The sequence below is a fragment of the Demequina sp. NBRC 110056 genome (assembly GCF_002090155.1).
Classification (GTDB): domain Bacteria; phylum Actinomycetota; class Actinomycetes; order Actinomycetales; family Demequinaceae; genus Demequina.
On the sequence record NZ_BBRM01000009.1, the window covers coordinates 1 to 44,079 of the forward strand.

Sequence of the window (44,079 nt, forward strand, 5' to 3'; positions counted from 1 at the left end):
GGGGAAGAACAGCTAGCCGTGGGCGCTGCCGCGGCGGCGCAAACGGGACGTTTCGACGCGAACTCCCACGCGCATCGGCGCTGCGGACGCCAGCCCCACGCGCGATGGCCCTCGCGGGTCTACTCTGAGGCCAACATCACCGGTGGCGAGGGAGCAGGCGGATGGCGACGAGTGCTGTGCACGTCAAGCGCGAGATCCTGGCGGAGCCAGCCGCCGTATGGAAGGTCATCACGGACCTCGACAACGCTCCCAAGGTCATGGCTAACATCGTGAAGGTCGAGCGCCTGGAGGGGGAGGGCTACGAGGTCGGCGTCAAGTGGCGCGAGACCCGCCGCATGTTCGGCAAGGAGGAGACCGAGGAGATGTGGGTCGCCGCGATCGACGAGCTGCGGTCCACGACGGTCGCGGCCGAGATGGGCTCCACCACCTACCGGACCGTCTTCCGCTGCGAGCCCAGCTCGCTCGGCACCACCCTCCACGTCGACTTCTCCGCCGACACAGGCAACTCGAGCCTCGGCCAGCGGCTGGCGTGGGCCGTGTTCGGCAAGATGGGCATGAAGGCGACGGAGAAGGCGCTCGTGCAGGACCTCGACGACATCGCCAAGGCCGCCGAGCACAGCAAGCGTTGACGCGACGAGCGCCATGCACTGAGGCGGCCACGGCCGCGCGAGAGGGGAGAGAACCATGGAGTGGCTGACATTCGAGGGGATCCCGTGGCTCGGGGTCGGTCTCGCGTTCCTCGCGACGTTCGTGCTGGGTTGGTTCTGGTACTCGCCGCAGGGCTTCTTCAAGCCGTGGCAGCGCGCCGTCGGGTTCACCGACGAGCAGATGAAGGACGCGAGGATGGGTCTCGCGTTCGGGCAGATGGTGCTCGGCAACGTGCTCGGCCTGCTGCTGCTGTCGGTGCTGCTGGTCGCGCTGGGCATCGACTCGTGGGGCGCGGCGGCGCTCACCGGGGCCCTGCTCGGCTTCGCCTTCCGCGGCGGCGCGCACCTGCTTCACGACGGCTTTGCGATCCGCGGACCCGTCGCGACCTGGATCGACATCGCCCACGACACGTTGGCGCTCGCGATCTCTGGCCTGATCATCGGCCTGTTCCTGTAGATTGCCCGTGTTTTGACCCTGGTATTTCGCGCATTGTTCCGGCAGGATGAAGGTGGTCGCCGGCCGGCGGCCGCAACCAGAGCGGATGGCGCGACGGTTCTGCGGCTCATGACGATGCAACCCTCAGGTGCCTCGATCGCGGGCGGGGACGGCCCTGCCATCCCTGCATCAAGGGAGAGATCCATGAGCAAGTGGACACGATTCCGCACCAACACCGCCGTTCGCGTGGGCGCCAGCGCTGGCACCCTCATTGCTGTAGCCGCGGTGGTCGGCGCGGGTTGGAAGTGGGGTTGACCCCACGCTCGAGCGAGGCTGCCCGGGGGCGTTCCGCCCGCCGGGCGGCCTCGCGTCTCTCCATCTACCTGAGCGTCGTCATCGCGCTCGGAGCGGGCATCACGGTCGCGATCGCCGTGGCGACCGATTGGTCTGAGCTCGCGTCATCATGGGCGCTGGGCCCCGTGGTGTTCCTCGTCGTCGCAGCGGTTGTCGGGGAACTGCGGCCGGTCCGCTTCGTCTCGTCGACCGGCGAGTTGAGGATGCTGACGACGTCGGCTCCGTTCGTGCTCGCGTTGATCCCTGTGGCCGGAGTTGGCGTCGCCCTTGCGGCGCAACTCGTCGCAAGCGCGATCGATGACATTCGGTCACGGCGATCGGTTGTCAAGGCGCTCTTCAACAGCGCGCAGTATGCCTTGAGCGTTGGCGCGGGCGCGCTCGTCTTCACCTCGCTCAGCGGTGTTCCGATGCTCGGCAGCGGCGTCGCGATCGATGCGCCGAGGATTGCGGCACTCCTTGCGGGCGGCGTCGTGATGATCGCCGTCAACTGGGTGCTCGTCGCGATCGTCGTCTCGTTGTCGAGCGGCATGCCCTTGAGCCCCATTCTCCGGGGCGACATTCGCGTATTCCTCGTGACCAACCTGGTCCTCTTGAGCGTGGGCGGCATCGCCGCGGACGTCGCCGCCGACGGCGTGTGGCCACTCGCCTTGCTCGCGCCACCAGTGATCGCCGCACACATCTTCGCCTCCACGGCCGCGCGTCACGCATGGGAAGCGACACACGATGGCCTCACCGGCCTTGGGAACCGTACTCAACTGCACCACGAGTTGGATCGGGCGCTCGGTGCGGGCGCGGGTGTCGGACTCGTGCTGATCGACCTCGACCACTTCAAGGACTTCAACGACACGCTGGGGCACCCGGTGGGGGACGTGATCCTGCGCCAGGTCGGCGAGCGGCTCGTGGACGCGGCGCCTGAGGGCGCCACCGTCCATCGCCTGGGCGGCGACGAGTTCGCCGTGGTGGTGCCGGGCGGACTCGACGCCGCGCACGACGCGGCCATGGCCCTCATCGGCTCGTTCGAGCAGCCCATGGGCATCGAGAAGCTCGAGCTGCTGGTGCGGGCGAGCGCCGGTGTGGCGGCGGCCCCCGACCATGGCGAGCGCGGCGACACCCTCATGAAGAACGCCGACATCGCGCTGTACCACGCGAAGGTCGAGAGGGACCGGATCAGCACCTTCTCGCCCGAGTTCGACATCAACACGCTCGAGCGCCTGCAGCTGCTCGCGGACCTCCGTTCGGCGGTGCACGCCAAGGAGCTCACCGTCGTCTACCAGCCCCAGGTCGACCTGGTCGCCGGAGAGATCGTCGCCCTCGAAGCGCTCGTGCGGTGGACCCACTCCGACCGGGGCCAGGTGCTTCCGGACGAGTTCATCCCGCTCGCGGAGAACTCTGGACTGATCTTCCCGCTCACGGAGCTCGTGCTCGACCAGGCGCTCGCGGACCTGCGCGTGTGGCGCGACGCGGGCCACGACATCCGGATGTCCGTCAACCTCTCGGCTCGTCACCTGTCCGACCTCGGCCTGCCGCAGGTGGTGGCGGAGATCATGCGCCGTCACGCCACGCCTGCTGGCGCGCTCGTGCTCGAGGTGACGGAGACTGGAATCTTCTCCGACCCCGCGCGAGCGGACCTCGTCCTGCGCGCGCTGCGCGGCAACGGCGTCGAGATCGCGATCGACGACTACGGCACGGGCAACGCCTCGCTCAGCTACCTGCGGCGGCTCAAGATCGACGAGCTCAAGGTCGACCGCTCGTTCGTCTCGAACATCGGCTCCGAGGACCACGACCGGATCATCGTGCGGTCGACCATCGAGCTCGCTCTCGCTCTCGACCTGCGCGTGGTCGCAGAGGGCGTCGAGGACGCGGACACGGCACAGGCGCTCCAGGAGCTCGGCGGCGTGATCGCCCAGGGCTACCACCTCGGGGCCCCGGTGCCGGCGGAGCAGGTGGTCTCGCGCCTCGAAGGTGCCAGCCACGGCTCGGCGCGCCTGACTCGAGGGCAGGGCTGAGTGCTCGTCCTCGCCGTCTGCGTGCTCGCGTTGCTCTCGCCGCTGGTCGCGGGCCGGTGGCCCGCCGGCGTCGTCATGGGCACCTGGCGCTGGCCGTGGCTCATCTGGGCCGCGCTCGCGACCCAGATCGTGATCATCGAGTTCGGCGCTCCGGGCGCTCTCGCGCCGATCCTTCACGTGGCGACCTACGTGCTGGCGCTGGCCTTCGTGTGGCTCAACCGCACGTCGCTCGGGCTCGTCGTCGTCGGCGTTGGCGCGTTCCTCAACGGCATGACCATCGCGCTCAACGGCGGCACGCTTCCTGCGCGTCCCGAGGCGGTCGAGGCCGCTGGGATCGACGTCGACCATGCCTTCGTCAACGCCGGGGTGATCGAGGACCCAGTGCTGCCGTGGCTCGGCGACGTGTTCGCCTGGCCCGAGCCCCTGCCGCTCGCGAACACGTTCAGCGTGGGAGACATCCTCATCGTGGCTGGCGTGGCGATCGCGGCGTGGACGGGTGCGGCCCGCATCGGCGAGGGCCCACGTCGCGAGGCGCACGACGGCGCCGGTGCCAGCGAGGGGACCGCGGCCGCGTAGGTAGTTCGGCCGCGGGCTGTGACCGAGACGCGCCCGTGGGTCCTCCCGCTAACTCTTGCGGACCCGTCGCGGGGAACTATATTCTGGCGGCGCCGAACGTCGCTGGGAGATCGCGAAGCCGCGAGCTCCCGTAGGGGTGGGGACTGGCGTCGCGTGACACGAGGGGTCGATCGCGAGGAATACGACTTCGGTCCCCTGGCTCATCTCATGAGGGGAAGCTGATGAGCGCATTCAAGGGGTACCGTCTGGCCTCCGCACAGCGGGGCATCGTCGCCGTCATGCTGGCGCTGTTGCTTGCGACGGTGGTCACCGTCGCGGGTTCGCGATCAGCGGGCGCGGACGAGGTCGAAGGCGCGGGCGTCGACCTGCGTGTGCTGGTGCTCGGCGATAGCGACCCCTTCAACGGGCCGCATGACCAGGCAGACGCGATCATGGTGCAACTGGAGCGCGAAGGTGTCCCATACACCGTGGTCAACCCTGGTGACCCCGGTCGCCCCGTCCTCGACGAGGCATTTCTCGTCGACAACGCTACCGGTCGCGGCCGGTTCCAGGCCGTGGTGATGCAGAACCAGAACCCGGGCCTCGCCACCGAGGAGGTCCAGGCGCTCGCTCTCTACGAGCGGCTCTTCGGCGTGCGGCGGGTCAACGCGTACGTCTACCCCGGCACAGCTACGGGACACGCGGGACCGCCAGCCGACGGGGGCACACTCGATGGAGCCGAGCTCACCGTCACCGACGCCGGTCTCGCGGGCCCGTTCACCTACCTCAATGGGTCGCTCACCGTCGACGACTTCGACCCCGCCGTCCAGGAGAGCTATGGCTACCTCGTCGGACCGGCCGAGGACCTGCCCGATGGCGAGACCTTCACCTCGCTCATCGACGCGACCCACAATGGGCTGACGGGCTCGCTCATGGGGGTGTACTCCCACGGCTATCGCGAAGAGCTCTACATCACCGCGAACTACAACCAGTACCAGCAGTGGTTCAACGAGCTCGCCCACGGCATCGTCACGTGGATGACACGCGGCATCAACCTTGGTCACCACCGCAACTACTTCTCGCTGCACGTCGACGACATCTTCGTGGAGTCCGCCCGGTGGAACGTCGACGGCAACTGCACGCCCGGCGACGTCGTCGACTACTGCGGCGACCCGTCGGACAATGCGGTGCGCATGACGGTCGATGACGTCAGCCGACTCGTGTCGTGGCAGAACGAGCACGACTTCACCTTCGACATGTACTACAACGCTCAGGGCAGCGATCAGGCCATCGCGGAGAACGGCAGCGATCCGCTGACCGATGCCTTCCTGGCGGTCAAGGACCAGTTCTTCTGGAGCAACCACACCTACTCGCACCCCTTCCTGGGGTGCATCCAGGTGCAACCGACGGAGGTCGGCCAGACCTGGCGCTGCGGCACCGAGGCCGACCTCGAGGCCGAGAACGTTCCCTTCGAGAACCCCGAGTACATCGCGGACGGGGACTACGAGGTGAGCGACGGCATCCTGTGGTTCTCGCAGGACGCCATCGAGGAGGAGATCGGCCGCAACGTCACCTGGGGCCTCGACCACAACCTCCCGAACTTCGACCCGTTCGCTCTCGTCACAGGTGAGCACTCGGGACTGCTGACCACCCCGCAGCAGCCGGTCGACAACCCGTACTTCAGCCTGGCGCTCGCGAGTCAGGGGATCACCTTGACCGCCTCGGACGCGTCGCGCGAACGCGACCCGCGACCGGTGGGCAGCTCCGGTGCTGTGACCGTCCCGCGCTACCCGATGAACATCTTCTACAACGTCGCGACCTACCGCGAAGAGGTCGACGAGTACAACTGGATCTACACGACGCGGGCCAACGGCGGCAGCGGCATCTGTGAGGACAATCCGCTGACGAGCACGTGCATCACGCCGTTGCCCAACGCGAACGACACCGAGGCCGAGGCGAGCTTCCTGAACTACATCGTGCCCATCGAGGTGCGCAACGCGTACCGGCCGATCGTCACGAACGACCCGCGTCCGTTCTACTCCCACCAGGGCAACCTCGCTGAGGACGGCCTGATCCTCACGGTGGTCGAGGAGATCCTCGAGCAGTACCGGGCGTCCTACGACACAGCGAAGTCGCCGCTCATCACGACGGAGATGCGGCGCGCCGCCGTGGCGATGAACCGTCAGGACGCGTGGGAGGACGCGCAGGACGACGTCGTGGCCTACATCGATGGCTCCGGCGTCCACGTGTCGAGCCCGTCCGGGGCCCTCGTGCCGCTGACCGTGCCGGCTGGTACCACCGTGAACGGGCCCGAGCTGTCCTCGTACGACGGCGCGCTGTCGGGCTGGTTCACGTCGTCCGCCGCGGACACCGTCGTCGCCGTCCCGGCCGAGCCGTTCGGCGGCTACGTCGGCCATGACGTCCCGGCGGCGCCGACGGACGTCGTCGCGACCCCGCGCAGCGAGAAGGTCACGGTCACGTGGTCCGCGCCGGCGACGACGGGCAACTCGCCGATCACCGGCTACGGCCTCGAGTACTCGACCGACGGCGGCGGGTCGTGGACGTCCGTCTTCGCGCCCGAGGCAGGCAACCTGGAGACCAGTCACCTCGTGACGGGCCTGACCAACGGGACGTCCTACGTGTTCCGCGTGGTCGCGGTCAACGCTCTGGGCGCGAGCGCGTGGTCGGCATCCAGCGCCGCGGCCACGCCGCAGCGGATGGTGCCGACCAAGGTCACGGGTGCCACGGCCTTCGACGTCACGGAGACGTCCGCCAGGGTGTCGTGGGAGGCGCCGGACAACGGCGGCTCGACCATCATCATGTACCAGGTGCGACGTTCCAGCGACGGCGGGTCGACGTGGCTTCCCGGCTACGCATGGGTGATGGGACAGCCGGCACCGACCGCGCTGACCGTCACCGGCCTGACGCCAGGTACGGAGTACGTCTTCCAGGTGGTGGCGCGGAACTCGCTCGGGTGGTCCCCGGGGTGGTCGGCCTCCTCGGAGCCCGTCTCGACCATCGCCGTGGAGCCGCCGTCGGCGCCACTGTCAGTCGTCGCGACGGCTCGCAGCGAGAAGGCCACTGTCACGTGGGACGCTCCGGCGACCGAGGGCACCTCGCCCCTGACCGGCTACGGCATCGAGTACTCCAGCGACGGCGGTAGCTCGTGGACGAGCGTCTTGGCGCCCTCGGCAGGTGTCCTCACCACGAGCCACACGGTGACGGGCCTGACCAACGGCACGTCGTACATGTTCCGCGTGGTCGCGGTCAGCGCCGTGGGGCCCAGCGAGTGGTCGGCGCCGAGCGCAGCCGTCACGCCGCAGCGGATGGTGCCGACCAAGGTCACCGGAGCGACCACGTCGAACGTCACCGCGACCTCGGTCAGGGTGTCGTGGGAGGCGCCGGACAACGGCGGCTCGACCATCATCATGTACCAGGTGCGTCGCTCGAACGACGGCGGGACGACCTGGCTTCCCGGCTACGCGTGGGTGATGGGCCAGCCGGCCCCGACCTCGCTCACGGTGTCGGGGCTGACGCCCGGAACCGAGTACGTGTTCCAGGTCGTCGCGCGCAACGCGATGGGCTGGTCGCCGGGATGGTCCGCGTCGTCCGCACCCGTGACGACGGTCCTTCCGCTGGCGCCCATGGCACTCTCGCGCAACGCGCCCCTCGCCGCAGAGGCGCCGAGCGAGCAGCCTGCGGACACCTCGACTCTCGTCGAGGAGCCGGCTCCCAGCGCGGCGTCGTCCGCCACCGCGCCGACCCAGACCGGGCCCGGCTCGTCGTCGACGTCGGGCAGCGTCAGCGGCGGCTCATCGACGGTGACGCCGCCGGCGGCGCCCACGACGCGACTGACCCTGCCTACGGGATGGGCATCGCTGATCGCCACGGTCCGCACGCCGGTGCGACTGGGCGGTCGATGACCGGGATCGTCGCCCGAGGGTGAGCCCTCAGGACTTGGAACGCGATCGGATCACCTACACACGGGAGGGGAGACGGGCCGTGAGCACACGTCGAGGAGCTCGATCGCTCGGCGCCGTCGTCGGCGTCGCCGCGCTGCTGGCACTCGCCGGATGCTCCTCGTGGACCGACGAGCCGGAACCCACCCGAGGCGGCGAGACGTCGGAGGCGCCGACCGCATCGGCCGATCCGTCGTCCTCGCCGTCCGAGTCTCCGAGCGCCACATCGACTCCCGTGCAGACCGCCGTCGCCTCCGAGGGCGTCTGTGCCGAGGAGTCGATCCTGCACGCGCTCCCGCAAGGCTCCGAGGTCGCGACGTTCCAGTGCGCGCTCGGCTCTCCCTACATGTGGGCAGCGGCCGAGGTCGTCGGCGGGTCGGAGGTCTACTTCATGCGGTCGAACGGGCCGTGGGAGATCGTCGAGGTCACGGTCGCGTGCGGCGACGGCGACGACCGTGCGCCGGACGAGCTCGCGACGCTCTGCCCCCAGTGACGCCCCCTGCTAGCGCGGGCAGGGCGTCCTGGCAGCGTCGAGGTCGAGGTTCTTCTTCATCGAGCTGAACCCCAGCGCGGTGGTGGTGGGGCAGAAGGACGACACGGGGAGGTCGTACTCGACGTGGAGGACGGGCTTGCCCGCCTTGATGAAGGGCGTGAGCATGCCGCACTCGTCGTACTCGGCGCACTGCTCGTTGACCGCGAAGTCGAAGTACGGTTCGAGGGCGGCGACCTGGTCAAGGTCGTTCTTGAGTCCCACGGCGAGGCCGCGCTCGTGCGCGAGTCGCGCGATCGCCCGGTTGTAGGTCGCCTGGTCCTTGGCGGTCAGGTTGAAGCCGCTGTTGTTCTGGTAGCCGTCGACGTTGTCCGGCTCGACGCCATCGAAGCCCTTCTGCGCGCACAGGTCCATGCGCGCCTCCATGATCGGCAGCAGGACGTCGAGCTGGCGCACATCCAGCCATCGCTCATCGGGCCATCCCGACAGGGTGCGCCCGAGCACGGACTCGGGGAACTGCCCGGCATCGGGGCGGTACGACTCGTACGAGCCTGCCGACAGGTAGCAGATGACGTGCTTGCCCTGGGCCTGCATCTGCTTCACCTGGTTGGCCGAGGTGTCGTAGAGGTCCACGTCGTACACCTGCACGTCGAGAGACGTGTCCAAACGTCCCGAGAGCTGCCACTGCCACGTCACGTACGCCGGAGGCTTCCAACGGCCCGGGTCCCCGCCTGAGCCGCCTGACCCCCCGGAGCCACCTGACCCGCTGGACCCGCCAGAGCCGCTGGATCCGCCAGAGCCGCTGGATCCGCCAGAGCCGCTGGATCCCCCGGAACCGCTGGATCCCCCGGAACCGCTCGACCCGCCGGACCCGCCTGACCCGCCGGAGCCACTCGATCCACCGGACCCGCCTGAGCCCTCCTCGCCGTCACCCGTCTCCTCGTTGGCGCTGGGCGACGCTGACGGCTCAGCGGTCGGCGAGCCGGTCGCCGACGGCGAGGGCGTCGCGGATGGCGGGACGGACGCGGTCACCGAGGACACCGTGTCCGGCGATGGCGTGGGGGAGTCCGACGGCGGTGGAGGGCTCGTCGCGCAACCGGCGTAGACCAGCGGGACCATGGCGACCATGACCCACGCTGCGGACCGCCGCAACAGCCTCATCTGCTCATGCTAACGACTCATGGCCGCGGCACGCTCGTGGTGTCGGAGCTCGCCGAGCAGCCGCTGCGGGACATCGCTCCACGGATTGTCGCCGCGCCGATGCGTGAGGAAGACGCTGCCCACATGATGCTGCGTCGCAAGGTCGACTCCTTCCGAGTACATGCTGCGGGGGAGCGAGTGCACGAGGTGGCAGAACCGACTCGCGGGATACCGCTCGGCCCACGCTGGGGTCGTGAGGTTCGTGTACTGCGCCCAGGTGCCCTCGAACGTCACCGTGACGTTGGCGAGGTCGACGTAGCCGCGATGCGGCTCGGTGCCGGCGTTGAGCACCACGAACGGCGCGCCCGCGGTTCGCGCCGCCGCCACGCACTGCGCGTAGTGATCGAGGTCGTCGAGGCCGCTGCTGACCTGGTCCATGAAGACCCCCTGCACGCCGTAGCGCTCGCGGAAGGTCCGGACCTCGGCGCCGATCTCGGCCGGCGTGCAACGCCCGTAGTCCGTGTCGACGTAGCCGACGATGCGGACGCCTGCACCGCGCAGCTCCTCGATGACGGGAGGGTACGCGGGGTCGAGCCGCTCGCCCGGGCCGTTGTGGGGGTTGACGATGACGAAGCGCAGCAGCGGAGCGATGCGGACGAGGCGGCGCCACCTCTTCTCCGCCACCGCCGGATGGAAGTAGGCGGGGACGGCCAGCGTGAGCGCCGCGCGAGCGTCGTTCATCGGTGGGCCCCCGCGCGCGTGTAGTAGTACGCCGCCGCGGGCATGAGCGTCAGCAGCAGGCCGGTGAAGACGGTGAGGTGCGTGATGACGAGCACCTCGGGCGACTCGCCGATCAGCGCGAGTCGCAGCACCGTGTCGAGGCAGACGGCCCCCAGGGTGAGGCCCAGCGCCAGCCGGTGCCGGCCGAGCGAGAGCAGCAGGGTCGCGCACAGGAAGGCCATGCCGAGCACGCTGTACGCCACGGTGCTGAGCACGAACGGCTGCTCGGACTGCTGGGGGAAGAAGGCGATGACTGCGCAGGTGAGCGCGCCGAGCACCCCCGCGTAGAGCAGCGCGGTGAAGGCGAACTCGCGTCGGGCGAGGATGCGGAACTGCGCGACGGACGTCGTCCGCCGCAGGTCCGCCGCCGCCCGGCTGCGCAGCCGGTACACGAGCCACTCCGCGATGCCCAGACTCGCGACCAGCGGCAGCATCATGAGCGCCACCGGACCCGCGGCGACGGTCACCTCGGGGTGGCCGATCACGTCGATCACCGCGAACGAGGCCAGGCCCGCGGTCGCCATGCCGTAGAAGACGTACGACCATCCCATGCCACGGTCGACGCGGACGAGCCCGAACCCGTCGCGGAGGTGCCGCACGGTGTCGCGCGGCCGCGTTCCGAGGCGCGTCCATGCGGCCACGGCGGCACCCGCGACGCACAGGGCGAAGGTCGCGAGCGTGGCGGGCGCGGGCAGCAGCGACACGCCGGACAGCTCCATCACGGCCAGCGTCACCCCGGGCGCGATCACCGCCAGCAGGCGAAGCTCGGCGTTCATCACCATGAGCACCGTGGCCGCGATGAGGTACAGCACGAGGCAGCCAGCGAGCACCGACGCAGGCGAGACGGGGCCCGTGAGCCCGCTGACGAGCACGACGAGGCCGCCAAGGACGGCGCCTCCGACGATCGCCGTGCGGAACAGGGCGATGGCCGCGCTCGGCGAGCCGCGTCCGGTGAGCGCATGTCCGAGCACCGAGACGCCTTGTCCGAGGCCCGACGCGACGATCGTGGTGCCGATGAGCAGCGCGGCGTCGAAGCCCGCTTGCAGCATGATGAGCGCGACGGCATAGATGAGTCCGGGAAGCCCGTACAGCAGCCCGCGCAGAAGGTGGATCCGGAGCGGCTTCCTCCACGGGTCGACGGGGACCACTGCCGCGGTCGGTCGCCGAGGCACGAGGTCGTACATCGCCTCGGCAAGCTCGAACACGCTCGCCGCTCCGTACTCGGTCCGCGCCTGCCGGTCGCTGACCCCGGCCGCCTCGAGCCCCGCGGTGATCTCGAAGGGGTCGACCGCCTGGGTGCACAGGTCGTTGTGGGTGCGAGTGAGCTGCGCGACCCGCGTGAGGCTGCGCTGCTCCGGACCGCTGTAGGTCTCCGCCTCGAGCCGCTCGTCGTCGAGCGGCTGCTGAACCGTCCAGGCGAGCCCCGAGATGAGCGCCCCGGCATCGAGCGCCGTCGGTGCGCTCATGACGCGGTGACCAGCTCGAGCCCTGTGTCGGCCGGCGCCAGCGACGCCGCGGTCGCGCGGCTGTACAGGCCGCGGAACGTCTCGAGCATCTGTCCGAGCTGGAAGAGGTTCAGCGCGCGTGCGCGTGCCTGCTCCGACATGTCGTGCCGGCGGGCGTCGTCCGTCAGCAGCGTCACGCAGGCCTCGGCGAACGCCTTGGGGTCCCGCGGGGGCACCAGCATGCCGGCGTCTCCGACGAGCTCGGGGATCCCGCCCACGTCGGTCGACACGGTCGAGCGGCCGCACATCATCGCCTCCATCACGGTGTACGGCAGGCCCTCGGAGATGCTCGACAACGCGACCACCGTCGACTGCTCGTACGCCCGCGTGACGGGGCGGATGGGCCCCTCGAAGCGCACCTGCGCCTCGATGTCGAGATCGGCGGCGAGGTCGCGCAGACGCTGCTCGTACCGAGCGTTGCCGGGGGGCGTGGGCCCGAACAGCCGGAGCACGGCGTCAGGAACCTGGGCGTGGACGAGCGCGAACGACTTGATCAGGGTCTCGAGGTCTTTGAGCGGGTCGATGCGGCCGACCCATCCCACGGTGCGGACCTCGGGCTCCGCGCCCGCGGGCTGGAAGTCGTCCGCGAGGATCCCGTTGAACGCCGTCTCGATCGCGTCGGGGTCGGCGCCGTGTCGCGTCTCCCACCGCTGGTTGTAGAGGTTGACCGGGGCGATGGCGTCCGCCGCTGCGTAGCCGGTGGCGCACAGCCTCCTGAACAGCGCCAGCACCACCGTCTTCACGGGCCAGCGGTACCGGATGTCGCGAAAGGCGAGATAGCGTTCGCGCAGGTAGACCCCGTGCTCGGACATGATGACCGGAGTGCCATAGGTCCACTTCGCCGCAAGCGCCAAGAGCATCGGGAGCCCGTTGGACACCGTGTGGCACAGGTCGGCCCGCACGACCGGCGCCGACAGCGGGCGCAGGAAGTGCTCGATCAGCTCGGTGGCCTGGACGGCGTCGAGCATCGTCATCGGGTCGGACGGGTGGAGATCAGCCCACACCTCCGACAGCGCGGCGATGGACGAGTCCGTCTGGAGGGCCGCCGTCAGGTCACGGGACTGGGCGAAGTCGAACAGCTGGCGCAGCGCGCGAGTGAAGGCGCCCTGTTCCGCCTGGGTGCTGAGCGCGGTGTGGAGGAACGGGCGGTACAGGTCGAGGAAGGCCTCCTCCTCGACGCCCGTCGGCTCGCGCCGCGACGACGACGCGAGATCCCACAGCGCGACGATCCTCAGGTCGCTGACGTTCGGGGCCATCTCGAAGGCCGCCTTCTCGCGGGAGCTGCCCGCAACCGCGACGACGTCGTACTCGTGCTCGTGGAGCCCGCGGATGAGCTGGTCGCACCACGTGCTGACGCCACCCGTCACGAACGGGTAGGAGCCCTCGGCCAGGAGCGCGACCTTCATGACGCGCTCGAGCCGCCGAGCGCTGGCACCGGTGACGAGTCGGGTCGGCTCGCCTGTGCGCCGCGCCAAGCGCTCTCGACCATGGCGGTCAAGCCGTGGCGCGCGCGCCAGCCCAGGATCTCCTCGGACAGGCCGGTGGCGGCGACCATGCTGGCCGGATCCCCGGCGCGGCGCGGCGCGATGACCGGCGTGGTGTCGAGCCCGGTCGTCGCGCCGATGGCGTCGAGGACCTCGAGCACGGTGTGGCCCACGCCGCACCCGACGTTGACCGTCTCGTCGACCCTCGCGTCGGTGACGCGTCGCACCGCGGCGACGTGCGCCGACGCGAGGTCCTCGACGTGGATGTAGTCGCGCACGCAGCTCCCGTCGCGCGTGGGGTAGTCGTCGCCGAAGACCACCGGCTGGCGACCTTCGCTCAGCGCCCGGAACACCAGCGGGAACAGGTTGGTCCCGCCGACCTCCGCGAGGTCGGTGTCCCCGCACCCGACGACGTTGAAGTACCGCAGGCTCATGATGCTGAGGCCGAACGCCGCGGCGGCGTCCCTGATCATCCACTCGCACATGAGCTTGGTGCGCCCGTAGGGACTGTCGGGAAGCGTGGGGGAGTCCTCCGCCACCTGCGCGGCATCGGACGTCCCGTACACGGCGGCGCTCGACGAGAACACCAGGTTGCTCACGCCCTCGGCGACCATCGCCTCGAGCAGTGTGAGCACCCCGACGACGTTCTCGCGGTAGTAGTGGAGCGGCTGCTCCACCGAGACCGGCACGGACTTCTTCGCGCCCAGGTGCACGACGCCGGTCACGCCGTGATTGCGCAGCGTCGCGCGCAGCAGCTCGCCGTCGAGCACCGAGCCCGTGATGAGCGGAACGTGGTTCGGAACCCGTGACTCGAGGCCGCTCGAGAGGTCGTCGAGCACGACGACCTGCAGCCCTTCATCCACCATGGCGCGGAGCACGTGGCTCCCGATGTAGCCGGCTCCCCCTGTCAGCAGCCAGGACATGGACACCCCCTCAGATGTCTTGCTCGGTCACCCCTCAGTGCCGATGGCGTGTGCAGGGCTCGATGTTCTCGGACGCCGCGCCATCGCGGGACCCCTGCGCGTGTGTGGTCGTGGCGCAGGAGAGCCCTGCGAGTCGAGTGGCGTGAGGGTGGCGACGAGGCGTATGCCTTCGAGTCGCGCAGCCCGACGGCCGCGTAGCGCGGCCGTCACAGCGCGTGCAGGTCTGGTGCATCGGACGTCCCCCCCGGCGACGTGGCAACCGTTCGCTCCCGCGACGCACCCCCGTCGCGTGAAGCCTTGCCCCTCTTGAGACAGAGACTAGCCGAAATCGGGCCAGAAGTCGCGGGGAATTTTGGTGGTGGCTGCGACCAATCCGAGGGGGTCTGGGGAGACCGTCGGGAGCGGCGTCCAGCGGCGTCAGCGTGGAGCGGGTGACGGGAATCGAACCCGCGTAATCAGTTTGGAAGACTGAGGCTCTACCATTGAGCTACACCCGCACTGCCGCATGCGCGGCGCGTACTAGAGTAGCGGAGCCCGGCCACGCCGGGGGACAGCGCCTCTCCGATGCGAGGGGCGACGGGGTGTAGCGCAGCTTGGTAGCGCATCTGCTTTGGGAGCAGAGGGTCGCAGGTTCAAATCCTGTCACCCCGACGAACGCCGCGGACGATCAGCTCGCGGCGTCGACGGACTCGGCGAGCGCGTGGTCGACGACGAGTCCCATCACCTCGGGCAGTCCCGCAGCGATCTTGCGACCCGCGACGAGCCAGTACAGCCAGCCGAGCGGCCCGGTCGCGCGGACCCCGTGCCGCACGCGCAGCCCCTCGGGTGACGGTGCCATGTGGTGCGGGAAGCGCAGCGCGCCCAGCGGCAGCACGATCTCGAAGTCCATCGCCTCGCACTCCTTGAGCTCAAGGAAACGGATGGTCTGCTTGCCGCCGGACACCAGCGTGCCGCGTGCTCCCACCGTGGGCGGCGTCGGGAACTCGCACGCGTCCACGCCCGGGTCGTCTGTGACCCAGTCCGCGGGTGTGGTCCATCGCTTCCACACCGCCTCGGGCGCGGCGGTCGTGAGGACGGTGTGGGAGCGGTGCAGTGCCATGGGGTCTCCTGGGTCGGTTCGTGGGGGTGGTGTGTGGCGCCGATGCGGGTCTGGGGAGGGCCGATGCACGGGCTGGGTCAGACGGCCGCGGCGACGGCAGTTGCGGTGGCTGGGACGAGGGACCGCCGCGCGTCGCGCGCGGCGCGCTTGCCGGCGCGGATCGCGCCGTCCATGAAGCCCGTCATGGTCTGCGCGGTCTCGGTCCCTGCCCAGTGCAGCGGCCCCACGGGGGTCGCGACGGCTGCGCCGACCGAGGTCCAGGCGCCGGGGCCGGGGACGGCGGTGGGACCGCCGAGGATCCAGGCCTCGCGTGCCCACCGCTGCTCGGCGTAGTCGACGGGGGCCAACGCATCGGACCCGAAGACCTCGGCGAAGGAGCCGAGCGCGCGCGCCCGGCGCTCGGGATCGGGCAGCGCGTCCCAGGCACGTGCGTCGTCCCCGCCGATGAACCCCAGCAGCACCCCGCGCGACCCGTCGGCAGGGCTCGCATCGAAGGTGGCGCACACCGGCCCCGACGATGACTGCGCTTGGCCGCTCAGCGGCTCTCGTTGCCCACGCCCCGAGCCGTCGCGCCAGAAGGGACGCTCGTAGATCGCGTACGCCTTGGACAGGGTGCCCTGGGGCCAGTGCGCCCCCAGCGAGGCCCACGGCTCCGGAAGAGCAGGGGCGAAGCGGAGCCGCGCGCGGGCCGCCGGAGGAACCGCGACGATCGCCCGTCGAGCCCGGACCGTGAGGTCTGCGGCGACGGCGGTGACGCCGTCGTCGTCCCACTGGAGCGAGTCCACCGGGGTGGACAGGCGCACCGAGCCAGCGAGCGCATCGGCCATGCGGACGCTCAGCTGGGCGGCTCCGTCGTGGAAGTGGCGCTGCTGGAGGCCGTCCGTGGTGCCGAGCAGCGGCCACAGCCCGCCCGCCTGGCGCGCGTAGTGCAGGACGTGGAGGAACGAGATCTCCCGCGGCTCGCACCCCCACGAGGTGCGGGTCACGAACGCGAAGAGGGTGACGAGGAGGTCTCCGCCGCCGTGCGCGCGCAGCCAGTCCTCGAGGGACTGCGCGTCCCACTCCTGAGCGCGGGGAGCTGTCCAGGGGGCGTGGCTGGGGACGGACTGGGAGAGCCGGTCGATGGTCGCCATGACGGCGCCGAGCTGCGCGAGCCGCACGGGGCCGATGGGGAAGGCTGCGCCCGTGTAGGTGCGCCGGCGCGCGCCGAGCACCATCGCCTGCGCGCCCTCGTCGTAGGTGGGGAAGGTCGCCATCCCGAGCTCGTGCGCGAGCGCGGCCACGTGGTCCTGTCCGGGCCCGATGAACGTGCCGCCGAGGTCGACGGTGACGCCCGCGACCTCGGCGGAGCGCGTGCGGCCGCCCACGCGGTCGGTCGCCTCGAGCACGAGCACGTCGAGCCCGGCGGCGGTCAGCTCGCGGGCAGCCGTCAGGCCCGAGAGTCCCGCGCCGACGACGAGGACGTCGGTGGTGAGGGTGTCAGGCATGGTCTCCTCCAGGGGTGAGCGGCGCGGTGGGTCGCGGGACGCGGTACGAGCGGACCGCGAGCAGCGCCGCGGCGACGAGGACGGCGGGCATGACGATCGCGGCGCGCAGGCCGATCGCCTCGGCGATGACGCCGGTGGCGCCCGAGCCGATGAGCACCCCGAGGTAGTTGAACAGGTTGAGGCGAGCGACCACCTCGTCCTGGTGCTCCGGTGCGAGGTCGCCGGCCGCGGAGAAGCTCAGCGGCGCCATGAGGCCGATGCCGAGCCCGGCGCAGCCGAAGGCGAGGACCGCGACCCATGGCGCGGGAGCGAGCGAGGCGACCAGGATCGACCCGGAGGCCGTGACGATCGCGGCGGAGAGCACGGGCGCCCGTCCCAGGCGCATGACGAGGCGGTCTCCGGCGAGCCTGCTGATCAGCGAGCACGCCTGATAGGCCGCATACCCGAGGGGGACGACCACGGCGAGGGCGTCGAGCTCCTGGTCCAGGAAGACCGAGCTCCAGGTCCCGATCACCGAGTCGCCCACGTACGAGACGGCGACGACGACGCCGAAGACGACGATGCCGGACCACGGCAGCCGGGGGCGCGGGCCGGCGTCCGCGGAGCCGCGCTCGGGGTCAGGGACCAGCCGTCCGCGTACTGCGAGAGCGATGCCGAGCCCTGCCGCCGCCGCGACGCCATACGCGACCTCGAACGGGAGGTCCAGGCCCGCGACCGCGGAGACGACGAGCGCTCCGGCGATCGCGGCGACCGTCTGCACCGCGTAGAAGCCGGCGATGAGCGAGCGCCCCGCAGCGCGCTGGAGCGTCAGCCCCTGCATGTTGTTGCCGGCGTCGGCCAGGCCCACGCCGAGACCGAACAGGGCGAAGATGGGGAAGAGCGCCGCCAGCGGCACGTCGAGCATGGCCAGAGCCACCGCGGCCGCCTGGATCGCGAACGCCGGCGGCAGCAGCGCCGCCGAGCCCCATCGGGTCGCCAGCGCGCCGGCGAGGACGGACCCGACTCCCGCGAGCACGACGGTGCCAAGGATGACCAGCGACACCTCGGCCTCGCCGATGCCGGTGCGCTCCTCGATGCCCGGCAGGCTCGTGAGCACCACGGCCATCATGAGGCCCTGCGCGAAGAAGCCGGCGCTCGCCCACAGGCGCTGGGCGGCGAGCTCGGTGGTGGTCATGGTGCCTCCCGGGGACGTGGCGACGCTGTCACGTTATAGAGCAGGTGATCTAAAAAGGTTTCACCTGTGTAAAACCTAGGTTTCGTCGCCCGAGGCTGGCGGATGCCACGCGGTGACCGTTCGCCCGCTCGGCTACCCTGGCCTCGCCCCAGATGACGCGAGGAGGTGGCGATGGCTCCCAAGATCGTCGACCACGAGGCGCGCCGCGAGGCGGTGCACGAGGCTGTGTGGCGCGTCATCGGCCGGGTGGGGCTCGACGCCGCCTCGACGCGCGAGATCGCGCGCGAGGCTGGCCTGTCGCTCGGCGCGCTCAACCACTACTTCGCGGACAAGGACGAGCTGCTCATCTCCGCCCACGAGCTCGGCTTCCGCCGCGCGCGCGAGCGCATCCTTGAGACGGGCCGCGGCAAGCGGGGGCTCGCGGCCCTCCGGCACGCGCTGTTCGAGTCCCTGCCCCTCGACGAGGAGCGGTTGCTCGAGGCCCACGTCGACATCTCGTTCGCCGCGCACGCCGTCACGAATCCGCGCATGGCGGCCGTGCGCCGCGAGTCGCACGCCGAGGTGCGGCGCCTGCTCTATGGCGTGCTCGGGGAGGCATCCGCGGCGGGCGAGCTGCGCGACGGCGTCGACGCCGAGCGGACGGTCGACGAGTACCTGACGCTGGTCGACGGGGCCTCCGTGGACGCGCTGATGTACGGACTCACTACCGCCTACCGCGACCGACAGGTCGCGCTCGCCGAGGCCTTCCTCGCTCGCTTGGCCGCGTAGGCGCGGTGGTCCCGCTTCGCGGTCCCCGTCAGCGCAGGTCGAGGCGCATGACGGCGCGCCGAGGCGTGGGGCGCGACACCTCGGTCATGCCCGCCGCGGCGAAGACCGACACCGCTCCGACGTACAGCGACGACACGTCCGCGTCGCCGACGACCGGGTAGCCCTCCACGGCGCGAGCGCCGGACGCGCGGGCGTGGTCGACGGCGGCTCGTGCGAGCTCCCGCGCGAGGCCGCGGCCTCGGTGAGCCTTGCGCACGACGAAGCAGGTGATCGCCCACACGTCCGGATCGGTCCGGTCCTCCTCGCGACCCGTCCACGGCACCCGGGCGGTGAGCAGGCGCGGGTATGCCACGCGGGGCTCGACCGCGACCCAGCCCGCGGGCTCGTCGTCGACGAACGCGACGAGCCCCGTGGACTGCTCACCGGGTTGGCCGCACCGTGCCTGCTCGACGAGCGCATCGGCCCTCGCCTGCGTCCCTGTCGCCTTCCACTGAGACTGCGGCAGCTTGAACCACTGGCAGCGGCACGAGCGGGCGTCGCCGCCCTCGCGCATGACGAGGTCGAGGTCGTCGGCCGAGGCCTCGTTCGCCGGGACGATGCGCACGCGGCTCATGCCGTCAGGCTACGACGAGGCGGCCGGGCGCACGTCAGTGCGGCCTCGGCTGAGAGCGAACCGATTGGGCGTGAGCGTACGCGGCGACTAGACTCGTGGGGTTGCCTGCCTGCGGCGCGCCCGCATGCGGCCCAGACACCACACCCCATCCATCAGGAGCACCTACGTGACCAGCGCCCTCGAGAAGATCGACGCCACGACCGTCAAGCTGACGGTCACCCTGACCGCCGAGGACATCAAGCCCTCGATGGACCACGCCTACGAGCACATCGGCGAGCAGGTCCAGATCCCCGGCTTCCGCAAGGGCAAGGTGCCGCCGCGCATCCTCGAGCAGCGCGTGGGCAAGGGTGCCGTCATCGAGCACGCCGTCAACGACGGACTGCCCGGCTGGTACTCGGCCGCGGTCGAGGAGCAGGAGATCCGCCCCTTCGGTCAGCCCGAGGTTGAGGTCGTGAAGATCCCCGGCTCGGAGGACGGCTTCGAGGGCGTCGAGTTCACGGCGACCGTCGAGATCCGCCCCGAGGTGACGCTGCCCAAGGCTGAGGACATCACCGTCGAGGTCGAGCCCGTCGAGGTCTCGGACGAGGACGTCGAGGAGCGCCTGGGCAACCTGCGCGAGCGCTTCGGCTCCCTCAAGACCGTCGACCGCCCCGTGGCCGACGGCGACTACGTGACCATCGACCTCGCCGCGACGCTCGACGGCGCGGACGTCGACAACGTCCAGGGCACCTCCTACCAGGTGGGCGCCGGCAACATGCTCGAGGGTCTCGACGACGCCCTCATCGGCCTGTCCGCCGACGAGGAGACCACCTTCGAGGCGCCGCTGGCCGCTGGCGACCACGCCGGCAAGGACGCGCAGATCACCGTCAAGGTCACCGCGGTCAAGGAGCGCGAGCTCCCCGAGGTGGACGACGACTTCGCGCAGCTCGCGTCGGAGTTCGACACCGTCGACGAGCTCAAGGAGGACCTGCGCTCGCAGGCCGCCCGCATCAAGGCCAACAACCAGGCCGTCGAGGCTCGCGAGAAGCTGCTGGACGCCCTCAAGGAGGCGACCGACTTCGAGCTGCCCAAGAAGGTCATCGAGGCGGAGGTGCACGCGCACCTCGAGAACGAGAACCGCCTCGAGGACGACGAGCACCGCGCCGAGGTCACCGAGGAGGCGCACAACGCGCTGCGCGCGCAGATCCTCCTCGACCAGCTCGCGGACGACCTCGAGATCGAGGTCCAGCAGAACGAGCTTCTCGACTACCTGCTCAACGCTTCGCGCCAGTACAACATGGACCCGAACACGTTCATCCAGCAGGTCGAGCAGGGCGGCCAGATCCCCGCGATCGTCGCCGAGGTCGCGCGCTCGAAGGCCACCGCCTTCGCGCTGCGCCGCGTCACCATCAAGGACACCGCGGGCAACGCGGTGGACCTGTCCGACGTGATCGGCTCGGTCGAGGACGAGACGAAGGCTGACGACTTCGACGAGGCGGCCGTCGCCGCCGCCGTCGAGGACGCCACCAAGTAGCTCCACGTCACGAAGCCCGGTCGACCTCGCGGTCGACCGGGCTTCGTCGCATCTGGGGCCCGTTGGTTCGATGGCACGTGTCTTCAGATGACACAGGGTCTTGAGATGACACAGGGCCGATGCGCCGGTCGCCTTCCCGTCAGGCAGGGGTGGTGACGGGGTCAGGGACCGGTGAGACTTCCGGCGGACTCCCACGCGGCGGCGGTGTCCGTGCACCACTCGGCGGGGCTGTCGCCAGCGCACTCGGAGATCAGGCCGCCGACCACGGCAGAGAAGAAGATCACCGCGATGATCGCGCCGACGATGAACATTCCGAGCAGCACGTAGCCCGTGATGACGCCCGCGAGGCTGATGCCGCGGTTGTCGGCCTCGCCGCGTTTGGCGGCGCTGAGGCCCAGGTGCCCGAAGATGATGCCGCCGACGACGCTGATGCCCGTGAAGAGGCCGGCCAGCGACAGCACGAGCGACGTGATGCCCATCCAGTTCTTCTCGGTGCCGGGCTGTGGCCCCGTCGGCGCCGGCGCGTACTGCTGGGCATACTGCGGCTGCGCGTAGCCGGGCTGGGCGTACTGGGGCGCTGCTGGCTCGGGCGCTGCAGGCTGGGGCTGTGGCGCGGCCGCGGGCTGAGGGGGCTGCGGCGCGGCGTTCGGGTCCTCGGATGAGGTGGTCATGGTGTCCTCCGTGAGTCGTCTGCCATCGCTCACCACTGACGCTACGGAGGAGGGCCCGGCCAGCGCATCGGCCGTGCGCCCGACTTGCGACCCTCCATCGCTCGGGGGACACCCCGAGCCCCGGCTAGGGGTGCTGTCAGCGAAACCCAGCGAGCGCATCGGCGCTGCTGTTCACCCCGTAGCGAAATGGGGGCCGAATCGGCATGACCGCGGCCTTGCCGCCGTTAGGTTTGACGCGAGAAGCACTGGACGAAAGGACTGACGTGAGCGACACGATCACCGCCCGCGGCGACGCCGGAGGGATGGGGCTGAGCGACTCCATCTTCAACCGCCTGCTGCGCGAGCGCATCATCTGGCTGGGCGACGAGGTGCGCGACGACAACGCGAACGCCATCTGCGCGCAGATGATGCTGCTGGCCGCGGAGGACCCCGACAAGGACATCTACCTGTACATCAACAGCCCCGGCGGCTCGATCACCGCGGGCATGGCGATCTACGACACCATGCAGTACATCAAGCCCGACGTCGCGACCGTCGCGATGGGCATGGCCGCCTCGATGGGGCAGTTCCTGCTGTCGTCGGGTGCGCCCGGCAAGCGCTTCGCCACGCCGCACGCCCGCGTCATGATGCACCAGCCCTCGGGCGGCATCTACGGCACCACCACCGACGTGCGCATCAACGCCGAGCTGATCATGCACATGAAGCGCACGCTCGCGCAGCTGACGGCCGACCAGACCGGCAAGTCGCTCGAGCAGGTGACCAAGGACGCCGACCGCGACCGGTGGTTCACCGCGGACGAGGCCAAGGAGTACGGCTTCGTCGACAAGGTGATCACCCACGCGGCCGAGGCCGGCGACGAGTCCCAGGGAGGCAAGGCGTGAGCGAGATCTACCAGGCCATGCAGGCAGCCGGTCGCACGGCGGGCTTCGGAGGGGCGGCTCCGGCCGGACCTTCGTCGCGCTACATCCTGCCCTCGTTCGAGGAGCGCACCGCGTACGGCTTCAAGCGTCAGGACCCCTACGCGAAGCTGTTCGAGGACCGCATCATCTTCCTCGGCGTGCAGATCGACGACGCCTCCGCTGACGACGTCATGGCGCAGCTGCTCGTGCTCGAGTCCCAGGACCCCGACCGCGACATCACGCTGTACATCAACAGCCCCGGCGGCTCGCAGACCGCGCTGACCGCGATCTACGACACCATGCAGTACATCAAGCCCGAGGTACAGACCGTGTGCCTGGGCCAGGCGGCCTCCGCCGCCGCGGTGCTGCTCGCCGCGGGCTCGCCCGGCAAGCGCCTCGCGCTGCCGAACGCCCGGGTGATGATCCACCAGCCGCGCATCGAGGGCGGCGCCCGCGCGCAGGCCTCGGACATCGAGATCTACGCCGAAGAGATGGTGCGGATGCGCGAGTGGCTCGAGTTCACCCTCGCGAAGCACACCGGCCAGGACCAGGAGACCGTGCGCGACGACATCGAGCGCGACCGCTTCCTGTCCGCGCAGGAGGCCAAGGAGTACGGCCTCGTGGACCAGGTGCTCGAGTCCCGCAAGGGCGTCGACACCGTGGCTCCCGAGGACCGCGCCGCGGCCGCCGCGATCGCGCCCCGCAAGGACATCAAGAAGGACAAGTAGTCCCTCTGCCCGATGCGAGCGGCCGTCCCCGATGGGGGCGGCCGCTCGTGCGTTCGGAGGGCGTTGGCTGCAACGTGGCTGTGACGTGGCCGCACAGCGCGTCAACGCTCACCCAACCGCCGGGCCGCCCGGCGCGAACCAGAGATGTGAGACCTGGCGAGGGCGCATCGGCCCTCCGGCAGGTGCCTGAGGCACGCTCGTGTGTCCGTCGCGTGTCCTCGGGGTCACGGTATGGCCACGGCGGGCCTGAAGGCGGCGCGTCGCTCGGCGCGTGTCGGAGGCCGTAGGTAGCCTGGACGAAGATGGCGGCGGACCATAGGTGGAGGCCTAGATGACGCGACCGGCGGACAGCGGCGACCTGCTGAAGTGCTCCTTCTGTGGCAAGACCCAGAAGCAGGTGCGCAAGCTCATCGCGGGCGGTGGGGTGTACATCTGCGATGAGTGCATCGAGCTGTGCAACGAGATCATCGAGGAGGAGTTCGCCGAGGCGGCGCAGACCGAGTTCACGGAGCTGCCCAAGCCGCGCGAGATCTTCGACTTCCTCGAGCAGTACATCGTCGGCCAGGACCAGGCCAAGCGGGCCCTGTCCGTCGCGGTGTACAACCACTACAAGCGCGTGCGTGCCCAGGAGGCGCGGCCCAAGGACGACGACGGCGTCGAGATCGCCAAGTCCAACGTGCTGTTCATCGGACCCACCGGCACCGGCAAGACCTACCTCGCGCAGACCCTCGCCCGGATGCTCAACGTCCCGTTCGCCATCGCGGACGCGACCGCGCTGACCGAGGCCGGCTACGTGGGCGAGGACGTCGAGAACATCCTCCTCAAGCTGCTGCAGGCCGCCGACTACGACGTCGAGAAGGCCCAGCGCGGCATCATCTACATCGACGAGATCGACAAGGTCGCGCGCAAGGCGGAGAACCCGTCCATCACGCGTGACGTGTCGGGCGAGGGCGTGCAGCAGGCGCTGCTGAAGATCCTCGAGGGCGCGCAGGCGTCCGTGCCGCCGCAGGGCGGGCGCAAGCACCCGCATCAGGAGTTCATCCAGATCGACACGACGGACGTGCTCTTCATCCTCGGCGGCGCGTTCGCCGGACTCGAGGAGATCATCTCCTCGCGCGTGGGACGCAAGGGCATCGGCTTCGGTGCGCAGCTCAAGGAGGCCGACAACTCGGACCTCTTCGCTCAGGTCACTCCCGCGGACCTGCACAAGTTCGGCCTCATCCCCGAGTTCATCGGCCGCATGCCCGTCATCGCGACCGTGTCGCCGCTCGACGTCGACGCGATGGTGTCGATCCTCACCGAGCCCAAGAACGCGCTGGTCAAGCAGTACCAGCGCATGTTCGAGCTCGACGGGGTAGAGCTCGAGTTCGATCGCGACGCCATCGAGGCGATCGCGACGCAGGCGCTCGAGCGCGGCACCGGCGCACGCGGACTCCGAGCGATCATGGAGGAGGTCCTCCAGGACACCATGTTCGACGTGCCCGGCCGCGAGGACGTGGGCCGCGTGCTCATCACGCACGAGGTCGTCATGGACCGCGTGACGCCCGCGTACGAGGCGCGCGAGGAGCCCCAGGAGGGCGCGGCGTAGGACTCGGTCGTCCTCGCGCTGGCCTCGCGCCCGCCGGGTCGCCGCCCGTCGCGTTCTCGCTGCTCGCGGCGTAGCGCGCCGTTGCGCCGATGCGCCTTCTCCCGCCTTGGCGCGGTGTTGGTGGCTGGCTGTCGGTTTCGCGGGGCGCGCCCTTCCTGTTGGTGGATCGCTGTCGCTCGCCGCACTCCGTCCCGCACCGCCCGGGCCTAGCGTGGTGTCGGTGGCTGGCTGTCGGTTTGGCGAGGCGCGCGTTTCCCAGTGGTGGGTCGCTGTCGCTCGCCGCGCTCCGCATGAGCGGCCGCGCGCGCCGCAACCGCCCGGTGCACGACGCCGCGGCACCAGTCAGCGCGTTCGGTGAGGTCGCGCGAGGCGAGGCGGATGGTCTGGATGCCCATCGCGGCCAGGATGGCGTCCCTGCGAATGTCGCGTACGCGCTGCTCGTCGGTCCGGTGCCACCGCGCGCCGTCGAGCTCGACCGCGGTGCGCGTGAACGGATCGAACATGTCGAGCCGGAACAGGTCGCCCTCGAAGAAGACCTCGTGCTGGCGGATGAACTGGTCGAAGGCCTTGCCCGCGAAGACCTTGCGAAGGCTGTGCTCCTCGAGCCAGCTCTCTGCACCGCGCTCCGCGGCTTCGATGCGACTTGTCAGCCGCCGCCGAAAGCGGATGCGCGGCACGTCCACGAGCGCCTGGCGGAGCTGGCGGACATTGGTGAGCCGCCGGGCCACGGCTCCGAACACCACGTCCGACTGCTCATCGCGAGAGAGGTCCCCGAAGGCCTGGGCGATGGCGACGGCGACACGTGCGCACGTAAGGCCGGCTGCTGGCAGCGGGTCCACGACGTAGGCCACGCGTAGCGTCCTGAGCCAGTCCGCGCACTCGCGGTGATCGGCCTGCGGCACGGTGATCGTGATGGTGGGCCCCGGTTCGTCGACGAGCGACCACGCGTAGAGCGCGGACCGGCCGGCGAGGGCAGCACCGGGTCCCGCCCAGGTGAGGGCCGCATCGGCGCGTGCCTGGAACGAGTGCTGGTGCTCGGCCGCCACGTAGGTGTTGGGCAGGATGCGGACGACCTCGCCACGCTCCACCGCGGTGCGGAGCTTGCGGTCGCTCGTGAGCGAGATGAGCTCGGCCCGCGTGAGCGCGAGGGGTTCGCGGCGCAGCAGCTCAGCCGGGTCGTCTCCACCCGACGGCAGCGCACGCAACGATCGCATGCCTGCTGTCTAGGCGATGCGGGCCCGCGCTCGCTCGCCGCCTCGAGAGGAGCTGTGGAGCGCGCTCAGCGCATGCGGGCATGGGGACGTGCTCGGGGCGGCGCACTTCAGCAGTCACCCAATTCGGGTGGCTGCGACCGGCGCCGCTCGCCGCCCCTCGCGAGGGCGACGGTCAGCCACCATCGGGTCACGCCGGCAGCGCCAGAGCGACAGCCAGCCACCATCAGGTGACACGGCCCGTGAAAAAGCGACGCTGAGCCACCACCGCCGCGCCAAGGTGAGAAGCAGGCGCGGGCGGAGCGATCCGCGGGTGCTACGCCTCGGCGAGGACCGCGTTCTCCGTGCGCATCACCGTCGGGTCCGCGATCTCGCTCGCTGATCCGTCCCCGGCTCCGCCGTCCACGCCGGGCTCGAGAGCCGCCACGGCGTCGACGATCTGCAGCGCTCGGACACGTCCGGCCGCCATGAGATCACCCTTGGCTGCGGTGACGCCCGCGACCTTCGACTCCGGCACCAGCAGATCCACGGACACGAGCTCCGTGCGCTGGGACACCTTCGCCTCGGACTTGATCTTGCGCAGCGCCGCGAGCGCCTCGCCCGCGGCATCGACCAGCGACGCCGGCTCGGAGCCCGCGAGGATGCGCAGGGGAGCGGCAGTGGGCCAGGCGGCACGGTGCACGGTGCCGGGACGGAACCAGGACCACACCTCCTCGGAGGCGAACGGCAGCACCGGTGCGAACAGACGCAGGAACGTCTCCAGGGCGATCGTCAGCGTCGCGCGCGCCGAGGCGGCCGCGGGGGAGCACGGCGCGAACGGGTCGATGTCCTCGCCCGGCGCCGCGCCGTCGTAGGCGCGCGTCTTCACCAGCTCGACGTAGTCGTCGCAGAAGGTCCAGAAGTAGCTCTCGGCGAGCTCGAGCGCGCGCGTGTGGTCGTAGGCGGCGAACGCGGCCGTCGCGCCGTCCACGACGTCGGCAAGGCCGGCGAGCAGGGCGCGGTCGAGCGGCTCGGACACGAGCGCGTGCGGGATGTCCATCGCGGCGGCGTTGTGCTCGGCGAGGTCGTGGCCCGCGGACACGGAACCGCCCGCCGCAGCGCCGTCGAAGATGCCGTTGATGACGCCGCCGGTGACGTGCTTGGTCGCGCGCATGCCCTCGGCGAGGGACACGTTGGCGGCCGTGGCGATGCCCGTCGCACCCAGCGCGAACTTCGCGGCGTTGAGCACCTTGTTCGCGAGGCGACGGCCGATCTTCATCTGGCCCTCGTCGAAGGCCGCGTCGGTGCCCAGGCGAGCCGAGGCCGCCCAGTAGCGCACCGCGTCGGAGCCGTGCTGCTCGAGCAGCCCCATGGGCGTGACGACGTTGCCCTTCGACTTCGACATCTTCTTGCGGTCGGGGTCGAGGATCCAGCCGGAGATCGAGGCGTGCTTCCACGGCAGCACGTCGTGCTCGAGGTGCGAGCGCACCACGCTTGAGAAGAGCCAGGTGCGGATGATGTCCTGGCCCTGGGGCCGCAGGTCCATCGGGAACGTCCGCTCGAACAGGTCCGCGTCGTCGCGCCATCCGCACACGATCTGCGGCGTGAGCGACGAGGTCGCCCACGTGTCCATGATGTCCTTCTCGCCGGTGAAGCCTCCCGGCACGTCGCGCTGGTCCTCCGTGTAGCCGGGAGCGGCATCCGCGGACGGGTCGACGGGCAGCTGGTCCTCGGCGGGCACGATGGGGGAGTCCCACACGGGCTCGCCATCGGCGTCGAGCGGGTACCAGACCGGGATCGGCACACCGAAGAAGCGCTGGCGCGAGATCAGCCAGTCGCCGGTCAGGCCGTTGACCCAGTTCTCGTAGCGCTTGCCCATGTGCGACGGGAGGAAGTCCAGGGCCTCGCCGCGCGCGATGAGCTGGTCACGCAGCTCGGCGTCGCGGCCGCCGTTGGCGATGTACCACTGGCGCGACGTGACGATCTCGAGCGGCTTGTCGCCCTTCTCGAAGAACTTCACGGGGTGCGAGATGGTGCGGGGCTCGCCGTCCATGACGCCGGCCTCCTGCAGCATCTCCACGATGCGCTTCTGCGCGGAGAAGACGGTGAGGCCCGCGAGCTCGCCGTACGCCGCGGTCGCCTCGGGCGACTCGAGCCCGGCGGGCGCCTCGGTGCGGAACCGGCCGTCGCGGCCCAGCACGGGCCGCATCGGCAGGTCGAGCTCGCGCCACCAGGTGACGTCGGTGACGTCGCCGAAGGTGCAGATCATCGCGATGCCGGAGCCCTTGTCGGGCGAGGCGAGCCGGTGGGCCACGACGGGCACCTCGACGCCGAACAGCGGCGTGCGGACGTGCTTGCCGAACAGCGGCTGGTAGCGCTCGTCATCCGGGTGCGCCACGAGCGCGACGCACGCGGGCAGCAGCTCGGGGCGGGTGGTCTCGATCCACACGGACTCGTACGAGCCGGTGGCCTCCTCCGCATCGGCCGCCTTCTCGAAGGCGAGGCGGTGGTAGGCGCCGGGCCGCTCGCGGTCCTCGAGCTCGGCCTGCGCGACCGCGGTGCGGAACGTCACGTCCCACAGCGTGGGCGCCTCGGCCTGGTAGCACTCGCCGCGAGCGAGGCCGCGCAGGAACGCCTGCTGGGCCACGGCCTGCGAGGAGGGGGAGATGGTCTGGTAGGTGCGCGACCAGTCGACGGACAGGCCCAGGTGGCGCCACAGGGACTCGAACTGCTTCTCGTCCTCGTCCGTGAGCCGCTCGCACAGCTCGACGAAGTTGCGGCGCGAGATCGGCACCTGATCGGCGGCCTTGGACGACTTCCCGTCCCCACCCTCGAACGGAGGCTCGAAGCCCTCGACGTACGGCAGGCTCGGGTCGCAGCGCACCCCGAAGTAGTTCTGCACGCGGCGCTCGGTGGGCAGCCCGTTGTCGTCCCAGCCCATCGGGTAGAAGACCTCGCGGCCGGTCATCCGCTGGTAGCGAGCGACCACGTCCGTGTGCGTGTAGGAGAACACGTGGCCCACGTGCAGCGATCCGGAGACCGTCGGCGGCGGGGTGTCGATCGAGTACACCTGCTCGCGCGTCTTGGTCGCGTCGAAGCGGTAGGTGCCCTGCTCCTCCCAGACGGAGTTCCAGCGGTCCTCGAGTCCGTCGACGGTGGCCTTGTCGGGGATGCGCGCAGTCATGGCGCTCATTCTTTCAGACCTCCGCGCGTGCGAGAGCCTCACGTCGTTCGGGCACGGTGGCGAAGTAGCGGCTCACGGCGAGACCAGCGGCAGCCGCGCTCGCCACAGCGACCGCCGCCGCGGCGGGCGAACGGCCGATGCGCGCTCCAGCCAGCAGCGCGCCCGCGGCTCCGGCGTTGATCGCCGACCACGCCAAGTTGTGTGCGGGAGGCGACAGTCCGACTCCCGGAGGGTCGGCGAACGGAGACGGGAACGGCTCACCGCGGAGGGCGTGCCACCCGTGCGGCGCGGCGTTCGCGGCGAAGGCGCCGCCGAGAGCGGCGAGCGCTAGGCGTGCGAAGGAGGTGGCCATCTGCCCACGCTAGGGATGCCGGTCTGCGCCGGTCAATGACGCGACGTGTCAGGACCCAGCGCCGGCTGCCCGCTGGAAAGGAGGGCGCTCGACCGGCCTCAGAGCTCGACGGCGGTGACCACCTCGGTCGGCGTCGTCGAGCCGCCCTCGGGCTCGACGGACACGGCGATCGCCGCGGCGCCGTCGAGGTCCGTGTCCCACACGACCTCCGAGTCGCCGTCGGCCATCACCGGTCCCGGCACCGGAGCGGAGCCGTCCGCGGGCACCACCCACACCTGGTAGGTCTCCTCGTCGTCCAGTCCAGGCGTCTCTCCTACGAGGGCGACTCCCTCGGACGCCGAGACGTAGGCCACGGCCTCGCCCAGGCCGAGCGGCTGCTCGACGACGTCCTCGGCGGTGCGGATGCGCTCGATGTCGGCGGCGAGCTGGCTGGAGTCGCCGCGGTCCGCGAGCATGAGGCCTGCCGTCACGGCGAGGGCGATGCCCAGCAGCGAGGCGGCGGCGACGAGCAGCCGGGAACCTCGCCGCGGCTGACGTCGCACGGGCTCGGGCATGGACGAGGGGACGCTCTCCGCGCCCGCGGCCGGTCCCGTGGGCGCCGATGCGCGCGCTCGGATGTCCGTGACGTTCGCCTCAGGGCGGGTGGGCTCTGCGGTCTCGGCCGTCGGTGCGGACGGCCCCTCCGCGACCTGCTCGGTCGCGGCGATGCGCTCGCGCAGCGAGGCAGCGAGTCGAGCGGCGGCGGCGTCATCGGCCGCGGCCTCGGTCGCGTCGGAGGGCTCGGCGAGCGCCCCGAGCACGTCGTCGTAGCCGGCGAGCTCCTCCTGGCAGGAGGGGCAGGTGGCGAGGTGGGCCTCGAAGTCGCGACGCTCATCGGCGTCGAGGGCGTCCAGCGCGTAGGCGCTCACGAGATCGTGGATGCTCATCGCGGCACCTCCTTCAGGGCTTCTCGTAGTCGTGTCATGCCGTCCCGGATGCGTGTCTTGGTGGTGCCGAGGGGGACTCCCAGCTGCTCGGCGATCTCCGCCTGGGTGCGGCCACCGTAGTAGGCGAGCTCGATGGCCTCACGCTGGAGGTCGGACAGCACGTCGAGCGCCTCCCGGACTCGCGCCGACTGCCAGCGACGGAAGTCGACCTCGACGACGGTGTCCTGCGCGCCGGGCGCGGCCTCGCGCTCGGCCGTGGCCGCCTCGGCCTCGACCTGATCGCGTTGCCGCTGCTCGCGGCGCACGCGATCGATCGCCCGGCGGTGGGCGATCGTCAGCACCCAGGCGCGGGCGCTGCCGCGCGCGGGGTCGTACTTGGGCGACGTGCGCCAGGCCTCGACGAGCGCCTCCTGTGCCACGTCCTCGGCCATGTCGGGGTCGTGGACGACGCGGCGCGCGACGCGGATCACCTGAGCGGCGAGCTCGGCGTAGAGCGCGTCGAACGCCTCGGAGGAGCCGCGCCCGCACGCGAGCAGGAGCTCCTCGAGGGTCGGCGACGCGGCCTCCGGCGGCGCGGTCTCGTTCGAGACGGCGCGCAGGTGGCGTCTGGGCACGGGGCCTCCCCACTGCTCGACGGCGACCGCGGTCACCATGACCGCTCCATGGAAGCATCCGCGATGGGCATCCCGCCACTGCCGCGCCGCAGGACGCCGGCGCGGATCGGGGCGGGGCCGTGGTCGGACATGCCTCTGGTTCGCACGCCGAGGGGTCCTGGATGGCGACGCGCCTCCACGCGGACGGCGCGCGGCGTTGATACCGTCCAGGACGTGAGTGCGGCGAAGGTGAGCCCCGAGTTCCTCAAGGCGTTGGAGGACTTCGATGCTGCCGTGGGCGAGGCGCTCAAGCCGCAACTGCGCGAGATGCTGCGGCTGCGCTGCTCGCACATCAACGGCTGCTCGTACTGCATCCGCCTGCACTCCGAGCAGCTCGCTTCCCTTGGCGCCCGGCCGGAGCTGATCGGAGCGCTCGCCCGCCCCGTGAAGCTCATGCGCGAGGGCCTCGTGAGCGAGGGTGACGCCGCGGCGCTGCGCTTCGCCGAGGTCCTCACGGACTACCCGCGCGGGCTCGAGGTCGAGGCGCGCGACGAGGCCGGCCAGTACTTCACGCAGAAGCAGCTCGGCGCGATCGTCGAGACCGTGGCGGTGATCAACGCCTGGAACCGCGTCACGCGGGGGATGGAGTAGGCGTCTTCGACGCTCATCCACCATCAGGAGACACGCGCCTCCCAGGTCCGACACGGAGCCACCATCACCGCGCTCAGGCGGGCGAAGGTGGGGAGCGGCGTGCGGAGGGCGGTCACGGTGAGTCGCCATCACCGCGCTCAGGTGCGCGACGGAGGGGCCGCGGGCGGTAGGTCTACGCGATCGCCGAGCGGCGGGCCCTCGTCCAGCTGCCCCACACATCCGCGACGCACACGGCGGCGACGACGAGCAGCACGGCCCACTCCGCCTGCTCGAGCGTGATGGTCGTGTTCGCGTCGGGCCAGCCGATCTCCGCGAACAGCTCGCGGTTGAGCAGATCGTGCTGCAGCACCGGGATCGCGACGAGCACGAGTGTCACGACGTCGAGCACGACGGTCAGCCACCAGTCGCCCATGGTCCACCGTCCTCGCACCTGACGGACGATCACCGCGACCGCCTCGACTGCCATGACGAGCAGCAGGCCGGGGAGCACGAAGGCCCATAGCTCGGGGCTCAGGACGGGCAGGCCTTCGCCGGCGGCGTTCGTCGCCCACGGCCACATCTGCTGCCACACGATGAGTCCCGCGGTGATGGCGAGCGTCGCCAGCGCGAAGCCGGTCTCGACGCCGCTGACCCGGACATCGGGCGACTCCTTGAGCCGCTCGACGGTCCACGGCTCGGACAGCTCCTCGGGCTCGGTCCCGGCGCGCTCCATGACGGCGAAGACGAGGGTCACCCAGAAGACGAGGTGAACGCCGACGGTCAGCGTTCCGCCGATCGTCGAGCCGATGATCGCGCCCACGGGCTCACCGCCCAGCCACATGCCGAACGGGATGAGCGCGGCCACGATCGGCAGCACGATCCACAGCAGCAGGATGGTCAGCCGCTTCCACTGGAGGAAGAGCCGCGGGCCGATGAGCATGAGCGGGCTGTCGGCGTAGTCGGCGGCGAGCCGGTCCGGGTCTCCCAGGTCGTTGAGGACCGCCGTCTCGAGGGCCGATGCGCGCTCGGGGACGTCGGCGAGGTCGCCGGCGTCGAGGCGTGCGTCGATCGCATCGGCGATCGCGGCACGGAGGTCGGCCTCCACCTCCTCGCGCTGCTTGACGGGGGTGCGCGAGACGGTCGCGGCGACGTAGAGGTCGGTGAGGCTCATGAGTCCTGTCCAATCTGGTGCAGTGCCTGGGAGATGCGATCCCAGTCCTCGCGCAGCAGCGCGACGAGCTCGACTCCCTCGGGGGAGGTCGAGTAGACCTTGCGCGGCCGGGCGTCGGAGGTGTCCCACGCGAACGTGAGAAGCCCCTGCTTGTCGAGGCGACGCAGGAGGGGGTAGAGGGTGTTGGCCTCGATCTCGAAGCCAAGCTCGGCGAGCCGGCCCAGCAGGTTGTAGCCGTAGTCCGGCGTGGTCGCGAGCAGCGCGAGGCACGCGAGCGACGTGCTGCCGCGGCGCAGCTCCTGGCGGTGCTGGGCGACGAGGTCCGAATCGAGCATGCGTCACACGATACTGTGCGTTACACACTATTGCAAGTGAGCAAGCGTCTCGCGAGCGAGCGCGCTGCCGCGCGAGGGCCGTGGACGCGCCTCACGGGCCCTAGGTCACCGGTGGCAGGCGGGCCGCCCGCTACGTTGGTGCCAGGCGATGCCTCGATGCGCATCGCAGTGATGTGAGAGGAACGGCCCGATGGCAACCGAGCAGCTTCCGACCTCGAGGGTGAGGCCCAGCCTGTGGGTCGCTCTCGCGGTCTTCGTGATCTACTGCGCGATCGTCGTCGTGATGTGGACCATCAACGACGTCGACTACGCCAGCGTGCAGGACTCGACTCAGCAGGCGGTCGACGGCATCGTGGTGCCCATCGCGATCGGCTCGGTCTTCCTCATCGTCGCGACCACCGTGCTCGGCTGGTGGCGTCCGGCCATCGCCGAGCCGCGGCGCAGCGCGCCTCGCTGGATGATCGTCATCCCGCTCCTGTTCGGCGTGGGCGGGCTCGTCACCGTGGCGGGCTCGGACCTGGGAGCGATCGAGACGGGCCACCTGCTGGCGATCCTCGGCGGCGTCGCGCTCGTGGGCTTCGCGGAGGAGCTGCTCAACCGCGGTGTGCTCGTCGTCGGAGCCCGAGGCAAGGGCGGCGAGGTGTTCGTGTGGTTCGTCACCTGCCTCATGTTCGGGCTGCTGCACGCGATCAACGCGTTCTTCGGCCAGGGTGCCGGCCAGACCGTCCTGCAGATCGTCATGGCCTTCCTGTTCGGCTCGATCTTCTACATCTCGCGCCGGGCCACCGGCACGATCATCCTCGGCATGATCGTTCACGCCCTGTGGGACGCGGGCACCCTCACCGCTGCCGCGACGGACAGCGCTGACGCTGCGCTGCCCTCCCTCGGAGGCTTCCTCGGCCCGGTCGCCATGGTCATCGCCGTGGTCGCCCTGTTCTTCGTGTTCCGCTACGACTTGAACGGCCAGAAGAAGGTCAAGGCCGCCGCGTGAGGATCCAGCCTCGCGCGTGGATCGCGCTGACGATCTTCGTCGTCTACGTCGCGGTCGTCCTGACGCTGTGGCTCGCGCTCGGCGTGGACTACCCGACCATGCAGGACACCCCCGAGAACGCGCTGCGCGCTCTCGTCATCGGAATCGGCACGGGCGGAGTGCTCGTCGCGATCGTCACGACGTACCTCGGGTGGTGGCGTCCGGCGCTCGTCGAGACCCGGCGCGTGCCGAGGTGGATGTGGGTCATCCCCGGGCTGTTCCTGGTGATGTCCCTCCTGAACATGCTCACCGTCGAGTGGGGCGCGCTGACGCCCGGCCACCTCGCGACGTTGCTCGCGGGCGTGATCGCTGTGGGCTTCTCCGAGGAGCTCGTCACCCGCGGCACGATGCTCGTGGGCCTGCGGTCGCGGCTGCGCGAGCCCCTCGTGTGGCTCGTGTCGACCACGACGTTCATGCTCCTTCACGCGATCAACGGACTCGTGGGCCAGTCGTGGTCCGGCACCGCCTCGCAGATGGTCGTGACCTTCCTGCTGGGCTCAGCGTTCTACCTCATCCGCCGGGTGTCCGGCACGCTGCTGCTCGGCATGGGCCTGCACGCGCTCTACGACTTCTCGCTGCTGACCTTCGACGCCTCGGGCGCGGAGGGCTCGACGCTCGGCGGCATCCTCGGGGTGCCTCTGTACCTCACGGTGATCGTCGCCATGGCCCTCGCCTTCCGCAAGCCCAAGCCCTCGGAGCCGGCCACCGCCGAGACTGACACGACCGCGGCCAGCTGACGGGCGCATCGGCGCGGCGCGACACGCGGACATCCCATTCGCGCGATCCGTCGCGCGTGAAGCCCCAGGCAGGAGTAGCGTCAGCACCATGGTGCGATTCCTGTGGAACCTGCTGGTGACCGTGATCGGTGCGGCTGTCGGCCTGCTGCTGACTGCCCTCATCATCCCGGATGACTTCGAGCTGGAGGCCAGCGGCTTCATCGTCGCGCTGGTCATCTTCGTTCTGGCCCAGGCGATCCTGTCGCCGTTCATCCTCAAGATGTCCGTGCGCTACGCGAGTGCCCTGACGGGAGGCGTCGCGCTGGTGTCGACGTTCGTCGCGCTGCTGCTCGCGAACATCTTCTCCGACGGGCTCACCATCTCGAGCCTCCTTGGATGGGTGCTGGGCACCGTCCTCGTGTGGCTGCTCAGCGCGCTTGCCGGATGGATCGTCGGCGCGGTGTTCCTCAAGAACAAGCTCGAGGACCGCAAGGGCTGAGTCAGTCCTCGAGGTTGGCGAGCATCTCCTGGAGCACGCCGACCGCGATCGCGTAGTCCCCGTCCGCGACTCCCGCTCGCGCGCGGTCGTGCAGGCTCTCGATCTCCGCGTGCAGCTCCTCGAGCGCCGTCAGCCCGGCGTCGGTGGCGACGTGCTCGTGGTCGACCTCGCCAGCCCAGCCGGCGGCCTCGAGCCCCTCCCACGCCTCGGTGGCGCGTGCCGCACCGTACCCGGCGGGCAGGCGTGCCTCGAGGGCCTCCCAGGTGAGGGGCGCATCGGCCCTTCCGAGCACGCTCAGCACCACGAACTCGGCGCTGGTCGTCGACCGGTCGGCGAGCGCGGACTCGAAGCCGCGCGTGAGCGCGTGGTCGAGCATGCGGGCGAGGGCATCGAGGCGGTCGACGTCGTCCATGGCGCCCACGCTACGCCTGCTCGGGCTCCGTCAGCACGTCGGTCGCCATGAGGTCCGCGACCTCGTAGACGCCCACCAGGACGCGGTCGGCTCCCATCTCGGTCAGGTAGTCGATGTCGACGTCCTCGTGACCGCGGGCCACCACCCGCACGTTCGGCGCGAGCGTCTTGACCTTCGACACGATCGCCCCGGCGTTGAGCGGGTCGGGGATCGCGATGAGCAGCGTGGTCGCCTCGTCGAGGCCGGCGGCGCGCAGCACCTTCGAACGGACCGCGTTGCCGAGGATCGCCTCACGGCCGTCGTCGCGCAGGGCGTTGACGCGGTTCTCGTCGTCGTCGATGACCACGCAGGGCACGTCCTTCTGCCACAGCGTGGTCGCGACGCGGGTGCCGACGCGTCCGAACCCGACCACGATCACGTGCTCCGAGCCTTCGTAGGTGCGCGGGGCGGCGTCGCCGGCCTCGGCGTCGACGTCGCGGTAGGCCCGCGCGGCCCACGCGAACAGCAGCGGGTTGAGGACGATCGACAGGATCGCCCCGCCGAGCACGAGGTCCTGCGCGTCCTGCGGGAGGATGTCGTACTCGCCGCCCAGGGTGACGAGGATGAACGAGAACTCGCCGATCTGGGCGAGCGCGGCGGCGACCACGAGCGACATCTGTCTCGAGTAGCGCAGCAGCCGCACGATCCCGAAGGCGACCACCGACTTGCCGACCACGATGACCAGCGTCGTGACGAGGAGGGCGACGGGCGCCTCGATGACGATGCGCCAGTCGACGAGCATGCCCACCGAGACGAAGAACAGCACGGCGAAGGCGTCGCGCAGGGGCAGCGAGTCGTCCGCGGCGCGATGGGAGAGGTCGGACTCGCGCATGATCATGCCGGCGAAGAAGGCGCCCAGCGCGAACGACACCTCGAACAGCCACGCGGCGCCCACCGCCACTCCCATGCCGATCGCGAGCACGGACAGCGTGAAGAGCTCGCGTGAGCCGGTGCCGGCCACCTTCGCGAGCAGCCACGGGATGACCCGCTTGCCCACCACGAGCATCAGCGCGACGAACAGGCCCACGCGCACGAGGGTCCAGGCGAGCTCACCGGCGATGGCTCCCGGACCAGCGGCATCGGAGGCGAGGACGGGGATGACGACGAGCGCGATGACCATCGCGAGGTCCTCGACGATGAGCCAGCCCACCGCGATGTGCCCGGCTCGGGTGTCGAGCAGCTGCTTGTCCTCGAGGGCGCGCAGCATGACCACGGTCGACGCGACGGACAGGGCGAGGCCGAAGAGGAGCGCGGCGCCGAGCGACCAGTCGAGCCACAGCCCGACGCCGGTGCCGAGCGCGGTCGCGGCGACCATCTGGGCGATGGCGCCTGGAACGGCGACCTTGCGGACGGCGAGGAGGTCTTTGAACGAGAAGTGCAGTCCCACGCCGAACATCAGCAGGATGACGCCGATCTCGGACAGCTCGAGGGCGATGTCGGAGTCGCCGACGAAGCCCGGGGTGTAGGGGCCGATGAGCAGCCCGGCCGCGAGGTACCCGACGATGGGCGACATGCGCAGGCGCTGGGCGACGAGGCCGAGGATGAAGGCGGCGACCAGGCCCACCGCCATCGTGGTGAGGAGCGGGGCGTGGTGCAACATGTCCAGATTCTACGGGGCCGATGTGTCGGTGACATGACGGCGGAGGGCTACCGTGACCAGGGACCCAGAAATTGGGTGACAGCACTCTTTCGTAATTGGTAACATCGCGCCATGACCTCACACGACACGGCCGCGACCGGCCTCGCCGCCCGCCTCCGAGACGCGACCGCCGTCGAGCACAAGGACACCGAGAACCGGGGCTTCATCACCCGCCTCATGGGCGGCGAGCTCGATCTCGACGCCTACGTGAGGTACCTCGCTCAGTACGCCTACGTGTACCGCGCCCTCGAGGCGCGTCAGTCGCAGCCGGGCGACCCGGCCTTCCTGGCCGACCCCGCTTTGCCGCGCTTCGCCTCGATCCGTTCGGACCTCGAGCACCTCGGCGCCGCGGACTGGGAGGTCAGCCACCCGGCCCTGCCCGCGACCCGCGCGTACGTGGAGCATCTCGAGTCGATCGCCGACTCCGACGTGCCGCGCTACCTCGCGCACCACTACACGCGGTACCTGGGCGACCTGTCGGGCGGCCAGGCCATCGCCGCTCTCGTGGCCCGCCACTACGGCGCGACCGAGTCTCAGCTCGCGTTCTACCGCTTCGAGCAGATCGACTCGGCCGTCAGGTACAAGCGTGCCTATCGCGAGCAGCTCGACGCGCTGACCTTCGACGAGGCTCAGGAGGCCGCGCTGATCGCCGAGGCCAAGGGCGCGTTCGGCTTCAACGCCGCGATCTTCGAGGCGCTCGGCGGGCAGCTCGCCGTCACGTCCTGAGCGGAGCAGTCATGCGTCACCTGCGGTACGCGGTCGCCGCGGCCGCGGCAGTCCTCCTGTCCGGCTGCGGGGTCTCGCTGACCCCGGATGAGCCGGTCTCGAGCGCCGATGCGGTGGTCGCGGGCGACGACCTCGCGGCGGTCGTCACGGAGCACGAGTACGTCTCGCCGCTCGACGGCGCGACCGTGCTCGAGGACCCGGCCGCCTTCGTCGGCGAGAGCACGGCGGTGCTCGCTGACGACACGGTGCGCGTGCTCGACGAGGTGGATCAGCCGGCGCTGCCGGCGACTGTGACCAGCCACCACCGCGACGGCGACCGAGACGTCACGGTCACCGACGCGAGCCGGGTCGTCGCGATGGACATCGCAGGCTCGATCTCGGCGACCGTCTGGGCCCTGGGTCTGGGCGATGCGCTCGTGGGTCGCGACGCCGCGAGCGACTTCCCCGGGGTCGAGGATCTTCCCGTGATCACGGGGTCGAGCCACACGGTCAACGCCGAGGCCATCCTCGCCCTCGAGCCGACGCTGGTGATCACGGACGGCTCCATCGGTCCGACCGACTCCGTCGACCAGCTGCGCGACGCCGGGGTGCCGGTCGTCTACGTCACCAACGACTCGACCTTCGCCGGCGCGGAGGAGCTCGCGCGGCAGGTGGGTGCCGCCCTCGGCGTGCCGGACGCCGGAGATCGCCTCGCCGAGCGCATCGGCGACGAGGTCGACGCCTCCGTCGAGCGCATCGGCGCTCTCGCACCCGCCGAGGGCGAGGGCCTGCGGATGATCTTCCTGTACCTGCGCGGCACCGCGGGCGTCTACTACATGTTCGGCGAGGAGTCCGGCGCGGACGAGCTCGTGCGAGCCCTCGGCGGCGTCGACGTGGCCGCCGAGATCGGGCTCGACGGCATGAAGCCGCTAACTGACGAAGCGATGCTCGCCGCGGATCCCGACCTCATCCTCGTGATGTCCAAGGGCCTCGAGTCCGTCGGGGGCGTCGATGGACTCCTTGAGGCCAAGCCCGCGATCGCCCTCACCCAGGCGGGTCAGCAGCGTCGCTTCGTCGACATGGCCGACAGTCAGATCCTCGCGTTCGGGCCGCGCAGCGCGCCCATCCTCGAGGCCCTCGCCGCCGCGATCTACGCCCCGGCTGACAGCTCCACCCCGTGACCGCCACCCCAGCCCCCACCGAGGTGAGGCGCTCGCACCTCGCCGCGCGCGCATCGGCCGTCATCTCCGTGCTGGTGGTCGCACTCGTCGCCGGAGTCCTCGTGAGCTCGGCGGCGGGGCAGCTGCCGATCGCGATCACGGAGGTGATCGGCGCCTTCGGCAAGGGGATCGGGATCGACAACGCGTGGGCGCCGTCCGACGACGTGCTGTACCAGGCGCTGTGGCAGATCCGCTTCCCGCGCGTCGCGATGAGCCTGCTCGTGGGCGCCGCCCTCGCGGTCGCCGGAGCCGTCATGCAGGCCATCTTCGGCAACCCCCTCGCCGAGCCCGGCGTCGTGGGAGTGTCGTCCGGCGCGGCGCTCGGCGCGGCCCTCGCGATCGTCTCAGGCGGCGCGCTCGCGGGCGTGCTCGGCACCGCGTCGCTGGCGTTCCTCGGCGGCGTGGGCGCCACGCTGCTCGTCTACGTCATGGCGCGGTCGAACGGCCGCACCGAGGTGGTGACCCTGCTGCTCACCGGCATCGCGGTCAACGCCTTCGCGGGCGCTGGCCTCGCCTTCGTGCTGTTCGCCGGCGACACCGCCGACCGCGAGCAGATCGTCTTCTGGCAGCTCGGCACGCTCGGCGGCTCGCGCTGGCACGAGGTGGCGGTGGTCGCGGCGTTGACCGTCTTGGGCGTCGCGCTGTCGCTGGCGTTCGCGCGTCGCTACGACCTGCTCGCGCTGGGGGAGCGGACCGCCGGCCATCTGGGCCTGCGCGTCGAGCGCCTGCGCATCGTGTCCATCGTCCTCGTCGCCGTGCTCACCGGCGCCGCGGTGGCGTTCACGGGCATCATCGCCTTCGTCGGCCTGGTGGTGCCGCACGCGATCCGCATGCTGCTCGGCCCGGGTCACCGGATGCTGCTGAGCGCCTCGGTGCTCGGCGGCGCCGTGCTGCTCGTCTGGGCCGACCTCTTCGCCCGCACCGCGGTGCAAGGCGCGGAGCTGCCCATCGGCCTGCTCACGTCGCTCATCGGCGGACCGTTCTTCTTCTACCTGCTGCGCCGCGCGCGCAACCGCCAGGGGGGCTGGGCATGACCGCCGCGTTCTCCGCCCGAGGCGTGACCGTGCGCATCGGCTCTGCCACGTTGGTCGCGGACGCGTCGCTCGACATCGGCCACGGGGAGCTCGTCGCGCTCGTCGGACCCAACGGTGCCGGCAAGTCGACGCTGCTGAGCGTGCTCGCGGGTGACCGCGCGCCGTCGGCCGGCGAGGTGACCATCGACGGCCGTGCGCCGGGGGACTGGGGCCCGCGCGATCTCGCGCGCCGCCGCGCGGTCCTCACGCAGGACAACCAGGTGGCGTTCCCGTTCCGCGTCCGCGAGGTGGTCGCCATGGGACGCTCGCCGTGGCAGGGCTCAGCCGACGATGCGGACGACGACGCCGCGATCGCCGAGGCCCTCGCCGAGTGCGACGTCACCCACCTGACGGAGCGCACCTTCACGTCGCTCTCCGGCGGCGAGCGCGCCCGGGTCTCGCTCGCGCGCGTCCTCGCGCAGCGCACCCCCGCGGTCCTGCTCGACGAGCCCACCGCGGCTCTCGATCTGCGCCACCAGGAGGACGTGCTCGGCGTCGCCCGCCGCCTCGCGGCCAGCGGTACCGCCGTGGGCGTGGTCCTGCACGACCTGTCGCTCGCCGCCGCCTACGCGGACCGGATCGCGGTCATGGAGCGGGGCGCCATCGCCGCCCTCGGCACGCCGGCCGAGGTGCTCGAGCCGGCCCTGCTGGAGCGGGTCTACGGCATCGGGGTGCGCCTCGTGGCGGACCCCGAGGGTGGTGCCCCCATCGTGGTGCCCGCCCGCACCCGCTGACGCCTAGAGTCAGACCCGGCGACCGCATCGGCCCTCACGCGGCCGTCACCCGCCCCTCGTGCGCGAGTTGGGCCCTACTGGTGCATCAAGCGCCGGCGATGCACGGGAATCGACCGCCGTGACATGCGGCAGGGGCCGCCCTCCCTGTCGCCAGGAAGGGCGGCCCCTGCGGGTGCGGCCGATGCGCGGGTCAGCTGCGGCGGCGGACCGCCACGATGGCTGCCGTCGCGGCGCCGATCACCGCGAGGGCGACCACGGCCCAGATCCACCAGGACGAGGAGTCGGACTCCTCGACGGCCTCGGCGACCTCGGGGCTCGCCTCGGGAGTGGGCTCGGCGGACGGGGTCTCGGAGACCTCCTCCTCGGGCTCCTCCACGGTCTGGCCAGCGAGGGCCAGCACGCAGCCGTCGGCGCTGCCGAGAGTCACCGTGAGCGCGTCGAGCGCGTCCCCGGCGGGGTAGGTGCCGAACGCTACCGAGCCGGCCTCGGTGAGCACCGCGGGCACGTCGGCGATGGTCACGATGTCGCCCTCGGCGGAGATGGTCGCCGCGTCGAGCTCCAGCTCGGCGAAGCGCACCGCCTCCTCGGTCACGGCGTCGCCGCCCTGGGTGGTGCCGCTCACGTCGAGCAGCAGGTACGCGCCGTCGGCCGACAGCTCGATCACCGGGTTGGCGATCGTGGTGTCGAGCGCGCCCTCGTGGCCCGTGAAGCGGACCGAGCCTGTGTAGTCCACGGTGCCGAGCAGCGTCTCGGGGTCGATCGCGCCGCCGCCGTCGACCCAGGAGAAGATGCCGCCCTCCTCGGTGACGCCGTCGAGCACCCACTCGCCGTTGGCGATGGAGGACTCGATGTAGGCGCGGAAGGACTCCTTGAAGCCCCAGTCCAAGGTCGCGCCCTCGACGAGGCACATGCCCTCGAGAGCGGAGCGGTCCGGGATGTTCAGCACGATGCCCTTGTCGACCGAACCCTGGAACGTCAGGGTGTGCTCGCCGACGAGCGAAGCGGGCAGGGCGCCCGTCCAGCTCGCGACGCCCTGCGCGTTTGCCTGGATGTCGGTGGCGAGGACCGTCGGGGTCGAGTAGATGACCACGGCGATGCCGGTCTCGTTCGGCTGGAAGCCGTCGACCTCGATCGTGACGGTCTCACCCGCGAGCAGACGCTCGAGGGTCTCGTCGTCGAGGACGATGCCCGTGGTGGCGGGCGGGGTGTCCGGGATGGCGGAGTCGGTGCTCGAGTTCACCGCCGAGGCGACGACCGTCGTCCCGCCGCCACCGGATCCCGCCGGTGCCGCGACGCCGAACGTCACGGTGACGGGGGCGAGCGCGCGGCCGGCGCTGTAGAAGCCGTTGAAGGCGCGAGCGCCAGCAGCGGTGAGCGTCGCCGGAGCGCCGGAGTAGCGGACGGCGTTGTCGAGCGTGGTGCGGTTGCCCGCACCGAGGTTGACGGTCGCGAAGTCGACGCGCGAGCCGTTGACCGCGAGCGAGATCACCGCGCTGTTGGTCCCGGTGAGGCGCACCTGCGGGTTGGCGAACCGCAGCGAGAGGTCGCCGTGGTGGCCGCTGAACAGCACCGAGCCGCCGTAGGTGGCCGTTCCCGTCCCGGTTGCCGGGTCGGCCGAGCCGCCCGTCTGGAGGAACGTGTACGTGCCGCCCGAGGCGCTCGCACCGCTCACCGACACGGTGCCCTCGGCGATCGGTCCGGTGACGTAGTTGCGGAACGCGGTGTCGATCGCCCACGTGAGGCGCCCGACGACGGAGCCGTTGTCCGTGGACGTGCCGGTGTCGCCGCCGGAGCTCGAGCCGCCGGTGCCGGCGCCACCGTTGCCGTTGCCAGAGCCGCCGTTGCCGGTGCCGCCATTGCCTCCGTTGCCGCCGGAACCATCGGTGCCACCGGTGCCGGTGTCGCCGCCGCCTGCGGAGGAGTCCGAGGCGCCCACGGTGAACGTCACGGGGTCGATGGCCGTGCCCGCGGGATAGAACCCGTTGAAGGCGGAGGCGCCGCTCGAGAGCAGCGTTGCGGGGACGCCGGTCCACGTCGTGGCGCCCTCGCTCGAGGTGCTGAGGCCACCGCCGAGCGCGAGGTTCGCGAAGTCCACGCGGGTGCCGTTGACCTTGAGGGTCAGCACTGCCGTGGTGGTGCCCGTGAAGCGCACGTACGGGTCCGCGAACGTCATGTCGAGGTCTCCCTCGTGGCCCGTGAAGCGCACCGCGCCCGCGTACTGGGCCGTGCCCGTCCTGGTGTTCGCGTTGGCGTCACCGCCGGACTGCGTGAAGCCGAACACGCCGGCCGATGCGGTCGCGCCCGACGTCGTCACGTCACCCTTGGCGATGGGTCCCGTGATGTAGTTCGTGAACTGGGAGTAGATGCCCCACTGCAGGTCGCCGACCGGAACCTCGGGCTCGGGTGCGGTGAAGGTGATGGGGTGGAACGAGTCGTAGGTGGTGTTGCCGGGGAACTCGTGGTTGAGGCGGAAGAACAGTCCGCACTGGGTGTCGCCGACTTCGGCGCAGACGGTGTCTCCGACCTGGTTGGTGACGTCGATGGTGGTGGTGAAGGTCCACACGCCGTCGGTCACGGTGCCGAGACCGGGGTAGCCGTAGCTGGGGGTCTGCAGGAGCAGGGTCTGCTGGCTGGAGTCGCAGGCGTCGCCCGAGAGGCGGCCTTCGCCCTCGATGCACCACATGCCGTAGAGGGCGGTGGGGCGCAGTGCCGGTGACGGCGGGGTGGTCGAGTAGTCCGAGCCCATGAGCTCGGCCGGGAGCACTCCGGAGATCTCGACGCTGGCGCCGGTCTCGGTCTCGGTCACGTCGGT

At 70.8% G+C, this 44,079-nt stretch carries 41 protein-coding genes and 2 tRNA genes; 21 read left to right on the forward strand and 22 right to left on the reverse strand.

Annotated elements, in window-relative coordinates; translation table 11 throughout:
* Positions 1-161: 161 nt before the first annotated feature.
* Both B7K25_RS13120 and B7K25_RS13125 read left to right on the forward strand, forming a co-directional pair.
* Positions 162-629, forward strand: a complete 468-nt coding sequence (locus B7K25_RS13120) for an SRPBCC family protein (RefSeq protein WP_084106654.1) — start codon at positions 162-164, stop codon at positions 627-629.
* Between the two features lie 55 nt (positions 630-684).
* Positions 685-1,104 (forward strand): DUF1761 domain-containing protein, encoded by a 420-nt coding sequence (locus B7K25_RS13125; protein WP_084106656.1) that lies wholly within the window; start codon positions 685-687, stop codon positions 1,102-1,104.
* 358 nt (positions 1,105-1,462) lie between these two features.
* Here the strand turns inward: B7K25_RS13125 and B7K25_RS13785 are convergent, their stop codons facing one another.
* Entirely contained in the window at positions 1,463-1,966 is a 504-nt protein-coding gene (locus B7K25_RS13785; protein ID WP_159450214.1) for a hypothetical protein, read from the reverse strand.
* 43 nt (positions 1,967-2,009) lie between these two features.
* On the opposite strand from B7K25_RS13785, the gene B7K25_RS13130 reads away from it, so the two are divergent.
* From B7K25_RS13130 to B7K25_RS13145, 4 genes are all read left to right on the forward strand, one after another.
* On the forward strand, positions 2,010-3,443 hold the full coding sequence (locus B7K25_RS13130) for a bifunctional diguanylate cyclase/phosphodiesterase (RefSeq protein ID WP_159450215.1): 1,434 nt from the start codon (positions 2,010-2,012) through the stop codon (positions 3,441-3,443).
* Positions 3,444-4,019 carry a DUF5317 domain-containing protein gene (locus tag B7K25_RS13135; protein ID WP_084106660.1) on the forward strand — a complete coding sequence of 192 codons (576 nt, stop codon included), beginning with the start codon at positions 3,444-3,446 and terminating at the stop codon, positions 4,017-4,019.
* Between the two features lie 221 nt (positions 4,020-4,240).
* A complete protein-coding gene (locus B7K25_RS13140) occupies positions 4,241-7,921 on the forward strand; it encodes a fibronectin type III domain-containing protein (RefSeq protein ID WP_084106661.1) in 3,681 nt (1,226 codons plus the stop codon).
* Between the two features lie 79 nt (positions 7,922-8,000).
* On the forward strand, positions 8,001-8,450 hold the full coding sequence (locus B7K25_RS13145) for a hypothetical protein (protein ID WP_084106662.1): 450 nt from the start codon (positions 8,001-8,003) through the stop codon (positions 8,448-8,450).
* 9 nt (positions 8,451-8,459) lie between these two features.
* Here B7K25_RS13145 and B7K25_RS13630 read toward each other — a convergent pair whose 3' ends face one another.
* The gene (locus B7K25_RS13630; protein WP_144019023.1) at positions 8,460-9,143 is read right to left on the reverse strand and encodes an endo alpha-1,4 polygalactosaminidase; all 684 of its coding nucleotides are present in this window, start codon (positions 9,141-9,143) and stop codon (positions 8,460-8,462) included.
* A gap of 247 nt (positions 9,144-9,390) precedes the next feature.
* Between B7K25_RS13630 and B7K25_RS13790 the strand changes: the two genes are divergently transcribed.
* Positions 9,391-9,552: a hypothetical protein gene (locus tag B7K25_RS13790; protein WP_159450216.1), complete on the forward strand. Its 162-nt coding sequence runs from the start codon at positions 9,391-9,393 to the stop codon at positions 9,550-9,552.
* Positions 9,553-9,617: 65 nt separating this feature from the next.
* Here B7K25_RS13790 and B7K25_RS13795 read toward each other — a convergent pair whose 3' ends face one another.
* From B7K25_RS13795 to B7K25_RS13170, 5 genes are all read right to left on the reverse strand, one after another.
* Entirely contained in the window at positions 9,618-10,328 is a 711-nt protein-coding gene (locus B7K25_RS13795; RefSeq protein WP_159450217.1) for a spherulation-specific family 4 protein, read from the reverse strand.
* On the reverse strand, positions 10,325-11,833 hold the full coding sequence (locus B7K25_RS13800) for a hypothetical protein (protein ID WP_159450218.1): 1,509 nt from the start codon (positions 11,831-11,833) through the stop codon (positions 10,325-10,327). The genes B7K25_RS13795 and B7K25_RS13800 overlap by 4 nt, the downstream gene beginning before the upstream one ends.
* Positions 11,830-13,278, reverse strand: a complete 1,449-nt coding sequence (pelF, locus tag B7K25_RS13160) for a GT4 family glycosyltransferase PelF (protein WP_144019021.1) — start codon at positions 13,276-13,278, stop codon at positions 11,830-11,832. Before pelF ends, B7K25_RS13800 begins: the two co-directional genes overlap by 4 nt.
* Positions 13,275-14,279 (reverse strand): UDP-glucose 4-epimerase GalE, encoded by a 1,005-nt coding sequence (galE, locus tag B7K25_RS13165; RefSeq protein WP_084106664.1) that lies wholly within the window; start codon positions 14,277-14,279, stop codon positions 13,275-13,277. Before galE ends, pelF begins: the two co-directional genes overlap by 4 nt.
* A gap of 423 nt (positions 14,280-14,702) precedes the next feature.
* Positions 14,703-14,776 (reverse strand) — tRNA-Gly (locus tag B7K25_RS13170).
* A gap of 80 nt (positions 14,777-14,856) precedes the next feature.
* Here B7K25_RS13170 and B7K25_RS13175 point away from each other — a divergent pair.
* Positions 14,857-14,930: transfer RNA gene (locus B7K25_RS13175), tRNA-Pro, on the forward strand.
* 16 nt (positions 14,931-14,946) lie between these two features.
* Here B7K25_RS13175 and B7K25_RS13180 read toward each other — a convergent pair.
* The 3 genes from B7K25_RS13180 to B7K25_RS13190 form a co-directional block, all read right to left on the reverse strand.
* Positions 14,947-15,378: a hypothetical protein gene (locus tag B7K25_RS13180; protein WP_084106665.1), complete on the reverse strand. Its 432-nt coding sequence runs from the start codon at positions 15,376-15,378 to the stop codon at positions 14,947-14,949.
* Between the two features lie 77 nt (positions 15,379-15,455).
* On the reverse strand, positions 15,456-16,865 hold the full coding sequence (locus tag B7K25_RS13185) for an FAD-dependent oxidoreductase (RefSeq protein ID WP_084106666.1): 1,410 nt from the start codon (positions 16,863-16,865) through the stop codon (positions 15,456-15,458).
* The gene (locus B7K25_RS13190; RefSeq protein ID WP_084106667.1) at positions 16,858-18,039 is read right to left on the reverse strand and encodes an MFS transporter; all 1,182 of its coding nucleotides are present in this window, start codon (positions 18,037-18,039) and stop codon (positions 16,858-16,860) included. The genes B7K25_RS13185 and B7K25_RS13190 overlap by 8 nt, the downstream gene beginning before the upstream one ends.
* Before the next feature lie 171 nt (positions 18,040-18,210).
* Here B7K25_RS13190 and B7K25_RS13195 point away from each other — a divergent pair, with 171 nt between their 5' ends.
* Positions 18,211-18,807, forward strand: a complete 597-nt coding sequence (locus tag B7K25_RS13195; protein ID WP_084106668.1) for a TetR/AcrR family transcriptional regulator — start codon at positions 18,211-18,213, stop codon at positions 18,805-18,807.
* A 28-nt stretch (positions 18,808-18,835) separates the two neighbouring features.
* Here the strand turns inward: B7K25_RS13195 and B7K25_RS13200 are convergent, their stop codons facing one another.
* Positions 18,836-19,420, reverse strand: coding sequence for a GNAT family N-acetyltransferase (locus B7K25_RS13200; RefSeq protein WP_084106669.1), 585 nt, complete (start codon positions 19,418-19,420; stop codon positions 18,836-18,838).
* A 166-nt stretch (positions 19,421-19,586) separates the two neighbouring features.
* Here B7K25_RS13200 and tig point away from each other — a divergent pair, with 166 nt between their 5' ends.
* Complete coding sequence (gene tig / locus B7K25_RS13205) at positions 19,587-20,933, forward strand: trigger factor (RefSeq protein WP_084106670.1); 1,347 nt, start codon at positions 19,587-19,589, stop codon at positions 20,931-20,933.
* 161 nt (positions 20,934-21,094) lie between these two features.
* On the opposite strand, the gene B7K25_RS13210 is transcribed toward tig, so the two are convergent.
* Positions 21,095-21,604 carry a DUF4190 domain-containing protein gene (locus tag B7K25_RS13210; protein WP_159450219.1) on the reverse strand — a complete coding sequence of 170 codons (510 nt, stop codon included), beginning with the start codon at positions 21,602-21,604 and terminating at the stop codon, positions 21,095-21,097.
* A 302-nt stretch (positions 21,605-21,906) separates the two neighbouring features.
* Here B7K25_RS13210 and B7K25_RS13215 point away from each other — a divergent pair, with 302 nt between their 5' ends.
* The 3 genes from B7K25_RS13215 to clpX all read left to right on the forward strand — a co-directional run bounded on the left by B7K25_RS13215 (position 21,907) and on the right by clpX (position 24,819).
* Positions 21,907-22,485 carry an ATP-dependent Clp protease proteolytic subunit gene (locus B7K25_RS13215; RefSeq protein ID WP_200807970.1) on the forward strand — a complete coding sequence of 193 codons (579 nt, stop codon included), beginning with the start codon at positions 21,907-21,909 and terminating at the stop codon, positions 22,483-22,485.
* A gap of 17 nt (positions 22,486-22,502) precedes the next feature.
* Positions 22,503-23,231, forward strand: a complete 729-nt coding sequence (locus B7K25_RS13220) for an ATP-dependent Clp protease proteolytic subunit (RefSeq protein WP_084106704.1) — start codon at positions 22,503-22,505, stop codon at positions 23,229-23,231.
* A 331-nt stretch (positions 23,232-23,562) separates the two neighbouring features.
* Positions 23,563-24,819, forward strand: coding sequence for an ATP-dependent Clp protease ATP-binding subunit ClpX (gene clpX, locus B7K25_RS13225; RefSeq protein WP_084106674.1), 1,257 nt, complete (start codon positions 23,563-23,565; stop codon positions 24,817-24,819).
* A 206-nt stretch (positions 24,820-25,025) separates the two neighbouring features.
* Here clpX and B7K25_RS13230 read toward each other — a convergent pair whose 3' ends face one another.
* From B7K25_RS13230 to B7K25_RS13250, 5 genes are all read right to left on the reverse strand, one after another.
* A complete protein-coding gene (locus B7K25_RS13230; protein ID WP_084106676.1) occupies positions 25,026-26,033 on the reverse strand; it encodes a hypothetical protein in 1,008 nt (335 codons plus the stop codon).
* 313 nt (positions 26,034-26,346) lie between these two features.
* On the reverse strand, positions 26,347-29,202 hold the full coding sequence (valS, locus tag B7K25_RS13235; RefSeq protein ID WP_084106678.1) for a valine--tRNA ligase: 2,856 nt from the start codon (positions 29,200-29,202) through the stop codon (positions 26,347-26,349).
* Between the two features lie 4 nt (positions 29,203-29,206).
* Positions 29,207-29,545: a hypothetical protein gene (locus tag B7K25_RS13240; protein WP_084106680.1), complete on the reverse strand. Its 339-nt coding sequence runs from the start codon at positions 29,543-29,545 to the stop codon at positions 29,207-29,209.
* Between the two features lie 98 nt (positions 29,546-29,643).
* Positions 29,644-30,471, reverse strand: a complete 828-nt coding sequence (locus B7K25_RS13245; RefSeq protein WP_084106682.1) for an anti-sigma factor — start codon at positions 30,469-30,471, stop codon at positions 29,644-29,646.
* On the reverse strand, positions 30,468-31,124 hold the full coding sequence (locus tag B7K25_RS13250; protein ID WP_084106684.1) for a sigma-70 family RNA polymerase sigma factor: 657 nt from the start codon (positions 31,122-31,124) through the stop codon (positions 30,468-30,470). Before B7K25_RS13250 ends, B7K25_RS13245 begins: the two co-directional genes overlap by 4 nt.
* Before the next feature lie 174 nt (positions 31,125-31,298).
* Between B7K25_RS13250 and B7K25_RS13255 the strand changes: the two genes are divergently transcribed.
* Positions 31,299-31,715: a carboxymuconolactone decarboxylase family protein gene (locus B7K25_RS13255; protein WP_159450220.1), complete on the forward strand. Its 417-nt coding sequence runs from the start codon at positions 31,299-31,301 to the stop codon at positions 31,713-31,715.
* Between the two features lie 172 nt (positions 31,716-31,887).
* On the opposite strand, the gene B7K25_RS13260 is transcribed toward B7K25_RS13255, so the two are convergent.
* Both B7K25_RS13260 and B7K25_RS13265 read right to left on the reverse strand, forming a co-directional pair.
* Complete coding sequence (locus B7K25_RS13260; RefSeq protein WP_084106688.1) at positions 31,888-32,865, reverse strand: hypothetical protein; 978 nt, start codon at positions 32,863-32,865, stop codon at positions 31,888-31,890.
* The gene (locus tag B7K25_RS13265) at positions 32,862-33,200 is read right to left on the reverse strand and encodes a PadR family transcriptional regulator (RefSeq protein WP_084106690.1); all 339 of its coding nucleotides are present in this window, start codon (positions 33,198-33,200) and stop codon (positions 32,862-32,864) included. Before B7K25_RS13265 ends, B7K25_RS13260 begins: the two co-directional genes overlap by 4 nt.
* A 190-nt stretch (positions 33,201-33,390) precedes the next feature.
* Here B7K25_RS13265 and B7K25_RS13270 point away from each other — a divergent pair, with 190 nt between their 5' ends.
* From B7K25_RS13270 to B7K25_RS13280, 3 genes are all read left to right on the forward strand, one after another.
* Positions 33,391-34,191, forward strand: a complete 801-nt coding sequence (locus B7K25_RS13270) for a CPBP family intramembrane glutamic endopeptidase (protein ID WP_084106691.1) — start codon at positions 33,391-33,393, stop codon at positions 34,189-34,191.
* On the forward strand, positions 34,188-34,967 hold the full coding sequence (locus B7K25_RS13275) for a CPBP family intramembrane glutamic endopeptidase (RefSeq protein WP_084106692.1): 780 nt from the start codon (positions 34,188-34,190) through the stop codon (positions 34,965-34,967). The genes B7K25_RS13270 and B7K25_RS13275 overlap by 4 nt, the downstream gene beginning before the upstream one ends.
* An 88-nt stretch (positions 34,968-35,055) precedes the next feature.
* Entirely contained in the window at positions 35,056-35,445 is a 390-nt protein-coding gene (locus B7K25_RS13280) for a phage holin family protein (RefSeq protein WP_084106693.1), read from the forward strand.
* 1 nt (position 35,446) lies between these two features.
* On the opposite strand, the gene B7K25_RS13285 is transcribed toward B7K25_RS13280, so the two are convergent.
* Both B7K25_RS13285 and ybaL read right to left on the reverse strand, forming a co-directional pair.
* Positions 35,447-35,857 (reverse strand): hypothetical protein, encoded by a 411-nt coding sequence (locus B7K25_RS13285; protein ID WP_144019022.1) that lies wholly within the window; start codon positions 35,855-35,857, stop codon positions 35,447-35,449.
* A gap of 10 nt (positions 35,858-35,867) precedes the next feature.
* On the reverse strand, positions 35,868-37,496 hold the full coding sequence (gene ybaL / locus B7K25_RS13290; RefSeq protein ID WP_084106695.1) for a YbaL family putative K(+) efflux transporter: 1,629 nt from the start codon (positions 37,494-37,496) through the stop codon (positions 35,868-35,870).
* 111 nt (positions 37,497-37,607) lie between these two features.
* On the opposite strand from ybaL, the gene B7K25_RS13295 reads away from it, so the two are divergent.
* Genes B7K25_RS13295 through B7K25_RS13310 form a run of 4 tightly spaced genes read left to right on the forward strand, consistent with a single transcriptional unit; the run spans position 37,608 to position 41,267 of the window.
* Complete coding sequence (locus B7K25_RS13295; RefSeq protein WP_084106696.1) at positions 37,608-38,261, forward strand: heme oxygenase (biliverdin-producing); 654 nt, start codon at positions 37,608-37,610, stop codon at positions 38,259-38,261.
* Between the two features lie 11 nt (positions 38,262-38,272).
* Positions 38,273-39,421 (forward strand): hemin ABC transporter substrate-binding protein, encoded by a 1,149-nt coding sequence (locus tag B7K25_RS13300; protein WP_084106697.1) that lies wholly within the window; start codon positions 38,273-38,275, stop codon positions 39,419-39,421.
* A complete protein-coding gene (locus B7K25_RS13305) occupies positions 39,418-40,494 on the forward strand; it encodes an iron ABC transporter permease (RefSeq protein WP_084106698.1) in 1,077 nt (358 codons plus the stop codon). The genes B7K25_RS13300 and B7K25_RS13305 overlap by 4 nt, the downstream gene beginning before the upstream one ends.
* Entirely contained in the window at positions 40,491-41,267 is a 777-nt protein-coding gene (locus B7K25_RS13310; protein WP_084106699.1) for a heme ABC transporter ATP-binding protein, read from the forward strand. Before B7K25_RS13305 ends, B7K25_RS13310 begins: the two co-directional genes overlap by 4 nt.
* A gap of 190 nt (positions 41,268-41,457) precedes the next feature.
* Here B7K25_RS13310 and B7K25_RS13315 read toward each other — a convergent pair.
* On the reverse strand, positions 41,458-44,079 hold a 2,622-nt coding region (locus B7K25_RS13315; protein ID WP_200807969.1), incomplete at its 5' end, for an HtaA domain-containing protein.

Excerpts from the sequence above, each read along its gene's own strand:
- B7K25_RS13120 (WP_084106654.1), top strand. The coding sequence starts at position 162 with ATGGCGACGAGTGCTGTGCACGTCAAGCGCGAGATCCTGGCGGAGCCA.
- B7K25_RS13125 (WP_084106656.1), top strand. The coding sequence starts at position 685 with ATGGAGTGGCTGACATTCGAGGGGATCCCGTGGCTCGGGGTCGGTCTC.
- B7K25_RS13785 (WP_159450214.1), bottom strand. The coding sequence starts at position 1,966 with ATGCCGCTCGACAACGAGACGACGATCGCGACGAGCACCCAGTTGACG.
- B7K25_RS13140 (WP_084106661.1), top strand. The coding sequence starts at position 4,241 with ATGAGCGCATTCAAGGGGTACCGTCTGGCCTCCGCACAGCGGGGCATC.
- B7K25_RS13795 (WP_159450217.1), bottom strand. The coding sequence starts at position 10,328 with ATGAACGACGCTCGCGCGGCGCTCACGCTGGCCGTCCCCGCCTACTTC.
- B7K25_RS13800 (WP_159450218.1), bottom strand. The coding sequence starts at position 11,833 with ATGAGCGCACCGACGGCGCTCGATGCCGGGGCGCTCATCTCGGGGCTC.
- pelF (WP_144019021.1), bottom strand. The coding sequence starts at position 13,278 with ATGAAGGTCGCGCTCCTGGCCGAGGGCTCCTACCCGTTCGTGACGGGT.
- galE (WP_084106664.1), bottom strand. The coding sequence starts at position 14,279 with ATGTCCTGGCTGCTGACAGGGGGAGCCGGCTACATCGGGAGCCACGTG.
- B7K25_RS13180 (WP_084106665.1), bottom strand. The coding sequence starts at position 15,378 with ATGGCACTGCACCGCTCCCACACCGTCCTCACGACCGCCGCGCCCGAG.
- B7K25_RS13185 (WP_084106666.1), bottom strand. The coding sequence starts at position 16,865 with ATGCCTGACACCCTCACCACCGACGTCCTCGTCGTCGGCGCGGGACTC.
- B7K25_RS13190 (WP_084106667.1), bottom strand. The coding sequence starts at position 18,039 with ATGACCACCACCGAGCTCGCCGCCCAGCGCCTGTGGGCGAGCGCCGGC.
- B7K25_RS13195 (WP_084106668.1), top strand. The coding sequence starts at position 18,211 with ATGGCTCCCAAGATCGTCGACCACGAGGCGCGCCGCGAGGCGGTGCAC.
- B7K25_RS13200 (WP_084106669.1), bottom strand. The coding sequence starts at position 19,420 with ATGAGCCGCGTGCGCATCGTCCCGGCGAACGAGGCCTCGGCCGACGAC.
- B7K25_RS13210 (WP_159450219.1), bottom strand. The coding sequence starts at position 21,604 with ATGACCACCTCATCCGAGGACCCGAACGCCGCGCCGCAGCCCCCTCAG.
- B7K25_RS13215 (WP_200807970.1), top strand. The coding sequence starts at position 21,907 with ATGGGGCTGAGCGACTCCATCTTCAACCGCCTGCTGCGCGAGCGCATC.
- B7K25_RS13220 (WP_084106704.1), top strand. The coding sequence starts at position 22,503 with ATGCAGGCAGCCGGTCGCACGGCGGGCTTCGGAGGGGCGGCTCCGGCC.
- clpX (WP_084106674.1), top strand. The coding sequence starts at position 23,563 with ATGACGCGACCGGCGGACAGCGGCGACCTGCTGAAGTGCTCCTTCTGT.
- B7K25_RS13230 (WP_084106676.1), bottom strand. The coding sequence starts at position 26,033 with ATGCGATCGTTGCGTGCGCTGCCGTCGGGTGGAGACGACCCGGCTGAG.
- valS (WP_084106678.1), bottom strand. The coding sequence starts at position 29,202 with ATGAGCGCCATGACTGCGCGCATCCCCGACAAGGCCACCGTCGACGGA.
- B7K25_RS13240 (WP_084106680.1), bottom strand. The coding sequence starts at position 29,545 with ATGGCCACCTCCTTCGCACGCCTAGCGCTCGCCGCTCTCGGCGGCGCC.
- B7K25_RS13245 (WP_084106682.1), bottom strand. The coding sequence starts at position 30,471 with ATGAGCATCCACGATCTCGTGAGCGCCTACGCGCTGGACGCCCTCGAC.
- B7K25_RS13250 (WP_084106684.1), bottom strand. The coding sequence starts at position 31,124 with ATGGTGACCGCGGTCGCCGTCGAGCAGTGGGGAGGCCCCGTGCCCAGA.
- B7K25_RS13260 (WP_084106688.1), bottom strand. The coding sequence starts at position 32,865 with ATGAGCCTCACCGACCTCTACGTCGCCGCGACCGTCTCGCGCACCCCC.
- B7K25_RS13265 (WP_084106690.1), bottom strand. The coding sequence starts at position 33,200 with ATGCTCGATTCGGACCTCGTCGCCCAGCACCGCCAGGAGCTGCGCCGC.
- B7K25_RS13270 (WP_084106691.1), top strand. The coding sequence starts at position 33,391 with ATGGCAACCGAGCAGCTTCCGACCTCGAGGGTGAGGCCCAGCCTGTGG.
- B7K25_RS13280 (WP_084106693.1), top strand. The coding sequence starts at position 35,056 with ATGGTGCGATTCCTGTGGAACCTGCTGGTGACCGTGATCGGTGCGGCT.
- B7K25_RS13285 (WP_144019022.1), bottom strand. The coding sequence starts at position 35,857 with ATGGACGACGTCGACCGCCTCGATGCCCTCGCCCGCATGCTCGACCAC.
- ybaL (WP_084106695.1), bottom strand. The coding sequence starts at position 37,496 with ATGTTGCACCACGCCCCGCTCCTCACCACGATGGCGGTGGGCCTGGTC.
- B7K25_RS13295 (WP_084106696.1), top strand. The coding sequence starts at position 37,608 with ATGACCTCACACGACACGGCCGCGACCGGCCTCGCCGCCCGCCTCCGA.
- B7K25_RS13300 (WP_084106697.1), top strand. The coding sequence starts at position 38,273 with ATGCGTCACCTGCGGTACGCGGTCGCCGCGGCCGCGGCAGTCCTCCTG.
- B7K25_RS13310 (WP_084106699.1), top strand. The coding sequence starts at position 40,491 with ATGACCGCCGCGTTCTCCGCCCGAGGCGTGACCGTGCGCATCGGCTCT.